General features: G+C 48.9%; 56 protein-coding genes, 1 tRNA gene and 1 other RNA gene (2 of these 58 cut by a window edge). 10 read left to right on the top strand and 48 right to left on the bottom strand.

From position 1 onward, the window contains the following. From KNO99_RS05580 to KNO99_RS05570, 3 genes are all read right to left on the bottom strand, one after another. A protein-coding gene (locus KNO99_RS05580) for a permease prefix domain 1-containing protein (protein ID WP_371743046.1) crosses the window boundary here: on the bottom strand, positions 1–259 show its 5' portion. It extends 482 nt beyond the left edge of the window; the window shows 259 of its 741 coding nt (coding positions 1–259); its start codon is at positions 257–259; the stop codon falls past the left edge of the window. Beyond that, on the bottom strand, positions 252–608 hold the full coding sequence (locus KNO99_RS05575) for a PadR family transcriptional regulator (RefSeq protein WP_214746106.1): 357 nt from the start codon (positions 606–608) through the stop codon (positions 252–254). Before KNO99_RS05575 ends, KNO99_RS05580 begins: the two co-directional genes overlap by 8 nt. 181 nt (positions 609–789) lie before the next feature. Next, the gene (locus tag KNO99_RS05570) at positions 790–2,202 is read right to left on the bottom strand and encodes an NAD-dependent epimerase/dehydratase family protein (protein ID WP_214746103.1); all 1,413 of its coding nucleotides are present in this window, start codon (positions 2,200–2,202) and stop codon (positions 790–792) included. A gap of 288 nt (positions 2,203–2,490) precedes the next feature. On the opposite strand from KNO99_RS05570, the gene KNO99_RS05565 reads away from it, so the two are divergent. Then, positions 2,491–3,471: an SIR2 family protein gene (locus KNO99_RS05565; RefSeq protein ID WP_214746101.1), complete on the top strand. Its 981-nt coding sequence runs from the start codon at positions 2,491–2,493 to the stop codon at positions 3,469–3,471. Beyond that, positions 3,458–5,305, top strand: coding sequence for an ATP-binding protein (locus KNO99_RS05560; RefSeq protein WP_214746099.1), 1,848 nt, complete (start codon positions 3,458–3,460; stop codon positions 5,303–5,305). The genes KNO99_RS05565 and KNO99_RS05560 overlap by 14 nt, the downstream gene beginning before the upstream one ends. 88 nt (positions 5,306–5,393) lie before the next feature. Here the strand turns inward: KNO99_RS05560 and KNO99_RS05555 are convergent, their stop codons facing one another. The 21 genes from KNO99_RS05555 to KNO99_RS05455 all read right to left on the bottom strand — a co-directional run bounded on the left by KNO99_RS05555 (position 5,394) and on the right by KNO99_RS05455 (position 25,733). Further along, entirely contained in the window at positions 5,394–5,594 is a 201-nt protein-coding gene (locus KNO99_RS05555; protein ID WP_214746095.1) for a hypothetical protein, read from the bottom strand. Positions 5,595–5,619: 25 nt separating this feature from the next. Continuing rightward, positions 5,620–6,618, bottom strand: coding sequence for a hypothetical protein (locus KNO99_RS05550; protein ID WP_214746092.1), 999 nt, complete (start codon positions 6,616–6,618; stop codon positions 5,620–5,622). 134 nt (positions 6,619–6,752) lie between these two features. After that, positions 6,753–6,896: an alcohol dehydrogenase gene (locus KNO99_RS05545; protein WP_214746089.1), complete on the bottom strand. Its 144-nt coding sequence runs from the start codon at positions 6,894–6,896 to the stop codon at positions 6,753–6,755. A 114-nt stretch (positions 6,897–7,010) separates the two neighbouring features. Next, positions 7,011–7,366: a transfer-messenger RNA gene (gene ssrA, locus KNO99_RS05540) on the bottom strand. Positions 7,367–7,415: 49 nt separating this feature from the next. Continuing rightward, entirely contained in the window at positions 7,416–7,886 is a 471-nt protein-coding gene (smpB, locus tag KNO99_RS05535) for an SsrA-binding protein SmpB (protein ID WP_214693541.1), read from the bottom strand. A 54-nt stretch (positions 7,887–7,940) separates the two neighbouring features. Further along, entirely contained in the window at positions 7,941–10,346 is a 2,406-nt protein-coding gene (gene rnr, locus KNO99_RS05530) for a ribonuclease R (RefSeq protein ID WP_214746085.1), read from the bottom strand. Between the two features lie 15 nt (positions 10,347–10,361). Then, positions 10,362–11,102 carry an alpha/beta hydrolase gene (locus tag KNO99_RS05525; protein ID WP_214746082.1) on the bottom strand — a complete coding sequence of 247 codons (741 nt, stop codon included), beginning with the start codon at positions 11,100–11,102 and terminating at the stop codon, positions 10,362–10,364. A 102-nt stretch (positions 11,103–11,204) separates the two neighbouring features. Next, a complete protein-coding gene (gene secG, locus KNO99_RS05520) occupies positions 11,205–11,429 on the bottom strand; it encodes a preprotein translocase subunit SecG (RefSeq protein ID WP_012726902.1) in 225 nt (74 codons plus the stop codon). Positions 11,430–11,502: 73 nt separating this feature from the next. Beyond that, complete coding sequence (locus KNO99_RS05515; RefSeq protein WP_083600113.1) at positions 11,503–12,390, bottom strand: YitT family protein; 888 nt, start codon at positions 12,388–12,390, stop codon at positions 11,503–11,505. Between the two features lie 48 nt (positions 12,391–12,438). Next, positions 12,439–13,779, bottom strand: coding sequence for a glycosyltransferase (locus KNO99_RS05510; protein WP_214746079.1), 1,341 nt, complete (start codon positions 13,777–13,779; stop codon positions 12,439–12,441). Further along, on the bottom strand, positions 13,776–14,984 hold the full coding sequence (locus KNO99_RS05505) for a glycosyltransferase family 4 protein (protein ID WP_074033967.1): 1,209 nt from the start codon (positions 14,982–14,984) through the stop codon (positions 13,776–13,778). The genes KNO99_RS05510 and KNO99_RS05505 overlap by 4 nt, the downstream gene beginning before the upstream one ends. Positions 14,985–15,005: 21 nt before the next feature. Continuing rightward, complete coding sequence (galU, locus tag KNO99_RS05500) at positions 15,006–15,887, bottom strand: UTP--glucose-1-phosphate uridylyltransferase GalU (protein ID WP_214693547.1); 882 nt, start codon at positions 15,885–15,887, stop codon at positions 15,006–15,008. Positions 15,888–16,118: 231 nt separating this feature from the next. Next, complete coding sequence (locus KNO99_RS05495) at positions 16,119–16,916, bottom strand: aminoglycoside phosphotransferase family protein (RefSeq protein WP_214746075.1); 798 nt, start codon at positions 16,914–16,916, stop codon at positions 16,119–16,121. A 282-nt stretch (positions 16,917–17,198) separates the two neighbouring features. After that, positions 17,199–18,491 carry a phosphopyruvate hydratase gene (gene eno / locus KNO99_RS05490; RefSeq protein ID WP_012726908.1) on the bottom strand — a complete coding sequence of 431 codons (1,293 nt, stop codon included), beginning with the start codon at positions 18,489–18,491 and terminating at the stop codon, positions 17,199–17,201. Between the two features lie 33 nt (positions 18,492–18,524). Then, the gene (gene gpmI / locus KNO99_RS05485; protein ID WP_214746072.1) at positions 18,525–20,066 is read right to left on the bottom strand and encodes a 2,3-bisphosphoglycerate-independent phosphoglycerate mutase; all 1,542 of its coding nucleotides are present in this window, start codon (positions 20,064–20,066) and stop codon (positions 18,525–18,527) included. After that, positions 20,067–20,819, bottom strand: a complete 753-nt coding sequence (tpiA, locus tag KNO99_RS05480; protein WP_214746068.1) for a triose-phosphate isomerase — start codon at positions 20,817–20,819, stop codon at positions 20,067–20,069. It lies immediately after the preceding gene. Between the two features lie 18 nt (positions 20,820–20,837). Then, entirely contained in the window at positions 20,838–22,022 is a 1,185-nt protein-coding gene (locus KNO99_RS05475; RefSeq protein ID WP_214746065.1) for a phosphoglycerate kinase, read from the bottom strand. A 97-nt stretch (positions 22,023–22,119) separates the two neighbouring features. Next, positions 22,120–23,127: a type I glyceraldehyde-3-phosphate dehydrogenase gene (gene gap, locus KNO99_RS05470; RefSeq protein WP_012726912.1), complete on the bottom strand. Its 1,008-nt coding sequence runs from the start codon at positions 23,125–23,127 to the stop codon at positions 22,120–22,122. A gap of 59 nt (positions 23,128–23,186) precedes the next feature. Further along, on the bottom strand, positions 23,187–24,215 hold the full coding sequence (locus KNO99_RS05465) for a sugar-binding transcriptional regulator (RefSeq protein WP_012726913.1): 1,029 nt from the start codon (positions 24,213–24,215) through the stop codon (positions 23,187–23,189). Between the two features lie 109 nt (positions 24,216–24,324). After that, positions 24,325–24,582, bottom strand: a complete 258-nt coding sequence (locus KNO99_RS05460; RefSeq protein WP_251130962.1) for a glutaredoxin family protein — start codon at positions 24,580–24,582, stop codon at positions 24,325–24,327. A 5-nt stretch (positions 24,583–24,587) separates the two neighbouring features. Next, the gene (locus KNO99_RS05455; protein ID WP_214746062.1) at positions 24,588–25,733 is read right to left on the bottom strand and encodes an RNA polymerase factor sigma-54; all 1,146 of its coding nucleotides are present in this window, start codon (positions 25,731–25,733) and stop codon (positions 24,588–24,590) included. Positions 25,734–25,851: 118 nt separating this feature from the next. Between KNO99_RS05455 and KNO99_RS05450 the strand changes: the two genes are divergently transcribed. The 5 genes from KNO99_RS05450 to clpP all read left to right on the top strand — a co-directional run bounded on the left by KNO99_RS05450 (position 25,852) and on the right by clpP (position 28,975). Beyond that, positions 25,852–25,924 (top strand) — tRNA-Arg (locus tag KNO99_RS05450). Positions 25,925–26,309: 385 nt separating this feature from the next. Beyond that, entirely contained in the window at positions 26,310–26,711 is a 402-nt protein-coding gene (tnpA, locus tag KNO99_RS05445; RefSeq protein WP_214746059.1) for an IS200/IS605 family transposase, read from the top strand. Positions 26,712–26,715: 4 nt separating this feature from the next. Next, positions 26,716–27,792 carry an RNA-guided endonuclease InsQ/TnpB family protein gene (locus tag KNO99_RS05440; protein ID WP_214746056.1) on the top strand — a complete coding sequence of 359 codons (1,077 nt, stop codon included), beginning with the start codon at positions 26,716–26,718 and terminating at the stop codon, positions 27,790–27,792. 136 nt (positions 27,793–27,928) lie between these two features. Continuing rightward, the gene (locus KNO99_RS05435; protein WP_371743044.1) at positions 27,929–28,273 is read left to right on the top strand and encodes a 3'-5' exonuclease; all 345 of its coding nucleotides are present in this window, start codon (positions 27,929–27,931) and stop codon (positions 28,271–28,273) included. A 126-nt stretch (positions 28,274–28,399) separates the two neighbouring features. Further along, positions 28,400–28,975, top strand: coding sequence for an ATP-dependent Clp endopeptidase proteolytic subunit ClpP (gene clpP / locus KNO99_RS05430; RefSeq protein WP_012726916.1), 576 nt, complete (start codon positions 28,400–28,402; stop codon positions 28,973–28,975). 43 nt (positions 28,976–29,018) lie between these two features. Here the strand turns inward: clpP and KNO99_RS05425 are convergent, their stop codons facing one another. From KNO99_RS05425 to hprK, 13 genes are all read right to left on the bottom strand, one after another. Continuing rightward, positions 29,019–29,714 carry a MerR family transcriptional regulator gene (locus tag KNO99_RS05425; RefSeq protein WP_214746053.1) on the bottom strand — a complete coding sequence of 232 codons (696 nt, stop codon included), beginning with the start codon at positions 29,712–29,714 and terminating at the stop codon, positions 29,019–29,021. 56 nt (positions 29,715–29,770) lie between these two features. Further along, positions 29,771–30,214, bottom strand: coding sequence for a hypothetical protein (locus tag KNO99_RS05420; protein WP_353047385.1), 444 nt, complete (start codon positions 30,212–30,214; stop codon positions 29,771–29,773). A gap of 89 nt (positions 30,215–30,303) precedes the next feature. After that, positions 30,304–30,819 carry a DUF2179 domain-containing protein gene (locus KNO99_RS05415; RefSeq protein ID WP_074033625.1) on the bottom strand — a complete coding sequence of 172 codons (516 nt, stop codon included), beginning with the start codon at positions 30,817–30,819 and terminating at the stop codon, positions 30,304–30,306. Between the two features lie 90 nt (positions 30,820–30,909). Then, a complete protein-coding gene (locus KNO99_RS05410; RefSeq protein ID WP_214746047.1) occupies positions 30,910–31,149 on the bottom strand; it encodes a CopG family transcriptional regulator in 240 nt (79 codons plus the stop codon). A gap of 84 nt (positions 31,150–31,233) precedes the next feature. Next, positions 31,234–32,187 carry a DNA-binding protein WhiA gene (gene whiA / locus KNO99_RS05405; protein WP_074033630.1) on the bottom strand — a complete coding sequence of 318 codons (954 nt, stop codon included), beginning with the start codon at positions 32,185–32,187 and terminating at the stop codon, positions 31,234–31,236. A 34-nt stretch (positions 32,188–32,221) separates the two neighbouring features. Then, the gene (locus KNO99_RS05400) at positions 32,222–33,217 is read right to left on the bottom strand and encodes a gluconeogenesis factor YvcK family protein (RefSeq protein ID WP_214746044.1); all 996 of its coding nucleotides are present in this window, start codon (positions 33,215–33,217) and stop codon (positions 32,222–32,224) included. Position 33,218: 1 nt separating this feature from the next. Continuing rightward, positions 33,219–34,091, bottom strand: a complete 873-nt coding sequence (gene rapZ / locus KNO99_RS05395; protein WP_074033636.1) for an RNase adapter RapZ — start codon at positions 34,089–34,091, stop codon at positions 33,219–33,221. 120 nt (positions 34,092–34,211) lie between these two features. After that, entirely contained in the window at positions 34,212–35,165 is a 954-nt protein-coding gene (trxB, locus tag KNO99_RS05390) for a thioredoxin-disulfide reductase (RefSeq protein WP_214746041.1), read from the bottom strand. Positions 35,166–35,233: 68 nt separating this feature from the next. After that, positions 35,234–36,706: a tetratricopeptide repeat protein gene (locus KNO99_RS05385; RefSeq protein WP_214746038.1), complete on the bottom strand. Its 1,473-nt coding sequence runs from the start codon at positions 36,704–36,706 to the stop codon at positions 35,234–35,236. A gap of 294 nt (positions 36,707–37,000) precedes the next feature. Beyond that, entirely contained in the window at positions 37,001–37,483 is a 483-nt protein-coding gene (locus KNO99_RS05380) for an acyltransferase (protein WP_214746036.1), read from the bottom strand. Further along, entirely contained in the window at positions 37,476–38,126 is a 651-nt protein-coding gene (ppaX, locus tag KNO99_RS05375) for a pyrophosphatase PpaX (protein WP_214746033.1), read from the bottom strand. Before ppaX ends, KNO99_RS05380 begins: the two co-directional genes overlap by 8 nt. Beyond that, positions 38,126–38,944 carry a prolipoprotein diacylglyceryl transferase gene (lgt, locus tag KNO99_RS05370; RefSeq protein WP_214746031.1) on the bottom strand — a complete coding sequence of 273 codons (819 nt, stop codon included), beginning with the start codon at positions 38,942–38,944 and terminating at the stop codon, positions 38,126–38,128. Before lgt ends, ppaX begins: the two co-directional genes overlap by 1 nt. Positions 38,945–38,946: 2 nt before the next feature. Further along, the gene (gene hprK / locus KNO99_RS05365; RefSeq protein WP_214693573.1) at positions 38,947–39,882 is read right to left on the bottom strand and encodes an HPr(Ser) kinase/phosphatase; all 936 of its coding nucleotides are present in this window, start codon (positions 39,880–39,882) and stop codon (positions 38,947–38,949) included. A gap of 148 nt (positions 39,883–40,030) precedes the next feature. Between hprK and KNO99_RS05360 the strand changes: the two genes are divergently transcribed. After that, positions 40,031–40,387, top strand: a complete 357-nt coding sequence (locus KNO99_RS05360) for a hypothetical protein (protein WP_214693574.1) — start codon at positions 40,031–40,033, stop codon at positions 40,385–40,387. Between the two features lie 37 nt (positions 40,388–40,424). On the opposite strand, the gene KNO99_RS05355 is transcribed toward KNO99_RS05360, so the two are convergent. Genes KNO99_RS05355 through uvrB form a run of 3 tightly spaced genes read right to left on the bottom strand, consistent with a single transcriptional unit; the run spans position 40,425 to position 46,504 of the window. Then, positions 40,425–41,600, bottom strand: a complete 1,176-nt coding sequence (locus KNO99_RS05355) for a DUF4097 family beta strand repeat-containing protein (protein WP_251130960.1) — start codon at positions 41,598–41,600, stop codon at positions 40,425–40,427. 59 nt (positions 41,601–41,659) lie between these two features. Beyond that, positions 41,660–44,533: an excinuclease ABC subunit UvrA gene (gene uvrA / locus KNO99_RS05350; protein ID WP_214746008.1), complete on the bottom strand. Its 2,874-nt coding sequence runs from the start codon at positions 44,531–44,533 to the stop codon at positions 41,660–41,662. Further along, a complete protein-coding gene (gene uvrB / locus KNO99_RS05345; protein WP_214746005.1) occupies positions 44,534–46,504 on the bottom strand; it encodes an excinuclease ABC subunit UvrB in 1,971 nt (656 codons plus the stop codon). A gap of 452 nt (positions 46,505–46,956) precedes the next feature. On the opposite strand from uvrB, the gene KNO99_RS05340 reads away from it, so the two are divergent. Continuing rightward, positions 46,957–47,664, top strand: a complete 708-nt coding sequence (locus tag KNO99_RS05340; RefSeq protein ID WP_214746002.1) for an MIP/aquaporin family protein — start codon at positions 46,957–46,959, stop codon at positions 47,662–47,664. A 28-nt stretch (positions 47,665–47,692) separates the two neighbouring features. Further along, positions 47,693–49,210: a glycerol kinase GlpK gene (glpK, locus tag KNO99_RS05335; RefSeq protein ID WP_214745999.1), complete on the top strand. Its 1,518-nt coding sequence runs from the start codon at positions 47,693–47,695 to the stop codon at positions 49,208–49,210. A gap of 65 nt (positions 49,211–49,275) precedes the next feature. Here glpK and KNO99_RS05330 read toward each other — a convergent pair whose 3' ends face one another. From KNO99_RS05330 to KNO99_RS05295, 8 genes are all read right to left on the bottom strand, one after another. Beyond that, entirely contained in the window at positions 49,276–50,430 is a 1,155-nt protein-coding gene (locus KNO99_RS05330) for a PDZ domain-containing protein (protein WP_371743043.1), read from the bottom strand. A gap of 28 nt (positions 50,431–50,458) precedes the next feature. Next, entirely contained in the window at positions 50,459–51,862 is a 1,404-nt protein-coding gene (locus KNO99_RS05325) for a S41 family peptidase (protein WP_214745996.1), read from the bottom strand. Positions 51,863–51,963: 101 nt separating this feature from the next. After that, positions 51,964–53,304 carry a murein hydrolase activator EnvC family protein gene (locus KNO99_RS05320; RefSeq protein ID WP_214745992.1) on the bottom strand — a complete coding sequence of 447 codons (1,341 nt, stop codon included), beginning with the start codon at positions 53,302–53,304 and terminating at the stop codon, positions 51,964–51,966. 23 nt (positions 53,305–53,327) lie between these two features. Beyond that, positions 53,328–54,230 (bottom strand): permease-like cell division protein FtsX, encoded by a 903-nt coding sequence (gene ftsX, locus KNO99_RS05315; RefSeq protein ID WP_214745989.1) that lies wholly within the window; start codon positions 54,228–54,230, stop codon positions 53,328–53,330. Then, positions 54,220–54,906: a cell division ATP-binding protein FtsE gene (ftsE, locus tag KNO99_RS05310; RefSeq protein WP_214745986.1), complete on the bottom strand. Its 687-nt coding sequence runs from the start codon at positions 54,904–54,906 to the stop codon at positions 54,220–54,222. The genes ftsX and ftsE overlap by 11 nt, the downstream gene beginning before the upstream one ends. 353 nt (positions 54,907–55,259) lie before the next feature. Continuing rightward, the gene (locus KNO99_RS05305) at positions 55,260–56,867 is read right to left on the bottom strand and encodes a BCCT family transporter (protein ID WP_214745982.1); all 1,608 of its coding nucleotides are present in this window, start codon (positions 56,865–56,867) and stop codon (positions 55,260–55,262) included. 113 nt (positions 56,868–56,980) lie between these two features. Then, positions 56,981–57,316, bottom strand: coding sequence for a cytochrome c551 (gene cccB / locus KNO99_RS05300; RefSeq protein WP_012726941.1), 336 nt, complete (start codon positions 57,314–57,316; stop codon positions 56,981–56,983). A 108-nt stretch (positions 57,317–57,424) separates the two neighbouring features. Beyond that, on the bottom strand, positions 57,425–57,671 hold the 3' portion of the coding sequence (locus tag KNO99_RS05295; protein WP_214745980.1) for a YitT family protein. The gene runs 611 nt beyond the window's last position; 247 of the gene's 858 nt are visible here — the last part of the coding sequence; its start codon lies beyond the right edge, outside the window; the stop codon is at positions 57,425–57,427.

Here is a 57,671-nt window from a genome sequence, read left to right as displayed (position 1 = left end):
CGATGCTAAATCCGATTTGAAGCAGTTGCTTCGCAAAACGATTTTGTTGAATTTGCATCATATGTATGATCGACTCAGCTTGCTCAGCCCCTCCAAACCGATTGAATGCAATGCGAGTGGCGTCTGACTCTGAGTGACCTTTAATCATCAAATCCTGAATCGACTGCTCTAAATGAGTTCGCGTTTCCTCTTTTAACTCAATGGTTTCTTGAAGGCGCGGGTCAGCGCTTTGATAGAGTTCGTCAATGTATTCATCCACGTGCTTCAAACGAATCACCTTCTTCATGCAAAAATAGGTCCATCAATTGTTTCACAAGACGCCATTCCACTTTCTTTCGTGCCAAGACAGCTCGTCCATCTGTCGTGATCCGATAATACTTCCGCCTTCCCCCTGACCCTTGCTCATCTCCCCAATAAGATTCCACACTCCCTTTCTTCTCAAGACGTTTTAAGGATAAGTAGAGTGTCCCTTCTTTTAATTCGAACGCTTCATCTGTACGTGTGTGTACGACTTTGGCAATTTCATAACCATACATATCCTGATTGTTGAGTAACGACAGAATCATCGTATCGATATGACCTTTCAGCATTTCTTTATCGATTTCCATAGTGCCCTCCATTCATCACCTAATTCAACTCACCTAATTTTCCCACGCTAATACCTCGTTATGCAATGTATTTTTGTTTTTGAGTCTTATGGGTACATCAACATTAAAAATCAGATGAAAATCGAGACCATTGGGCATAAAAAAGAAGACAGGGTCACTGTCTTCCACTACTTCATCACATTTAATTCGTCGGAGCCTCTACGACTTGATCGCCGTCTTCCGCGTCTTTCGCCAGCAACTTCACGTGACGACCGAACAACCACATGACGACGAGATGGGCTTTCGCCTGCGTCTTCGTATAGAACCACCACGGAAGTGCTGGTACGAACTCATGGATGGCGACGAGTCCTTCATCCGACTCCGGTAATCGTCTAAATTCGAGACGTCCCGTCTGATCCTCTTCACTCAATTTAACGAACTTCCCCCCGTCAATCGCAAAGGATGCCATATCGTCCGTCGCTTCCTGTTCAAGTGATAGATGAAGTGCGACGAATGACGGATCGAGCAGTGCGATCTCCCAATCATCGTCTTCTTTCGTCGTCTGAATGAGCGGATACATAAAACGACCGAGCCACTCGAAGTACGTGTCCGCCATCCAAAGCGCCGACTTTTCCTCTGGCAGACCGAACCGCTGAATCGAACGGACGGTATACGATTTCGGTTGCTTTTTCTCCTTACCGCCCGAGGACTGCTTCTCTTCTTCTTCAAGCGCATGTTCGACAGCCTGTTTAAACGGGATCTCTCCCTGTCCAATGCCTTCCACGGTATCTTCTGCCACCATCGCATGCCCCATGCTCTCGACGAGCGGATAGACGGTCGCCTTCGGTTCACCCGTGACGGCCATGACCCACAGGCGCGACAGTTTGATTGTCGGGAATGGGAAGTCGATCAAGACGCGACGCTTGTCCATGACCTCGGCCGTCTGTTCAATCATCTTCCGATACGTCATCACCTCGGGCCCGCCGATGTCGATGTGACGGTCATAAAGCGACTCGGCACCGACGACCGAGATGAGTGCCTGAACGGCTTCCCGAATATCAATCGGATGCGTCTCCGTCTTCGTCCAACGTGGCAAGATCATCGTCGGCAACCGCTTGACGAGTTTCACTAAAATCGGGAACGATGAGCCTTCCGGACCGATAATGAGCCCCGCCCGAATCGTCGTTACCGGTACGCCTTGTCCGCCGAGGATGTGTTCGACCTCGAGTCGGCTCTTCAAGTGACGTGACAACGTCTTCTCTTGTTTCGGAATGATGCCGCTCAAATAGACGATCTGCTCGATGTCGTTCGCCTTCGTCGCCCGAGCGAAGTTATCCGCAATGAGCGCATCCATATCTTCAAACGTCGCCTGCGTCAAGCCACCGTCCGGAATCATCGAGTGGACGAGGAACATGGCGTAGTCCGCTCCCTCACACGCTTCTCTGGTTGCCTCATATGAAAATAAGTCACAGGCACGCCATGTGATATGGGCTTCATCTTCTTTATTCTTCGTTGATCGCGACAACGCGATGATATCATACTCTTCTTTCAGCTGCTCCATCACGTTCGAGCCGATATAGCCGCTCGCCCCCGCAATGACAATCGTTTTCCGCATAAAGCTCACTCCCCTTCATTTTCACATAGAGGTAATGTACCCTGTTCACTCATAAATAAATATACTGTAAGAAAACATAATTTTTTAATTTAGAATGAAATGTTAAATATTTTATACTTTGAAGTTGGATGATAAAGATTTATAACAGAAAATAAAGATTGAAAACTACTTATAGAAGTCACAGTATTATATTAAATGATAACGTTTAATCAAACTTAGTTTCATCTTCATTTCAATGATACTTTACAATCCCAAAGAATTGAACACGGAAAGGGTGTTATTAATTTAATGAAAGAAGATATCTCAAAACAATTAAGAGCATTAGCAATTACGAAACAACTCAACTTTTTATTGGGTTCCGGAGTATCAGTTCCAGCAATTCCGTTGATGGGGACATTTAAAGACTCTGAAGGTGTATCAGCTAACGAAAAATTATTAGAGTACGTTAAAAAAATTAGTAATGAATTGACAGTAGAAAATAAAAATGATGAAAGTAGCGTTTCACATGTTCTAAAAAATTATCAGAATTTTTTAGAAAGTATTATTTCGGTAATGAATTTATCAAATTCACGGCAAGTGTCCAAAAATGTAAATATATTCACAACTAATTATGACTTGTTTCTTGAAAAATCAATGGATTTAATGTTGAAAAAACATAAATTAGTATTTAACGACGGCGCAAGTGGATACTTTAATCGCTACTTAGAAAGTTCTAATTACAATCGTATGGTTTCTTATAAAGGTCTAAACAACAATTACATTAACGAAATTCCATCAATAACATTGATTAAGCCTCACGGATCAGTCAATTGGGAAAAACAAGATGAACATATTTTAATAAAAAATACTGTAGTTTCTAATCCGGTAGTTGTTCACCCTGATGGATATGAATCATCAGCTACTTTTTATAACAATCATTTTCATGAAATGCTACGAATCTTTCAAATGGAATTAGATAAACCACAATCTGTTTTGATTGTTATAGGTTTTTCATTTCAAGACAAGCATATTGCAAAAATGATAAGGAGAGCAGTACAAAATCCAGAGCTAATGGTTTATGCGTTCGGGTATAGCGACGATGATAAAATGACTTATTTAAAAAATTTAAACTTTGAAAACGAAAGATATAATTTCAAAGTATTAACACCAGAGAACTTGTTTGAAAAAGATGTAACCGGAACGGAAAGCAAAAGAAATAATTTTACTCTATCCGACTTAACAAATATTTTGGCAAATATTAATCTGGAGGGTCAAAATGATAGAACGTAACAAAAAACTCGGCGTCATAGTGGGTGTAGAAGGCAACTTATCTCATGTCGGTATGTATCACATGTCTAATGACTCTGAGTTTATATGGTATGGAGAACTACTTACAGGACCAAAAGTAGGAGCATTTTTAACTATTAATCAAAATGAAGTTAAAATTATTGCCACGGTTTCTACTGAAAAAATTATAGACCAACAAAATACAATCAAAAGTTCCGAATTTGATAATAGATACTCTAAAAATTCAATTAATCGTATAATCACTCTAAAAGTAAAGGGGGTAATATGTAATGGAGAATTTCAAGTTACCAGTAAACACGTTCCAATGATTGGTAATGAAGTTTCATTAACCACACAACACGAACTAAAGATAATATATGATGTAAAGGGAGCTGACTCAACTATCACTGTTGGTGACTCTATTTTAGAAGGGTACCCGATACATTTATCAATTAATAATTTTTTTGCATCGCATATAGGTATTTTTGGTAATACAGGTAGTGGTAAGTCTAATACTTTACATAAACTATTTTTTGAGTTATTTAAATCTAAGTATTATCAGCAAATCATTCAAAAGTCGCAATTCTTTATAATTGATTTTAATAATGAATATACGAATGAAAATATGTTTGGTGTGAAAAACAAACATAAAAAAATATTTAGAGTCAATACTAAAATAGAAACTAATGAAGATAAACTACCTATTAAAAAAGATTATTTATTTGATCCTGATATTTTAGCAATTCTATTTGATGCACGTCCGGCGACCCAAGTACCTTTTTTGAGAAAAGCATTAAAAATGTTTAACGACAATATTGATGATGGTGCTAGTTTTGCAAAAATGGAAATAGGTTTGTTGAAACGTATTATAAAAGATAGTAAGAGCGTTGAGGGCGACTCACTTAATAACTGGATATCTTCCGCTAAAAAATTAGGGATAGAGAAAACACATTTTAGCGGGTTAGTAGGTAATTTTAGTAAAAATGAATATGGAAATTTAAAAATGATGTCAAAAAACAAAATTACTATTCTTGAAAACGGACAAATCACTCCTCAAGGAATCCAAGAATTAAAAATCGATGACTTACAAATCGAACTTGAACGACAATATGATAAGGGTACTTATATTCAAAAGTTGAATTATTTTCTGCAATTTCAAAAAGTTTATGTTTCTGCGTGGAAATCCGCTAATATTCAACATATAAACCCTTTATTTAATAGAATAGAAACATCATTTAATAGTCTAGAAAAAGTTATCGAAGTAAAAGAAAATATTTCTAATGAATATAAAGCTTTAAATATAATATCCTTAGTGCATGCGAACCAATCAATCACTCGTTTACTTCCTATGTTGATTTCTAAAATGATTTATGATGAACAAAGATTTACAGTTTCCGCAAAAAAAATCAATCAAACCAAACACTTAATTATTGACGAAGCCCACAATATATTAAATGATATGAATAAAAATAATGGGGATGATTGGCAGGATTATCGTTTGGCAGTATTTGAAGAAATTATTAAAGAAGGGCGAAAATTCGGTTACTATTTGACTCTATCAAGTCAACGTCCTGCCGATATTTCTCCAACTATACTGTCACAAATACATAATTACATTATTCATCGTCTCGTCAATGATAAAGATTTAAGAATGCTTGAAAATACTATGCCAACACTTGATAAAAGTTCTTATCAAATGATACCTAGTTTAGGAAAGGGCGAGGTAATTATAACTGGCAGTGCAATGCAAGTTCCTGTTTTTGTTAAAATACCTAGAGAAATAGATATACGGCCTAACAGTGATGATGTTTTACTTACTGATTTATGGTGTCATTAATTTTATATTCTCATTCTAAAAAATATTATAAAACGTAAAAAAGTATAAAATCGGATTTCGAAATGAAAGATCCGATTTTATACTTTTTTTATTTTTTTAAGTTGATCACTAGCTCTTCACCTAAAGAACCAACAACCCCTGAATATACACCATTATCTGGAACTTTTTTCCCTTCTCTTACTTCGAATCCAACACTACGCAAATTTTCTAATGCACGTTCTCGATTTTCTTTCCAATTTGGATTGTCTTTAAAAGTAGAAATTCTATTTTTGGTTTCAATTTTATGCATAAAGTTCACCTTACCTTTCTGCGTGTTATAAATTATACCCGTTTTCCAATTCATTTAAAAGTAAAGTAAACTCATCCTTGACTTTGTTCAGAGCTTCCTCATAATTCCCGTCTAAAATACTTCTATCCAGGGCTATTGAAAGAAGATGTGGTTCGCCGCTTATTTCAGCAAAAGACACCAAGTATTGACGGCTTGCTTTTTCGTTATCTCCTTCATATGTGAAAGAATAAAAGCCTTCTTTAAGGATTCCTGATCTTATCAAGCCGGTTCTACGCAAGCTGCGTAACTCCTCGTATCTTTTATTCTGCACATCATCAAAGTTTGGAGCAAAATTAACGTTTGCTTTAGCTTCTAATATTTCTAAAGCAAGATCCATTAACATGTAGAGTCCTATCTCTTCATCCGTATTAGACGATGTTCGTTCCAGTTCATTAAATGCCCAAACCACAAAATTCGAAAGCTCACTAATGTCTTCTTCCACATATTCAATTGCTTCCCTGAAACTTTCTAAGTGATGTCTATTGATAGGAAAAGTCATTTGGTGAATTGCATTAATATTAACATCATCAAAAACTGAACCAGTAAGAAAATTTAAAGTGAATACAGTTTTCTCTCTATGGTTTTTTTCTATAAATCGATAGGATTGAACAGCATGTACATACTTATTTTGTGTAATGAATTTACGAAATATAGTTTCTAAATTGTCTTTAAAACGATAATTACTCAGTTCTTGGTTGGCGCTAATTAAGATTTGCATCTCAGAAGTTAATTTTTCATTAAGATCTTTAATTTCTTCTTCTAAATTTGATTTTGTAAAAGAAAAATATCTATAACCTATAAATATTATAATTCCAACAAAAAAAAGCGTATAAACAATTGGTAACCTAGTATTATCGACTATCGGCTCCACGTAATCAGAATAAAGTGTGGCAGAAACTTTTGAGTTTTCAAACCAAAGATTCAATAAAAATGTAATTATTAAAAATAATATTAAATGAGACATTCTCGAAAAAATATTGCTCATAATATCCCCCTTCCTAAATAAGTATACTCATAAATAAGTCTTAAAAACTACAGATAATTAAATAATCATCTTATACTAGAAAATTCACATAAAAAAAGGATTAATGAGCAGGCACTCAATAATCCTTCGTCAGATCACTTCTTCTCTTGTTGCTTCTGCAAATACGCTTCACGAAGCTTGTTCAATCGTTCCTTCTTGTTCGAGACAGTCGGCTTTTTGCCGTCTTGATACTTCGCCGCAGCTACTTTGCTTCTCGTGTCTAATTGATATTTCCCCATGCTTTTCACCTTCCATTCTTTATGACTTCAATCAAAAGCAAAGACCCCCTAATCTCAATGAAATTAGAAGGTCTTCATGAAAATCATTGATCGCAGTCGTTACAGACTGCTTCAAAATGGAGACGGCGGGAGTCGAACCCGCGTCCGAAGGCATCGTAACGTATGCTTCTACGTGTGTAGTTTATCTATTGAATCTCGATGTGACACTGCCGATAAACAGGCGTTGTCGCATCCAGTCTGTTTCATCTCTTCTTCGCGCCCTCAGACGGCGAGGTTGAAGCGTAGCTTGCTTAGTTTGAGACCCTGAAAGTCATCCACACAAGCGATGGATGTCAGGATCCGCAGGGCACTTAGGCTGCTGCGAGTTGTGTGTTAGTTTTGCCAGTTATAGGCGTTTGCGTTTTAACGAGGCCGACCCCTCGACACGCCACATACGACCGACCTACCCCCGTCGAATCCATAACGTCCCCGGGGTGGTAATTGGTACTATATTTAATATACCACAATCAGGATTCGTTGTCAGTATTTTTGCCGATCGCGCATCGCACGGTCGACGTCACGTTTCGCATCTTTCTTCTTCAAGTCCTCGCGTTTGTCGTACTTCTTCTTCCCTTTTCCGACGCCGAGCAGGCACTTGGCGAACCCGTTCTTGATATACACTTTGAGCGGGATGATCGTGTAGCCGTCACGCCCAGATGCCCCGATAAGCTGATTGATTTGCTTCTTATGCAACAATAGCTTTCGGACGCGAAGTGGCTCATGGTTGAAGCGGTTCCCCTGGTCGAATGGGCTGATATGACAGTTGTGAAGCGTCGCCTCGCCCCCGTCGAACCGGACGTACGCATCCGCGATATTAATCTTCGATTGACGGACCGACTTGATTTCCGTCCCTGTAAGCACCATGCCTGCCTCAATCGTATCCTCGATTGCGTAATCGAAGGACGCCTTGCGGTTTTGGGCGAGTGCGTTCGAATCTTTCTTCTTGGCCATACACATTCAGTCCTTTATCTACAAGATACGGAGGAAGGGACGAGCCCTTCCCCGTCAGCGACGCTTCTTCGCACCTCGTTTGGCGTCGCCTTTTCGTTTGTGCTTGTCTTTCTTCTTCAAGTCGAGTGCCGAACGGCCTTGGGAAGACTTCTCCCCGTCACGTTTCGGTTTCTCTCCTGGTTTGCCCGGCTTCCCAGGTCTTCCTGGTTTGCCGCGCTTCTTCTTGTCGTCCCGACCGCGACCACCACGACGGTCTTTCTCGTCCTTCTTCGGACGACCGCCTTTCGCTTTGATCGTTGTCGGTTGGCGACGTGTCGATGGTTCCCGTTTCGGCATGCCGACGACCGTGAAGTCGATCGTCCGCTCGTCTAGGTTGACGGCGTCGACTTTGACACGGACGGCGTCCCCGATACGGAACTGACGTTTCGTCCGCTCCCCGAGCAGCATGAGCTGTGATTCATCGAAGTGGTAGTAGTCATCCATCGACTGAAGACGAACGAGACCTTCGATCGTATTCGGAAGCTCGACGAACATCCCGAAGTTCGTGACGCCGGCAACGACACCATCGAACTCTTCACCGAGATGGGCTTCCATGTATTCGGCTTTCTTGAGCGCCTGTGTCTCGCGCTCTGCGTCGACCGAACGACGTTCCCGTTTCGATGCCTGTTCGGCGATCGCCCCGAGACGGTCCTCGTACTTCGCAATCGTCTTCTCCGACAAATCGTTGTTGAAGACGTACGTGCGCATGAGACGGTGGACAATCAAGTCCGGATAACGACGGATCGGTGACGTGAAGTGCGTATAGAAGTCCGTCGCGAGTCCGAAGTGACCGAGCGATACGTCATCATATTTCGCCTGTTGCATCGAGCGAAGCATGATTGTGCTGATGACCGGCTCTTCCGGTTCACCGTCGATCGCCTTCAAGATTTTTTGAAGCGTCTTCGGTTCGACCGTCTGTCCTTTGATGCGTTCGATGTGAACGCCAAAGTTTGCGACGAAGTCGAAGAAGAAGTCGAGCTTGTCCGGCTTCGGATTGTCGTGGACACGATAGATGAACGGCACGTCCATCTTGTGGAAGTGTTCAGCGACCGTCTCGTTGGCCGCGAGCATGAACTCCTCAATCAACTTCTCGGCGACCGAACGTGGACGAAGCACGATATCCGCCGGCTTCCCTTCCTCGTTGACGACGACTTTCGCCTCGGCGAAATCGAAGTTGATGGCACCGCGTGAGTTGCGTCGTTTCCGAAGGACTTCCGCAAGTTCGGCCATGAGGTCGAACTCACCGATGAACGGCTCGTACTTTTTCAACGTCTCTTCGTCATCGCGCTCGATGATTTCACGGACGTTCGTATACGTCATCCGTTCCGTCGTCTTGATGACACTCGGGAACAAGTCATGGCTGACGACCTTCCCGTTTTGCGGGGAGATTTCCATGACACAGCTGAGCGTCAAGCGGTTGACGTGCGGGTTGAGGGAACAAATTCCGTTCGAGAGTCGGTGCGGCAACATCGGAATGACGCGGTCGACGAGATAGACACTCGTCCCGCGCTCGAGCGCCTCGACGTCGAGCGGCGAGCCCTCTTTCACGTAATGCGAGACGTCGGCGATATGGACACCGAGTTCGTAGTTGCCGTTATCGAGTTTTTTGACGTGGACGGCATCGTCCAAGTCTTTCGCATCTTCGCCGTCAATCGTAAAGATCGTCTCGTCACGAAGGTCGACGCGACCGATGAAGTCTTTCTCATCCGCCTCGTCCGGCACCGCATTCGCCTGCGCGATCACGTCCTCCGGGAACTCCGTCGGAATGCCGTGCTTATAGACGATCGACAAGATGTCGACGCCTGGGTCGTTCTTATGCCCAATGATGCGGACGACGTCACAGGCACCGGCGAAGCGTCCGTCCGGATACTTCGTGATGCGCACGACAACTTTATGTCCGTCAACGGCACCGAGTGATTTCTCTGGGTTAACGACCGGCCAGAAGTTGATGCGCTTGTCATCCGGCTCGATGAAGGCGAACTGGTCGAGTCGACCGCTCGGGAGCGTATACGTCCCGACGAACTCGGAGAGTCCGCGCTTCAATACTTTCAATAAGATTCCTTCTGTCTTGCCACGGTTGTCCTCGCGTTTTTTGACGAGGATTGTATCGCCATGGTAGACGTCTTTCAGTTGGTCGGGCGGCAAGAACACGTCTTCCGCTTCCCCTTCGACCGACAAGAAGCCGAAGCCGCGCTGGTGGATCGAGATGATCCCCGCGACTTGACCGAGCGAGGCGAGCGTCCCGTAACGGTTCGTCCGCGTCCGGCCGATGGCACCTTCTTCCTCGAGGGCATTCAATGTGCGGATGAGTTCTTTGAAGTCATCCGTCGACGCGAGCTGTAGTCGCTCGGTCAGTTGATCGACAGAGAGCGGTTTCTCGCTCGCCTGTAAGATCTCTAGTAATTGGTCACGTAAATTCAACGTGACACCTCCTTCTTAGACTGACCAGTCTAACGTTTCGAGAAAATCGAGCACGTCCTGGTGCAGTTTCTCTTTTTCTTTGTCGAGCGTGATCACATGTCCCGAGTTCTCATAGATGAGCAACTCTTTTTGGAACGTATTGACCGCCTCGTAAATTTGATTCGCCGATTCCGGGTCGATCATGTTGTCTTTGGCGCCTTGGACGACGAGTGTCGGGACGAAGATGTCCTCGAGCTTCGACGCCGTGTCGCGGACGAAGGCACGGAGGTCTTTTAGCGTTGGCATCGGTTTGAACGCTGCCATCTCCTGCTCGATCTGTTCCGGCGACTTTTCTTCTCTACCCTTATATTCTCGGGCATATGCCTGGACTCCTTTATACAAGCGGTCCTCGGCATCGATTCCAGTCGGCGCGCACATCGGGATGACCGCCTTGACGTCTTTCTCCTCGGCGAGACGGAGCGACATCACGCCACCTAGCGATAGTCCGCAGACGACGATCTCCTCATGGCCTTTGTCGACGAGTGTCTGGTAAGCGTTCAAGACGTCTTCCCACCAGTCTTCTGGTCCATATTGGAGTAACTCTTCCGGTGGGACGGCATGACCACGATAGATCGGTCCCATACATGTGTATCCTTCTTTTTGAAGGAAGCGACCGAGCATGCGGACATCCGCGCTCGATCCAGTGAAGCCATGTAACATCAACACGGCACGTTTTCCGCCCTCGAAGAAGAACGGTTTTGGTGCAGTCACTTTCATTTTATCTGTCATCTCCTCGTATCTACATTATTCCCAAAAAATAAATCGAAAAAACAAAAGCTGACCGCCTCACGTGAAAATCGAGAACGATCAGCCTTATCATCATAATGATGCGACTAGTAATCCTAAAATGAAAAACAAAGTGCCTAGTACAGCTGCAGTTCGGTTCAAAACAGCATCGAAGCCGCGCGCTTTCTGGCGTCCGAACAACTGCTCCGCGCCACCTGCAATCGCTCCAAGACCTTGCGACCGACCTGACATGAGCAGTACGACGACAATCAATAAGACAGCCACGACAAGTAGGCTGATTGTAGCGATCGTTTGCATAGTAGTCAGTTCCTCCTTCTATTTACACGCCTTTTATTATATAGAAGTTATCGTCAAAACACCAGCATTCAAATTATCGGGACGGGTAGCTGAATCCTTCCCCGATGACTTCCTTCACTTGGTGGATCACGACGAAGGCACGGTCGTCCGTCACTTGGACGATTTTTTTGAGTGGTGCGATTTGACGTTTGTCGACGATCATATACAACATGTTCTTATCTTGCTTCGTGTAATAGCCGTGTCCATGGATGATCGTCGCCGAGCGACCGAGCGTCTCCGTCAAGACGACAGCGAGCTCTTCTTGTTTGTCGCTGATGATCGTGACGGCCTTGCGGATGTTGAGTCCTTCCGCGACGAGATCGATGACCCACGAGCCGATGATGATGGCGATGAGCGTATAGAGGACGACTTGTTCCCCTAAGAAGAAGCCAGATGTCGCGACGACGATCGCATCGATGATGAACATCGAGACGGCGACGCTCAAGTGGAGATAACGCTCCATGAGCCGGGCGATGATGACGCCCCCACCGGTCGTCCCGCCGACACGGAGCACCATGCCGATCCCGACCCCGATCATGATCCCGGCGTAGACGGCCGCGAGCAGTTTGTCCTCGGCAGGGCTGCCCCAGTCGTGCGTCAGACTGAGGAAGAATGACGTCGCGACGACGGCGATGACCGAATAGACCATTGTCCGACGGTCAAGCAGCTTATAACCGACGATAAAGAGAATCCCGTTCCCGATAATCGACGTGAGCCCGAGGTCCCAGCCGAACACGTAGTACAGGATGATCGTGACCCCGAGCAGACCACCTTCCGAGAAATCGTTCGGTACGGTGAAGTAGTTGACCCCGAATGAGAGAATGAATGAGCCCGCGATGATCCAGGCGATGTCCTTCACCGAGATGGTTTGTAGCTTGCGCCATACTTGTTGGCGCAATAGATGTTGCTGTTGACGTTTCATAAATTGTCCTCCTTCCATATAAAAAAGACCGCGGCCAAAGCCGCAGTCTTAAGATTGTACTGGCTTTGGCGCACCGTCTTTCATAATCGGCAACTTGCGCTCCGCTGCGTTCGCGTAGACATTCAAGAGTGCCTCTTTTTCCAAATCCCAGTTATATTTCTCACGCGCGGTCTTCGTGTTCTCTTTGACACGCGCATAGAGTGCTTGGTCTTCAATCATCCGGTTGACGCCGTCTGCGATCGATTGTGGATCGTGTGAATCGACGAGCACCCCGACATCGTTCCCCGCAACGACCCGTTCGATCTCAGGGAAGTCACATGAGACGACCGGTACTTCGGCCATCAAATACTCAAACAATTTGTTCGACGATGCCGAGTAGTGGTTGAAGCAGACGTTGTTCAATACTTGGAAGCCTAAGTAGGCGTTCATCGTATAGTAAGGTAACGCTTCGACCGGTACTTTGTCAATCATCTTGACACGATTGCCGACACCTTCAGTCTCAATCAACTGTTGAATCATCGGTTTGAGCTTCCCGTCCCCGATCATGACGAGCGTACCCTCTTTGAAGTCTTTCGCCGCGAGCACGAGTTGTTCGAGACCACGCCCAGCTTGAATCCCACCTTGGTACAAGAGGATTTTCTCGTCTTTCGGCAAGTCGAGGAGCGCATGCAAGTCCTTACGGAGCGAGAAGTCGAGCGGACGGTAGAACGGGTAGTTGTGGAGCACGTACGGATAGAACCCGTATAACTCTTCGTTGTGTGCCGCGCGCGTATGGTTCTCGACCATCATCGTATCGACGAACGGCAAGAGCCATCCTTCGAGGTTACTTTGGATGTAGCCGTAACCGGTACGGTCCGTCTGTACTTCGTGCGAATCGTAGACGATTCGACCTTTGTTGAACACTTTTCCGGCGAGGAGTGCCTGCGGGAGCGTGTTCAAATCGTTCGCATGATAAAAGTCGTATGACTTCTTCGTCGACGTGAACACCATCTCGAGCATCGCACTCGCGTTGACGATTTGCTTACGCACTTGCGGCAACAAGATTGTCCCGACCGATGCCCCGAGAGCGAGCATCGTGAACGGTGCGAGTAGGAATAAGCCGGCACCGACGAGTCCGGCACCTAACTTGCGTTGTGGTTTTGCAAAAATCCATTTTTTTAACTTACTGGCCATTTTCATTGAATTTATAAGAATCGATGGCTGACGCTTCACGCGGATGACACGGAAACCTTCCGGACGCATCTCTTCTTTCGGTAACTCTTTATTTTTCGGGTCCTGGAGCGCAATCAAATCAACTTCATAACCTGCCTCGGCGAGTGCCGAGCATTCGCGAAGGACGCGCGCATCATTCGTAAAATGGTTCCATACAAACATACATACTGACTTCATTGTGTTTCCTCCATCACTAACTGTTGTACGACTTGATCTAACACGTCGATATTCTCTTCCCAACATAAATTCTCTTTGACGTAACGAATCCCGTTCGCCCCGAGCGCCTCCCGAAGGTCCGGTCGGTCGAGGAGCTTGCGGAGAATCCGCTCGATCTCATCGATATCCCGTTTCCGAGAGACGAATCCGACTTCGGCCGCTTCAATGACATTCGCCGCATGGCCTGACACTGCTGCGACAATCGGTTTGCCGACCGCCATATAGTCGATGAGTTTCCCAGGAATGACCGTATCGAACACTTCTTGCTCGATCAGGCTGACAAAGGCAACGTCCGCATTTTTAATCGCCTGGAACGCCTCCGTCCGTGGCATCGCTTCAAGGAACAAGAAGTTTTGGAAACCACGCTCTTTGATTGTCTGCTTCAACTCTTCTTTCCGATACCCGTAGCCGATCAGTTTGAAGTGGATCCGCGGTTCGTCACGGAACCGTTCGGCGAGTTCGAGTAAGAGCGAGACGTCTTGCGCGAGACCCATGTTTCCGGCATATAAAATCTCCATCCGGTCGTCCGGCGGGATCGTCCGCTCAAGCGCTCGTTCCGATTCTCGAATCGAGTTCGGCATGTAGTGGATCTTCTCGTTCGGGACACCACGTTGACGCAGATAGCTGCGGAAGCCTTCCGAGTTGATGATGACCTCGTCAGCTGCACGATACAGTCGCTTTTCGAGCCAAAATGCCGGCGCGAGCACCCAGTCGTGCTTGAACACGCCGACCCCTTTCACCGATTCCGGCCAAAGGTCACGAACGTCCAAAATGAGGGGGACACGATACTTCCGTTTCGCATATACCCCGACAAACGCCATAAAAAAAGAAGGGGTCGTCGCAAATACGACGTCTGGCTTCAATTTTAACTGACGGACGGACCCGATCCCTTTCACCATCTGTTCGAGGAACAAGAAGAGACGGCTGACCATATTGGACGTATGTTTCCGCTTCTTCGTAATGAGTCGTTTGATGAACGGTTGGTCGTTCAGCTCCCGGTCATTCCAGAAACGGTCGTCCTGATACATATCAAAGCTCGGGTACGAAGGGGCGGCCGTGATGACCTCGACTTCATACCCGCGCTGCTTCATCAAATGCGTAATGTTTTGCATCCGGTTGCCGGCGCTGCCGATCTCCGGATAATAGTTTTGACACACCATGAGCATTGTTTTCAAAAATAACACACCTTACTGTTGATCAAGTTCGTCCACGAGCCGTTTTAACAAGGCATGGACGTCATCTTTTAAATCAGGATCGCTGAGCGCGTGGCAAATCGTCGTCTCGACGAATCCGATCGGCTCCCCGACGTCATAGCGTCGACCATCAAATTCGTAAGCAAAGACCGTCTGCGCTTCATTCAAGCGTGCGATCGCATCCGTCAATTGAATCTCGCCTCCTGCCCCTGCTTCTTGTCCTGACAACGCCTCAAAGACGTCCGGTGTCAGCACATAGCGACCAAGGATGGCAAAGTTCGATGGGGCCTCACCGACGGGCGGTTTCTCGACGAACGTCCGCACCGGGATGAGCTTCCCTTCGACGGCAAGTGGGTCAATTATACCATATCGGTTCGTCATTTCATACGGGACACGCTGCACACCAATGATCGAGCGTTCATGCGCCTCATATTGGTCAATCAACTGCTTCGTCGCCGGCACGTCGGATTCAATGATGTCATCTCCGAGCAAGACAGCGAACGGCTCGTCCCCAATAAATTTCCGAGCACACCAAATCGCATGACCGAGACCTTTTGGCTCCTGTTGGCGTATGTAGTGAATGTTCGCCAAGTTCGAGGAGTGTCGGACCGATTCGAGTAAGCGGGTCTTCCCTTTTGACTCCAAGTTTTGCTCCAACTCGAGTGCACGGTCAAAATGATCTTCAATGGCGCGCTTGTTCTTACCCGTGACGATGATGATGTCTTCGATTCCTGAAGCGACGGCTTCCTCGACGATGAACTGAATCGTCGGTTTGTTGACGATTGGCAACATCTCTTTTGGCATGGCTTTCGTGGCTGGTAGGAAGCGGGTGCCGAGACCGGCGGCTGGGATGATGGCTTTACGTACTCGTGTCATTAGCATTGGCTCCTTTACTCGTTATGTAATGAGTATACCCAATATTTGTGTGTTCTGACACAAAATAGAGGTCATGACAAAAGAGTCATGACCAATCGTCGTCGCGCTTCGTCTTTAGATAATACCACACCCCAAATGCGATCAGACCGATGACGAGAAGAATCCCTAACATCATCATGAGAAACGCCTCCCCATTTGTGCTTCACTAATCTATTCCCTTCCTACATCGTTTCAGAACCACTTCTGACCATGTGCTTGAATGAAACGAAGTTCTTCTTGATAATGATCGTAGTGCCCCTCATCCATCATCTTTTGGAAGGCGATATCCCCTTCAGCGGCTTTCCGCTTCATCAACAGACAGAGTGCCTCGATGCGTAACTGCAACATCTCAAATAAGTCTTCCTTAGAGTCGTCCCAACCGTACGCCTTTAAGAATAATGAAACACGTTCTTGATACGACTTATCATCTCGAATCGCATCGTAATAGATGACTTCTCCTGATTCAGCTTGATGCCGGCGACTGAGCGGGACGAACGTGTAAAGAGCGTAAACGATATCCCAAGCTCTCGGACCCGGCGCAGCCAAATCAAAATCGATGACCCCTGATACTTTTCCCTCATGAAAAATCGTATTGTAGACGGCAAAATCATTGTGGCAAATGACCTCTAGCGGTTGAGGGGTGTTGTCAATCGGTGCCCATTCCGATGACCATTCAAAATCTGTCGACGCATCATGCAATCGTCTCATCAAGCACGCAACGTCTTGAATTGCCTTATCGGACCACATGTAAGACTTCAACGGATAGTCTGCGGTTTCTCCTTCCAAGTAAGTTAACACTTCTCTTCCTCGATCATCGATTCCAATAAAGCGTGGCACTCCGGAAAGTTGCTTTGCTTCCAAATGTTTCAAGAAGCGATGGATGCGTTCACTCCCCACTTTTTTCGAACGATAGACATTGTCCCCTTTTCGATGAACGGTGGATACGTTCCCGCCGCTCAACCTTGTTTCTTGTTCATTCGATTGGTTCATCCACTCTCCCCCTATTCTTTATTAGTCACGTTCAGTATACAGCAACGAAGAGGTTCGACACAGAGCGTTCGCGCCCGTCGAAGCGGTACCGTGACTCTTGCAGGAAAGCAATCTCGCGGAGACCCCGCAAGCGCTTAAGCGCGAGGATGCTCCGTGGATTGCCTGCAGAAAGCATCGGTGCCGCAAGACGGGTGACCACCGATCAGTTTTCCCACCGTCGATTAAACGGTTATTCCACACAAAAAAACAGGCCCGTCATTTGGCGAGCCTGAAAATAATCAATTATTTTTTAAGGTTGTAGAACGACTTGATGCCGTCGTATTTCGCTACATCGCCGAGCATGTCTTCGATGCGGAGAAGTTGGTTGTATTTCGCGATACGGTCTGTACGTGAAAGTGAACCAGTTTTGATTTGTCCAGCGTTTGTCGCAACAGCGATGTCCGCGATTGTCGCGTCTTCTGTTTCACCAGAACGGTGTGAGACAACTGCTGTGTAACCAGCTTTTTTAGCCATTTCGATCGCGTCGAATGTTTCTGTGAGCGTACCGATTTGGTTAACTTTGATGAGGATCGAGTTTGCGATTCCTTTTTCGATACCTTCAGCAAGTTTAGATGTGTTCGTTACGAAGAGGTCATCCCCAACGAGTTGAACTTTGTGTCCGATTTTGTCTGTGAGAAGCTTGTGGCCATCCCAGTCGTTTTCGTCACAACCATCTTCGATTGAGAGGATTGGGTACTTGTCAACGAGCTCAGCGTAGAAGTCTACAAGCTCAGCAGTTGTGAGTGACTTGCCTTCGCCAGCGAGTTCGTATTTACCAGTTGACTTGTCGTAGAACTCAGAAGATGCAACGTCCATTGCGAGGTAGACATCTTCACCTGGTTTGTAACCAGCTTTTTCGATCGCTTCAAGGATAACTGTGATCGCTTCTTCGTTCGATTTCAAGTTTGGTGCGAAACCACCTTCGTCACCAACAGCTGTGTTAAGACCCATACCAGAAAGAACTGATTTGAGGGCGTGGAATACTTCAGCACCCATACGGAGCGCTTCACGGAATGTTGGCGCGCCAACAGGCATGATCATGAACTCTTGGAAGTCCACGTTGTTGTCCGCGTGCGAACCACCGTTGATGATGTTCATCATTGGTGTTGGAAGTGTCTTCGCGTTGAATCCACCGAGGTATGTGTAAAGTGGGAGACCAAGCTCATCTGCTGCTGCGTGAGCGGCTGCCATTGACACACCGAGGATTGCGTTTGCACCAAGTTTAGCTTTGTTTGGCGTACCGTCGAGTTCGATCATTTTCGCATCGATTGCGTTTTGGTCGAAGACATCGTAGCCGATAAGTTCTGGTGCGATCGTGTCGTTCACGTTCGCAACTGCCTTCAAGACACCTTTACCGAGGTAACGTGACTTGTCGCCATCGCGAAGCTCAACTGCTTCGTGCTCACCTGTTGATGCGCCTGATGGGACGAGTGCACGGCCGAAACCGCCGTCTTCTGTGAAGACTTCTACTTCTACTGATGGGTTACCGCGTGAATCTAAAATCTCGCGTGCGTAAATTTCTGTAATCATTGACATGAAAAATCGCTCCTTTTCGTATGAAAAATAGTTTTATGATTTTGTAACGATTGATGAACCAGTCATTTCAGCTGGTTGCTCTCCACCGAGAAGGTCGAGAAGCGTTGGGGCGAGGTCGCAAAGTGCGCCTTCGAGAACTGGTTTCAGTTCGACTCCCTCTTTTGTGATGATGCACGGAACAGGTTCCGTCGTATGCGCCGTCATCGGCGAGCCGTCTGGGTTCGTGACGATGTCTGCGTTCCCGTGGTCCGCTGTGATGATGGCCGCTCCGCCCTTAGCAAGTAATGCGTCCACTACTTTACCGAGGCATTCATCGACTGCTTCGATTGCTTTCTTCGTCGGCTCAAGCTTACCTGAGTGACCAACCATATCCGGGTTCGCGAAGTTGATGACGTATGCATCATACTCATCCGACTCGATACGCTCGAGCAAGCCGTCTGTGAGTTCGTACGCACTCATTTCTGGTTGCAAGTCGTATGTCGCGACTTTCGGTGAAGGAATGAGGAGACGATCCTCGCCTTCGAATGGTTTTTCTTTTTGTCCGTTTAAGAAGAACGTGACGTGTGGGTACTTCTCTGTTTCTGCGGCACGGAGCTGTTTGTATCCTTGCGCAGAGAGTGTTTCCCCAAGTGTGTTTTTCAAATCTTCCGGTGGGAAGACGATATCCGTGTCGATATCATCCGAGTACTTCGTCATCGAAACGAGAAGAAGGTTCTCAGGATGGTTGTCAGAGAGTGTAAAGCCTTCAAATCCAGCTTTCTCTTTGAACACTTTCGACAACTGGATCGCCCGGTCCGGACGGAAGTTGAAGAACATGATGGCATCGTTGTCTTGAATTGTTGCGACCGGCTTGCCATCTTTTTCGATGACTGTCGGTAAGACGAACTCATCCGTCAAATCGTTCTCATACGACTGCTTGAGAACCTCGACTGGGTCCGTACCGACTTCACCTTTTCCGTTTACGAGGACGTCATATACTTTCTCGACGCGCTCCCAACGGTTGTCGCGGTCCATGGCATAGTAGCGACCAGACACGCTAGCGACTTGACCGACACCGAGTTCAGCGAGCTTCTCTTCTGTTTCCTTGAGGAAACCAGCACCTGACTTCGGATCACAGTCACGGCCGTCCGTGAAGGCGTGAATGTACACTTTTTCAATACCGTGGAGTTTTGCGAACTCAACGACGGCATACATGTGTTTGATATGCGAGTGAATCCCGCCATCTGACACGAGACCCATGATATGGAGGCTCGAGTCATGCTTCTTCACATGTCCTGCCAAATGGTTCATCGCCTGACGGTCGAAGAACGAACGGTCTTTGATTGCGTTGTTGACGCGTGAGAGTGACTGATAGACAACTCGACCGGCACCGATATTCAAGTGACCGACTTCCGAGTTCCCCATCTGTCCTTCTGGAAGACCGACGTACTCGCCTTTTGCGTTTAAGAGCGTATGTGGATACTGCTCCCAGTAGCGATCGAAGTTCGGTTTGTCCGCAGCCATGACCGCGTTACCGAACGATTCGTCACGCATCCCGAAACCATCTAAGATGATGAGTGCGACTGGTCTAGCCATTTAAATCGCCTCCAACAATTTGAGGAACGAAGCGGCTTCGAGTGAAGCACCGCCGACGAGTGCGCCGTCGATGTCTTCCTGTGCCATGTACTCTTTGATGTTCTCAGGTTTTACAGATCCACCGTATTGGATGCGTACTGCAGCCGCTACGTCTTCGCCGTAAAGACCTTTCACCACGTCGCGAACATACTTACAAGAGCTTTGTGCGTCAGCTTCGTCTGCTGATTTACCTGTACCGATTGCCCAAACTGGCTCGTACGCGATGACGAGTTGTTTGACTTGGTCAGCAGAGAGGTCAGCAAGACCGCCTTCGACTTGTGTGTTGATGACTTCTTCGAACTTGTCGCCTTCGCGCTCTTCAAGTGTTTCACCGACACAAACGATTGGCGTAAGACCGTGTTCGAACGCTTTTTTCGTTTTGCTGTTGATGAACGCATCTGATTCGCCGAAGTACTCGCGACGTTCTGAGTGACCGAGGATGACGTAAGTCACGCCGAGGTCAGCGACCATAGCTGGGCTGATTTCGCCAGTGTAGGCACCGCTATCTTTGTCGTACATGTTTTGTGCACCGAGCTTCAAGTTTGACCCTTTAGCTGCTTCTACCATCGGTGCGAGGAAAAGTGCCGGAGCACCAATCGCTGCATCTACTTTGTCAGTAGACGGGATGTTGTTTTTAACTTCCTCTACGAAAGCGACAGCTTCCGAGAGTGTTTTGTTCATTTTCCAGTTACCTGCAATAATCGGTTTACGCATCGATAACCCTCCTCTAAATTACTTGTCGTTAAGCGCCTCGACACCTGGAAGTTTCTTGCCTTCCATGAATTCGAGTGACGCGCCACCACCAGTTGAAATGTGACTCATCTTGTCAGCAAGACCAAACTTGGCTGCCGCAGCGGCTGAGTCGCCACCACCGATGATTGAATATGCATCGCTATCCGCAAGTGCTTGAGCGACACCTTTCGTTCCGTTTGCGTATTTATCGAGTTCGAATACGCCCATCGGTCCGTTCCATACGACAAGTTTCGATTCGCGAATCGCATCCGCGTAAAGTTCGACTGTCTTCGGTCCGATATCAAGACCCATGTGATCCGCTGGGATCGAGTCGATATCGACTGGGCCGACATACGTTTCTTCGCCGAATTCTTTTGTGATGACGCAGTCGACAGGCATCAAGAATTTCACGCCTTTGTCTTCTGCCTTCTTCATGAATTGACGAGCGAGGTCAAGCTTATCCTCTTCAAGGAGTGACGTTCCGACTTCGTGCCCGAGTGCTTTCGAGAACGTGTACGAGAGTCCGCCGCCGATGATGAGTGTGTCAACGATGTCAAGAAGGTGGTCGATGACCCCGATCTTGTCCGCTACTTTCGACCCGCCGATAATCGCCGTGAACGGACGGTCTGGGTTAGAAAGAGCTTTACCGAGAACTTCAAGTTCTTTTTCCATCAAGAGACCAGCAACGGCTGTGTCCACGTGGTGTGCAATCCCTTCAGTTGAAGCGTGTGCACGGTGAGCCGCGCCGAACGCGTCGTTGACGTATACGTCAGCAAGTGCTGCGAATCCTTTTGCAAGTTCAGCGTCGTTTTTCGTTTCACCTGGGTAGAAACGAACGTTCTCTAAAACGACGACATCGCCTTCAGAGAGTTTAGCGACCGCTTCTTCTGCGACCGGACCGTATGCTTCTTCGACGAGCGGTACATCTTTTCCGAGAAGCTCAGCGAGACGCTTCGCTACTGGAGCAAGTGAGAACTCAGGGTTCTTCTCGCCTTTTGGACGGCCGAGGTGGCTCGCAAGGACGAGTTTCGCACCACCGTCAAGCAAGTGCTTGATCGTTGGAAGTGCGGCTTGGATCCGAGTTTCGTCTTGGATGACGCCATCTTTGAGTGGAACGTTGAAGTCAACGCGGCAAAAGACGCGTTTCCCTTTTACATCGATGTCACGAATAGACTGTTTGTTCATAACTTTCGCCTCCATATGTCGTGCGTGTCATTTCATAAATAGAGCGGAGAACAATCTCTTGTTTCCGCTCCTATTTGATTCTATTTAGTTCACGAAATTACTTCGCGATGTTAGCGAAGTGCTTAACTGTGCGAACCAATTGTGCAGTGTAAGACATTTCGTTGTCGTACCAAGAAACTGTTTTAACGAGTTGCTTGTCGCCAACTGTCATAACTTTTGTTTGAGTCGCGTCGAAGAGTGAACCGTATGTGATTCCAACGATGTCAGAAGAAACGATTTCGTCTTCAGTGTAACCGAATGACTCGTTTGCTGCTGCTTTCATCGCTGCGTTTACTTCGTCAACAGATACTTGCTTGTCGAGTACAGTTACGAGCTCAGTGAGTGAACCTGTAGCAACTGGTACACGTTGTGCAGCACCGTCAAGTTTTCCTTGAAGTTCAGGGATTACGAGACCGATTGCTTTAGCAGCTCCTGTTGTGTTAGGAACGATGTTCGCTGCAGCTGCACGCGCACGACGGAAGTCACCTTTCGGGTGTGGAGCGTCAAGCGTGTTTTGGTCACCAGTGTAAGCGTGGATCGTAGTCATGAGACCTTCAACGATTCCGAACTGGTCTTGAAGTACTTTAGCCATTGGCGCCAAGCAGTTTGTTGTACAAGAAGCACCTGAGATGACTGTTTCAGTACCATCGAGGATGTCGTGGTTTGTGTTGTAAACAACAGTCTTCATGTCACCTGTAGCAGGAGCCGAGATAACAACTTTCTTCGCGCCAGCTTTCAAGTGAAGCTCAGCTTTTTCTTTAGAAGTGAAGAATCCAGTACATTCGAGAACGATGTCTACACCGAGGTCTCCCCATGGAAGTTCTTCAGGGTTACGGTTAGCGAGCGTGATAACTTTCTCTCCGTTTACGAGGAAGTGATCGTCGTGTACTTCAACTTCTCCGTCGAAACGACCTTGAGTCGTGTCATACTTGAGAAGGTGCGCAAGCATCTTCGTGTCTGTCAAGTCGTTGATTGCAACAACTTCGATTCCTTCGTTTTTGATGATCTCGCGGAATGCCAAACGACCGATACGTCCAAATCCGTTAATACCAACTTTTACTGCCATGTTAATTTCCTCCTTAGGGTAGAAGCTATTTATTGAAGAGCCAACGGGGGGTCAACTCTTTAATAACAAGTTAATAATTCTTTCGCCGCACCTTCGTCCGTGACGAGGATGATGTTCGACGTGTGTTTCGCATAAGCGGCGATCGCCTGTGCCTTCGATTTCCCTCCGGCAACCGCGATGACGGTATCCATGTCATCCAGCTCTTCGAGTTGGATCCCGACCGTCTTGACGCGATGGACGATCTCGCCTTCCGCATTGAAATAATATCCGAATGCTTCGGCGACGGCGTCATGCCGTTCAATCATCCGCAAATGCTCCGGTGATGCGTGACGGCGTTTTGCCATCGTTTCTGCCTCACCAATTCCATGTACCACAATTCGCGCCGCTCTAATCATTTCCAGTACATTTTTAATACTAGGTTCCTCCACCATCCGGTCGAATGTTTCTTGTGACACTTCATCCGGAATATGTAGAAGATGATAGTCTGCGTGGGCCCGGTCCGCCATGCGTGAACAGACGGTATTCGCTTGAAGTTCAAGCGTTTCTCCAAGACCTCCGCGTGCGGGCACAAAATGCATCGGGCGTTCTTTTTTATCGGGCGACATCATCGCCGCAACCGATGCCATCGTCGTTCCACCCGTTACCGCAATCACGTTATCATCCGGTGCGAGCCGCGCTTTTAATTGCGTGACCGCTGCCCGTCCGATATCGCGCTGGACCCAGAATGTCTCATCTGAATCACCCGGTACGATGACGACTTGGCGAACCCCTAATTTCTCTTCGAGCTCTCTTGCCACTTCTGAGATCCCGAGAAGTTCTCCCATGATCTCGTGCAAGTCCCGTAAGACGTTTCGTCCCGTCTCACTGAGGGAAATTCCTTGAGTAGCGACGTAAAGAAGACCTTGGTCTTTCAAAAAGTCGACTTCTCGTCTGAGTACCCGTTCGGTCAGTCCCAAACTCGTTGCGAGTGTCCTGCGGCCAATCGGCTGCATCAAGCGGACATAGTGTAAGATATCGTAACGATGTCGGAGCGTATCGAGCAGGTCAGGGACAATTTGCTTCTGAACGTGAATCAGTTGCTGGATCATGCTCTTACCCCCTCGACTTTCAGTGTGGACAATATTCGTCCCACTTTTTTATTTGCGTCCCACCGCTACGAGTTCATCTTATCAATCACTTTTCCGTCTGGCAACCCCTTCAAACGTTTTTTTTCGATGTAAGCGTATACTTAACAAAATCTTCAACTTTGTTGTCATCATATCGCCCTTGACTGATGACTTCTCCTTCGTGTATGAGAACGGGGATCTCGAAGAGGTACTTCTCCTCGAGATCCTCATCTCCCGTAATATCAATCTGTTCAAGTTCGATCGGGTAATCCTCCTGCAGCCATTCGAGCATGACAAGCGCCTCATCACAGAGCGAACAATTGTCACGTTTATATAAAGTTAGTTTCATTTTTGTCATCCCTTCCATAACTGCCGCTCACGCTCACGTGAGTTGCCGAATCCAAGCTCTTCCCGATAGTTCGTCACGGTCCGTCTCGTCACTGGATAGCCATATCGGGCGAGTTCGTCCGCCAGTGCCTGATCACTTTGCGGGGCTTTCTCCCGTTGAATCAGTTCTGCGAGCGTCCGCTTGATCATGAACGGTGAATGTCCATGACTCGTCGACCTTACGAAAAAGTGTTTCCATTCCATGATCCCGCCTTCGGTCTTCGAAAACTTCCCTTGAATGGCACGTCCGACTGTTGATTCGTGCTTGCCGATTCGTTGCGCGACGGTCCGACGGGTCAGCGGATTGAGGACAAGTTCTCCTTTCAGCCACTCGGTCTGACGTGACGCGATAACAGCCCAAATCTCACGTAACGTCTCGTTCCGCATCGCAAGGGACGTCATCCACCATTTCGCCTCGCGGTCATTGCCGACTTTCGTTGCGTCAAGTTCCGGGCTGAGCCACGTCGTGACAAGTTCTCCATCTTCGTAACGTACTTCGACTTCTGGAAACACGTGACCCGTTTCTTCATATAATAATGGACGTTTTGGTAGTGTCGCGACCATTCGCTCTAAACGGGCGAGCTCTTCTTCTGAAATCGCGAGCACGCTCGCCATCTGTTTTTGGCTCACGCCACTCTCGATTGCGTCAAATACATCGACGACGCGTGGGTCCTCATGTTCAATCGCATACCGGTACTGACACTCTCGTTCCGTTCTCGCCCCGATCCCCGTCGGTTCAAGAAATAAAAGTGCCTGTCTCGCCTGTTCGATTTGAGTCACGTCGACACCGAACCGCTCCGCCAACACCTCATTCGTATCCGGCAATAATCCCCGATGGTCGAGCAAGAGGACGAGCTGTCGTCTCAGCTCTTTCTCCGAGTCGTTGCCGCTTCCTTCCCGAATCTGGGTGAACAACTTCTCTTCGAACGCGCTCGCCGCATCCGCGACCCATCCGAGATCCCCACTCCCGACATGAATGTTTGAATTATGGCGCGCCAGACGTGCGAGACGAAACGAGAGCGCGAGACGGTCCGCCTCGAGCACCGGTAGCCGTTGCACAAGGTCTTGCGTCATCTGTTGCTGTTGTACCTGTTTTTGTTCTTGCCGTTGCATCGTTCTCCCCCCTCTTCTCTATTGTAACGAACCCGCTCTGCTTGCGCTCAAAAAAGGATAATGAACAGGATTGCTTTTTTAATAAAACAAATGTATAATAAATTCGTGTCACACACATGCACCCGTAGCTCAGGGGATAGAGCACTGGTTTCCGGTGCCAGGTGTCGGGAGTTCGAATCTCTCCGGGTGTATCAAATGCAAAGGACGAAGGCCAAATGAGGTCTTCGTCCTTTTTTATGTTTTCTACTTCAATTTTAAACCAGCATACTTCTAATTATCCTTTATATAGTATATTTAAGTTAAAGAATTAAAAAAGAGGTGTCAGTAAATGGCTCATACTGTTCCAGAGACGATTCGTTCATCCGCAACAACAGGAGAACGACTTGTCTTTCGCACATTGAAGCGCTACCTCCCAGATGATTACAGAATTTCCGAGCTTTCATCCCACTCCTTTAGGGGTGGGATGAAAGCTCGGCAGGATGCGGAGTGTCAGTAAAGAATCCGAAGGTTTTGACGCTTCAAGTATCTGGAAATCTTCTTGTTGCAGTTTGTTGGTTAAACTGACACAATATTCATATGGAAACCAACTATAGAAGAACTCATAATACTGTTTCTCTAATCAATTATCACTTCGTTTTCTGTCCTCGATACAGAAGAAAGATATTCCTTCGTAACGATGTAGAAATACGTTTCAAAGGTTTGATGTCCGAAATATGCGAAGAACTGAATATCAAAATTATAGCCTTGGAATGCGATACAGATCATACGCATATGTTCCTTGACGCCCCTCCAACACTGAGTCCTGCTGACATCATGGCAAAAATAAAGGGAGTAACGTCTAAAAAGTTAAGAGAGGAATTTCCTCATCTTCAACATTTGCCGAGTCTCTGGACACGATCCTATTTCGTCTCCACCGCTGGAAATGTATCGAGCGAAACGATTAAACGTTATGTCGGACAACAAAAAACAAGGGGGTGACACCGTGTCTCAGACGCTGACAGTCAACATTAAACTGAAGCCGACAAAAGAACAGGAAGTTGTTTTAAAAAGCATGGCAGAAACATATATCGAGACGGTCAATCAACTTATCTCTGATATGGTGGATGCTAAAGCGATGCTCAAATTGACAAGTAAAAGTGTTTGCGCCCATTTGCCTAGTGCCGTCAAGAATCAGATAATTAAAGACGCCCAAAGCGTATTTAAAAAAGCGAAGAAATCGAAATATGAAATAGTCCCAATCCTAAAGAAACCTTACTGCACATGGAACAATCAGAACTATTCGTTTGACTTCGAGTCAATCTCTCTTCCTATCATGGTAGATGGAAAAGCAAAGAAAACACCAATTAGAGCAGAAATGGTCGACAAACACAATCGCAACTTCTCGCTTCTTAATAACAAGTTGGGTGCGGTGCGCATTACGAAAAAGTCTGATAAGTGGATTGCCCAAATCGCCGTTACAATCCTCACAATCGAAAAGACGGGCTCAAGGGTCCTTGGTGTGGATTTAGGCTTGAAAGTCCCGGCGGTCGCATCGACTGATTGCGATAAGGTGAGGTTCTTTGGGAACGGTCGCGAGAACAAGTACATGAAACGCAAGTTTCGTGCGAAACGGAAAGAGCTCGGTCAAAAGAAGAAGCTGAGCGCAATCAAGGAACTGGACAACAAGGAGCAGCGTTGGATGAAAGACAAGGATCACAAGGTGAGCCGTGAGATCGTCGACTTCGCAAAAGAGAACAATATTTCTGTCATTCGCCTAGAGAAGCTAGCGAATATCCGGCAGACGGCAAGAACAAGCCGTAAAAACAATAAGAATCTGCATACATGGTCGTTCTATCGCTTGGCATTATTTATCGAGTACAAGGCGAAACTAGAAGGAATCAAGGTTGAATATGTCAATCCTGCATATACATCTCAGACATGCCCTTCTTGCGGGAGTCGGAATAAAGCGAAGGACCGTACCTATTCGTGTTCTTGCGGATTTAATAAACATCGAGATGTAGTCGGTGCGATGAATATCCGATACGCACCTGTGGTTGATGGTAAAAGTCAATCAGCCTGAGAATCTATATGATCTGTCTCAGGAGGGGTGATGGCACACCCTCATCTGGAGGTTTGAGCAAAACAGAAATGGACTGCGCTCGCACAAGCACTTCAGAATCCCACTCATCCCGAAGGGTGAGCTTGCGGCTTTAGCCGTGGGAGTGTCAAAACGTGCACTGAACTACTATGGAATCGAGCACTTTTGGATTACAGAGAGCAGTGAGACGAAACGTACCTTCTCAAAAGATGATCAGTGCGTAAAAATCAGTACAATCGACAGCAGTAAAGGTCTTGATTTTCAAGCCGTTTTTATCGTCAACGTTGACAATATGCCATTCAAATATGAAGAAGATGTCGAGCGCGAAGTGTCTCTCCTTTATATCGGGATGACACGTGCAAAAGAATATCTCTTCTTATCGTATTCAGGCGACTCCATCTTCACTCGTTATTTCAAATCATGTCAGGTAGTCACACCAGCTCGTCCAAAATTAAATGGGTAACGTCAGCACTTGAGACGTTTTACACATCGAGGGTCGTGGAATAAGCACTAGAAAGGGTTTCTGTTTGACCAACATTGACTATACAGGTATGATGAACTTACAACCTACATAAAGGAGGCAGATTCAATGTTAATTCCAACAGTTATCGAACAGACAGGCCGTGGGGAGCGCGCGTACGACATCTACTCACGCTTGCTCAAAGACCGTATCATCCTTCTCGGAAGTGCGATTGACGACAACGTCGCGAACTCAATTGTCGCACAGCTTCTCTTCCTCGCAGCTGAGGATCCAGAAAAGGACATCTCGCTCTACATCAACAGCCCAGGTGGTTCGATCACAGCGGGTATGGCGATTTACGACACGATGAACTTCATCAAGCCGAACGTGTCGACGATTTGTATCGGAATGGCTGCATCGATGGGTGCCTTCTTGCTCCAAGCCGGTGAAAAAGGAAAACGCTTCGCACTTCCGAACGCGGAAATCATGATTCACCAACCGCTCGGCGGCACACAAGGCCAAGCGTCAGACATTAAGATTCACGCAGAACGTATCATTAAAATGCGTGAGAAATTGAACCAAATCATGGCAGAGAACACTGGACAGCCACTTGAAGTCATCGAGCGCGACACAGAGCGTGACTACTTCATGGCAGCTGACCAAGCGAAAGACTACGGTCTCATCGACAAAGTCATGACTCGCTAATCATACAAAAGACGTTTCCCAATCAATCGGGAAACGTCTTTTTCTATTCGATCGGCATCCAGACTTCAATCATGTCATCCGCCCCTGCCTGACCATGAATGTAACGTTCAAAGTCGACGGCATCGCGAAGCGTCACGTCCGAAACGTTTAACAGTTGTTCGTATGTTTCAGGAATCATCGGGATACCCCCTTCGACCGTCGCGACGATATAGTTTCCTTCGGTCAGTTCGACTTGTCGCGATCCTTCCCCACTCACGGGCTTCGTCATGCCAGCCACATAACCATTCTCATGCGGGAGGCAAACCCCATACGACTCATCTGTCGTCAATTCTGGTTGGAGTCTCGCCCACACCTTCGGAATTTCCTCTAACGTACTCCCATATCCATAGACGATAATCGGTTCACGTAATGTTTCATATCGAATGTTCATGTCATCCCCTCCTGACTGCATCGACCGAATTTGTCTCTCGATTCGGCAAAGCTGTTCGATTTCTGTCCTGACTTCATGTAACCGTGTTTCAAGTAGCGTCTCAGTCGACTCTCCGGACTGAATCTGCTCTAAACTGAGCCCGATTTGACGTAATCGTTTAATTTCACTCAATCGTCGAATCTCTTCCATCCCATACATCCGATACTGGTTGTCCAATCGTGTCGGTTCAATCAACCCGCGCCCTTCGTAAAATTTGATGGCTTTGACCGATAATCCAGTCACATGCGCCACTCTTCCAATCGGAATCACTGTGTTCCCACCTCCTATCTTCACTTTACAGTCGTCCCTAAGAGGCAGGTCAACCATTAATTTTCAGGTACTCGGACACCAAAGACGTATCGACTATCGCCCTGCGTCCACTCTCCACCGACCTCGTATAGATAAATGCCGGGTTCGTCCGGTACGACCGGTTCAGCCGGGACAAGTTCTCCATCTTCAATCTGAAAGAAACTCGATTCCATCGGGTCTGCATGATAGACAACGTCAATCGCGTCACCCGGTTTGACCGTGATGAGTTGCAGGTCATCCGCTTCCGGCAAGCCATAGTCGGCGCACGTCGCACGACTGCCGGCTTCCCAACAATACGTCGATTGTTCCACTTCCGCTGTCACCGAGCCGACACGAACCGTCGGCAACGGCGGTTTGACAGGGTCGTCCCCATCACCGAACCAAGACACAGCGACATAAATCACCCCTATGCCGACAAGTAACCCAATCAATACAATCCAAAAACGCCGATTACGCTTCACGGTCTCATCTCCTTTCCTCACTCATTCCCTATCGTGCAGGAAAATCCCTACTCCAACAAAAAAAGACCCACTTCCGTGAGTCTTGTACGTCATTTCGGACGACGCAGTCCTTTCATCATATAGCCGCCTTTAAAGTCGATTGGGTCGAATGCGACGAGAAACGCCTTCGGCTCATGCTTCTCGACAAGTTCACGCAATTCTTTCATCCGTGTACGGGCTGCCAAAACGTCCAGACGATAACGGACACCGTCTCGACCTTGTCCTTGATAATGCGTCACCCCGTAACCGTTGTCGCGCATCTGTTGAATGAGCTCTGCTGGATATTCTTTCGTGTGGACTTGGATCATGTTGTAGCCGATGGCGAGTTTACGTTCGACATAGCCACCGAGTAAAATCCCGAGTCCGAATCCGACTGCGTACACGATCATACCGAGCGTCGTCAAATCTTGGAATACGATTCCGAGGGCGAAGATGTAGATGAGTGTTTCAAGCGTACCGAACAGACCCGCGATGACGGTCTTCCCTTTCACGAGCATGATTGTCCGGAGCGTGAGCACCGGAACGTAGATAAGTTGTAGCAATAGGATGAGTAAGATTTGACCCATTCGATCGACCTCCGTTCAAATTCATTACCACCACTATTCCAAATTTCAGAGAGAGATGCAACTAAAAAAGGCTGACCGAAGTCAACCTTATTATTTCGGATCTAGATTTTTCACGCTCGTAAGCAATTCATAGTCTTTACGAATCACTTCGTAAATCGCGTTCTTATCTCCGTTCAACAACTCTTCTGCACGAAGCTGGTTCAAGAGAAGGCTTGTTGCGAACGTGACGAGTGCACTCTTCGGAATTCCGATTTCTTTTGCGCGCTCCGTGATGACTTGGTCGAGCTTAGCGTCAATCGTGAGCGATAATCTTTTCTTTTCATTCGACATAGTGATGAAGCTCCTTTAATTCCTATTCAGTAAACCTATTCCAGTTGCTTATTATATAGGAAGAATGGTTTTGGTGCAACCGCGTCACGATGAGGCGATTTCGTCGCCGCTCCGCACACGCTCAGCAATTTGGTCAATTTTACGAAGTCGATGGTTAATTCCAGACTTCGAGATCGGTCCTGACTCGAGCATCTCCCCGAGTTCTTGCAACGAGACGTCTTGATGCGTGACGCGTAGTTCGGCGATTTCCCGAAGTTTTTTCGGCAAGACATCGAGTCCGACCGTCCGCTCCAAGAACTTGATGTTCTCGACTTGGCGTAACGCCGCCCCGACCGTCTTGTTCAAGTTGGCCGTCTCACAGTTGACGAGACGGTTGACGGAGTTGCGCATGTCCTTGATGATGCGCGCATCCTCAAATTCGAGCATTCCCCGTGTCGCACCAATCAACTTGAGGAAGTCTGAGATTTTCTCGCTCTCCTTCATATAGAGGATGTGCCCTTTTTTCCGTTCGAGCGTCTTCGCATTCAAATCGAACCGATTCGCCAGATCGCGTAGCGCCTGGTTATGGTTTTCATATAAGCTGTAGACTTCGAGGTGATACGACGACGTCTTCGGATGGTTGATTGATCCTCCGGCGAGGAAAGCCCCACGCAAGTAGGCGCGTGCCAAGTTCTCGTCTCGTGTCATATCCGAGTTCAACGTCCGGATCATCTCATAGTGTTCTCCTAGAATCTCGAGGTCACGAAGCATCGTCTCCGCGTGCTGTGACACCCGGACGATGTAGACGTTATTCTTTTTCAGACGCATTTTCTTCCGTACGAACAAATCTAATGGATGGTCGTAGAGACGTTTCATCAACGAATACATTCGACGGGCAATCGAGGCGTTTTCGGTCGAGACGTCGAGCGTCATGCCTCGTCCTAGGGCGAGCGAGATGACCCCGTTCATCCGAACGAGTGCCGACAATTCCGCTTTCGCCTCGGCGTCATTCACTTCAAGTTGTGTCAATTCTTTCTTCACATCTGATGCAAAGCTCATCGAGTCCCCCTCCTTTCTGTCTTTCAAACAATTCTTATTTCAATTCTAACTGCTGGAACGAGCGTGGTTTTTTGATCCGAAGCACCCGTTGCATGACGAGTCCGGCGATGGCGTCGGAGTCGTGACGGATATAATCCCGATTGTAATCGACAATATCTCCTGCCAGGACGTTCGTTCCATAGTTTCGGAGTTTCTTCCGGTCGAAGCGGACCTCTTCCGATCCGTCCTCGAGGTAACGCTCCAAATAGTCTTCATCGATCGGCTCGTTATTGACGACGATCGTATCAATCGACGCCTTCCCGAGATATGCTTCGATGGCTTTTAAATGTTTCATGGCGTCATAGCCCTTCGTCTCGCCCGGTTGTGTCATGACGTTACAAATATAGACGACCGGGACTTGTGAACGGACGATGGCTTCTCGCACGTCTGGAATGAGTAGGTTCGGGATGATACTCGTATAGAGACTCCCTGGACCGAGCACGATGACGTCTGCCGACTCGATGGCTTCCACGACCCCTGGGGCCGGCTTGATGCCTTCTTCGAGTAAAAACAGGCGTTTGATCGGCTGCTGATGGAGCGGGATCTTCGATTCGCCTTTGACAATCGTCCCATCTTCAAACTCCGCCGCGAGCGTCATGAGCGTCTCCGTCACCGGCAACACTTTCCCTTGTGCGTTCAAGAGCTGCGACATGACGTCGATCGCTTTGACGAACGAGCCTTCACAAATATGCGTCGCCGCCGTCAGCATCAAGTTCCCGAGGGAGTGACCTTCTAGGCCATACCCCGTGTCGAAACGATACTGTAAGATCTTATCCATCAACGGCTCGACTTCTGACAGGGCCAAGATGACGTTTCGAATGTCGCCCGGGGGCAACATATGAAATTCGTCACGAAGGCGTCCTGAGCTGCCTCCGTCGTCCCCGACCGTGACGATGGCGGTGATGTCGAGCGGATAATGCTTCAAGCCACGGACGAGGGTGGACAATCCTGCCCCCCCACCGATGGCCACTACTTTCCGGTCTCGTCTCATATCATTTCTCCTTCGTCGCGTGGGCAAGGTCACGGTGGACCGTCTTTACGTTGTAGCGCTCCGCAAAATGCTCCGACACTTTCTCGGCGAACGTGATCGAACGGTGTTTCCCACCCGTACAACCGAACGCCACGACAATCTGCGTCTTCCCTTCCCGCTTATATTGCGGAAGCAGGAATTCGAGCATATCGATCAGCTTCTTATAAAACGCTCGCGCCTCCGGATGTGACATGACGTAGTCTTGCACTTCCGTCGTCTGACCCGTGAGCGGTCGTAGCTCAGGGATATAGAACGGGTTCGTGATAAAGCGGACATCGAACAGTAAGTCCACATCGAGCGGGACCCCGTGTTTGAATCCGAACGACATAAAGTTGACCGTGAACGGGATGCGTTCCTCGTTGAACTGTTGCAAGATGCGGTCCTTCAACATCTGTGGTTTCAAGTCACTCGTGTCATAAAGCGTATGGGCACGGTCGCGGAATCCTTCCAACAATTCGCGCTCCATCTGGATGCCGACGAGTGGCGCGTCCTCTGGTGCGAGCGGATGTGAGCGTCGCGTCTCTTTGTAGCGACGAACGAGCACATCGTCACGCGTCTCTAAGTACAAAAGATGTGGGTGTACGTTCTTCTTTTCTAAATCGTCGATGACGATGAACAGGCTATCGATAAAATCTCTCGTACGTGTATCAATGGCGACCGCGATTTTCGGTCGGACCGAGCTGATGACATCAATCAATTGTGGCAAAAGAACCGGTGGCAAGTTATCGACACAGAAATAGCCGAGATCCTCGAAACTATTCATCGCGACCGACTTCCCAGCCCCGCTCATTCCGCTGATGATGATCAATTCTTCTAATCCTTTAAAATCTTCCATCTCGCTGACGCCCCCTTAAAATTGACAACCGAGCCGTGTGTGTAGCTCTCTTCATCTAGTATAACGAACGTCCGAAAAAAAGAGAAGGACCGCGGTTCCCCGCAGTCCTACCTTCTTGAATCATGCGTTTTGTTCTTGCAACGATTCGAGGAGCCCCTCGATGAAGTGCTGAGCGTTCTGAGCGGCAATCGATCCGTCGTTCGTCGCCGTGACGACTTGGCGGAGCGTTTTGTCACGAACATCCCCGGCAGCAAAGATTCCAGGAATCTTCGTTTCCATCGCCTCGTTCGTGACGATATAGCCTTGCTCGTTCGTAATTCCGAGATCTTGGACGAATCCAGTAATCGGGTTCATGCCGATATAGATGAAGACGCCGTCGATTTCGTGATCTGTCTCTGTACCGTCAATCGTACTGACGAGACGAGCGCCACCGACTTTACCGTCTTTCTCTGTGATTTCTTTCAATGTGTGGTTCCAAATGAAATCGATTTTCTCATTGTCGAACGCACGTTTTTGAAGAATCTTTTGAGCGCGGAGCTCATCGCGACGGTGAACGATCGTCACCTTGTTCGCGAAACGTGTCAAGAAGACACCTTCTTCAACGGCTGAGTCGCCACCACCGATGACGAAGAGATCTTTGCCTTTGAAGAATGCTCCGTCACATACCGCACAGTACGATACGCCACGGCCGCCGAGTTCTTCTTCACCCGGTACACCGATTTTCTTATACTGAGCACCAGAGGCGAGGATGATGGCACGCGCTTTATAGTCGCGGTTGTGCGCATGCACGATTTTGTATTCTGTTTCATCCGAGATGCTTTGTACGTCCCCATACGCATACTCCGCACCGAACGCTTTCGAATGGTCGAACATCTTCTGAGACAAGTCAGGACCGAGAATGCTGTCGTATCCTGGGTAGTTCTCGATGTCTTCCGTGTTGGCCATCTGACCACCCGGAATTCCGCGTTCGATCATAAGTGTTGAAAGGTTCGCACGTGAAGCATATAGCGCAGCGGTCATTCCGGCAGGGCCGGCACCGATGATAATGACGTCATAAATTTTTTCTTCTGTCATGTTGATTCCACCTCTGCAAAATATTGATTGCCTTTAGTATAAGAAACCTGTATGGGTATCGTCTATCTTTATGCTTGTTCGAGTGTCCGTTTGAACGAACGAACCGTCTCCGTCAACGTGTCGACCGGGAGATGGAAGGCATTCGCACAGTCCTCGAGAATCAAGGCGTCTCGTTTCGTATAAAACATCCAGACGAGCGCAGCGGCCGATGCCGTTACGTCCATGAATGCTTCGTCCGATAACAGAAGCGTAGCAAATCGTTCATAAAAATCACCTTCTAGGCTCATCCGTTCCGCTTCCGAAACATGTGATTCGGCAAGGACAAGGGCGTCAAACGCGCGCTTGACACGAGCGTCTCCTTGGAACGGTTGCTGACAGAGGTCGGCACGACACATTTCCGCAAACGCACGGACCGTCTCGTTCTCTGTCACGGCGTTCGTCAGCGCGAGCGCTTCAAACGCCTCATCGTCTTTCAGGTTAGAAATGATTCGAATGATCTCGATCCGGGCCAAGTCCGTCTCTTGACGAAGTCCTTGGACGAGCGCCGAACGAAACTCGAGGTTTTCTCGAATATCGAAACTCTGTTTCTCTTCGAATCGTTTCATCTCATCTTTGTTCAAGTAGGTGGCTGCCTCTTCTAATCGTCCTGTCTTATAGGCAGACACGCTGAGCCAATGCCCGAACAATGCGTCACCGCGAAACCCGCGTTCTTTCAATAGACGTAACTCTTCATACGCACGGTCATAATGACCGACGAGCGCGAGTGTCGTCGCCAATTTATAACGTAAATCAAACTGGAGTGGACGGACACGTGTGAGTGGCGTCGATAACTGCATCGCCGCTTCGGATTGTCCCGCTTCATGCAATAGGAGAATCGTGTTCAAGATCGCATGCAAGTTGCCCGGATTTTGATCGAGCACGTACTCGAGCGTCCGAAACGCCGCTTGGTCGTCGCCGAGGTAAAAACTGACGACGGATAAATTGTTATAGGCCGGCCAAAACGATGGATACTGCCCGATCAAACGCTCGAGCGTCGCCTTTGCCGCAAATAGCCGTCCTTTGTCGATTTGACGCTGCGCTTCTGAATGCCATGTGATCAATTCGTCTTCTTCCTCATCCTCGAGCTCTTGTTCGAGTTCGATTAGTTCGAGAAGGGATTGCACGGCTTCCGCGTAGTGACCTTTCGTGTCACGTGCGAGATATTCAGATGCATAGTTCGCCGCTTCTTCATATTGAGAGACATAGGCACAGTTGCTCGCTAAATGATAGAGCGCCTCTGTCGCGGTCTCGTCGAGCTCTAATACTCGTTTCCACACGTCATTGGCGTGGTAGACCTCCCCTACTTCAAATAACAGTTCTGCATACTGTTTATGATAGTCGACGCGATGCGTGGCTGCCGCTGTCGCTTCAGCCATGAAAAAAGTCGCTTCATCTAGGCGACCTTCCCGTAACGCACGACGACCTCTATAGTAGTGGAGCTCCGCAGCGAGCGGAGATTCTGGTTCGGGTAGCGTCATTACTGCTTCATAGTTCGCTTCCATATTCTAAATCCTCCACATCATCTCTAAATCTTTTTTTAGTTGCAGGGATAAGAATACCGCACTCGAACAACGAGGGCAACTGAAAAAGTTAAAAAAAATTGCGACTATATTCCCTCTATAATGAATATTTTTTACTAGGTTCAAAAATTGTTTTTGAGCGAAAATATGATTCCTTCATTTCGGTTCATTTTCCCATTAAAAAGCGGCATCCCTTTTAAAAAAAGTGATACCGCTCAAGTATTCTTTCATGTCTCTATACAAAAGAGGCATAAAAACATTTTGCGAAAAATTGTGTCAAATATGTGTCAGCGACTGGAGTTTCGAACCGACGACCCGCTCTCCCGGCAAGACGTCGCGATGTACGACCGCACCTGCACCGACGACAGCTCCGTCGCCGATCGTCACGCCCGGTAAGATGGTCACGTTCGCGCCAATCAAGACTTCATTTCCGATGACGACATCTCCGATTCGATACTCATCGACGAGATACTCATGGCAGAGGATCGTCGAGTTGAATCCGATGACCGTGTTCCGACCGATGGTGATCCGTTCCGGGAACATGACGTCCGGCGTGACCATGAGGGCGAGAGCGCTATACTCTCCGATGTTCATTCCGAGAAATGTCCGGTACAACCACCGCTTCGCCTTCACCGAAGGGAAGTAACGCCCGACGAGCACGACCGCTGTGTTTTTGAAGACACGTAGGAAGCGAATCGTCCGATACATCTGCCAAAGCGGGTTCGGCCCGTCGATACGAAACCGTTTCGTCTTACGCATGGACGCTGACCTCGTCAAGCCATGCCTCGAAATGTTCCATCGAGTCGATGATGACGTCCGGCTCGAGTGACTCGAGGAATGGGCGACCTTTTAGTGCCCACCCGACAGCGACCGTCTTCGTCCCAGCGTTCTTCCCGCTGAAGATGTCCGTATCGTTGTCACCGACCATGACCGCTCGCTCCGGTGACGAGTCGAGCGCTTGAAGAGCACGTTCGACCGGTTCGGCGTGCGGTTTTTCATTCTCGACATCGTCAGCTGTCACGACGACATCAAACAAGTGGTCGATGTTAAACAACCGAAGGCCCCGTTCGACGACCGGACGGCCTTTCGATGTGACGACGCCCATCTTGTACCCTTTCGCATGAAGGCGATATAAGCCTTCGATGACACCTGGGTACTCTGCGACGAGATGGTCGTGCATGGCGATGTTGAAACTCCGATAGAACGCCTGCATCTCTTTCCATTCTGCTTCGTTCAATTCACGGAACGATTTCTCGAGCGTCGGTCCGATGAAGCGATAGATGTCCTCATCCCGATACGTATGTTCCGGGAAATAATAGTCGAACGTATGACGGAAGCTGGCGATGATAAGCGGGTTCGTATCGAGTAACGTACCGTCTAAGTCAAATAAGAGCGTATCCATTAATCAAACAATCCTTTCTCTGAAGGGTCATTGTATCGTTTCGCGTTGCGGCGAAGGACCATCATGACGATACCGAAGAGGATCAAGACGATCGACACCATTTGGGCCGCACGCAAATCGCCTGACATGAGACTATCCGTCCGCAGTCCTTCGATATAGAAGCGACCGATCGAATACCAGACGAGATACGACAAGAAGATGTATCCGCGACGTGGGTTTCCGATCATGCGCCATGCGACGAGGAGGATGACCCCGATGATGTTCCATACACTTTCATAGAGGAACGTCGGGATATAGTATGCCCCGTCGATATACATCTGATTGACGATCCAATCCGGTAGCAAGAGCGTATCTTGCAGGAAGCTACGCGTCGTCTCGCCACCATGGGCCTCTTGGTTCATGAAGTTCCCCCAGCGCCCGATTGCTTGTCCGAGGAGAAGTGATGGCGCCAAGATGTCCGTCACTTTCCAGAACGACATCGATTTTCGCATACAATAGACGATGACGACAAGGAGTGCCCCGAAGATGGCACCGTGAATGGCAATCCCGCCTTGACGGATATCGATGATCTGCCCGAGGTTCTCTGAGTAGTAATCCCATTGGAACGTCACATAGTAAATACGCGCGAAGATGATACTGATTGGAATCGACCAGATGACGACATCCACGAGTCGTTCCGAATCATAGTTGATGCGCTTCGCCTCGTAAAGGGCAAGGACGAGTCCGAGCATTGCCCCGAAGGCGATGATCATACCATACCAGTAAATCGGCAGAGACCCGATTTCAAACGCTACACGATCAAATGTCGGTTCTACCATGATCACAAGTCTCCTTCAGTGTCCTGAATCGCGTTCGCGAGACGTTCCGCAAACTCTTCAGCTGTATTGATGCCCATGTTTTGCAGACGATAGTTCATCGCTGCGACCTCGATGATGACCGCCAAGTTTCGACCTGGACGGACAGGGATCGTGAGGAGCGGGACTTCACTGTCGATGATTTTCATCGTGTTGTGATCGAGTCCGACGCGGTCGTACACTTTTCCAGCGTCCCAGTTCTCCAAATTGACGATGAGACTGATCTTCTTATGCGAACGGACCGCACCTGCGCCGAACAAGGTCATGACATCGATGATGCCAATTCCACGAATCTCAAGCAAGTGGCGAATCAGCTTCGGTGCTGAACCGACGAGGAGCTGGTCGCCCGTTTGGCGAATCTCGACCGAATCATCGGCGACGAGACGGTGCCCCCGTTTGACGAGTTCAAGCGCGGTCTCCGATTTCCCGACACCGCTCTGTCCTTTGATGAGAACGCCGACGCCGTAAATGTCGACGAGGACGCCGTGCATCGCTGTCATCGGTGCAAGTTCCATCTCGAGGAAGTTCGTGATTTGCGACTCAATTGATGTCGTCACCGCATTCGTCCGCATGAGTGGGACGTTTGCCGCTTCCGCTTCTTCTTCGATTTCTGTCGGAATATCAAATCCACGTGTGATTAAAATCCCAGGTGTCGATTCCGTACATAAAATCCGGGCACGCTCGCGACGCTTTTCTTCCGATAAGCTCGCATAGAAAGTCAACTCCGTCTTCCCGAGCACTTGAAGACGATTTTTCGCATAGTGCGTGTAATAACCGGCGAGGACGAGTCCTGGTCGACTAAGGTCAGGTGTGGCGACCGGACGATGAAGGCCCTCTTCTCCCGCAATGACTTGAAGTTTAAAACGCTCAACGACTTGAGCTGTACGTACGATATTTTGCATCAGTATCTGCCCCTTTCACGCTCATTATTGTATCATAGCTCTTTCTCGGAAGTGTTAGGGAAGTGATGAAGAACGTGTCAAAAAATTGTTGAAACTTTCATACATGGCGTTCGTAGGAAGGGTATAGGCAAATAGAGGAGGTGAAAATATGGATGCGTTGTTTTGGATTGTCGTGCTCATCGCGCTCGTCATCGGAATCGGAACGCTCATCTACATCATCAAGTCATTGATTGATATGTGGAAAGAGTATGCGGCGACGAAAAACGAGACGGTCTTGCTCTTGTTCATTTTAAATATCATCGGATTCTTCTTATCCGGCGCGCTCATCTCGATGATTGTCGCCATCATCTTCTACTGGAATCGCTCGAAATCGATGCGACTACTCGGTATCATCTTATTGATTGCCGGACCGGTCCTCTTTATCGTCTTCGCAGTCAGTGCATTCACGCTGTTTGATACACAGATGATGGATTGGCAACAGATGGAGTATGAAATGAATTTATAATCAAAAAAATCCCGAAGGCGCTGCCTTCGGGATTTGCTTATTGTTGATGGAACGGATTATTCAAATCAGCTGGGTCGACGGGATCGACCGGATCCGACGGCTCCGTCTGTTCTTCCTCAAGGAAAGTCGACGGTGTATACACCGATCCGTGTTCCAAATCGATTGTACCGGTACGTGTACCCGCTTCGACTTCGATGCGAGGTGTTTGACCCCGACCGGACAAGAATTCGAGACGACGTTGGGCAACGTCTTTTCGGTCACGAATGATTTCAAGTTCGTCGAGTAAGCAGTGGAGTCCCCCGAAGTTCGTCTCGAGTTCTCCTTCGACCTCGACGCCGTGTGGCAACACGAGTCGAATGTTTCCGGCGAGCGAAGCGAGTTCGAACTTGGCCGGACGTGCTGTCGCGAGTTCCGCGCGGATGTTGCCGTTCCCTGTCTTGAGGGATGCTTTATCGTACTTCCCTCCGACGATGACGGCCCCGTTTCCGGTACGGACGTGCACGAGCTCCGCCTCAACACCTTCCACCTCGACTGTCCCGTTTCCGGTATTGAGAAGGAGTTCAGACGCGTGTACTTCATGTAGGACGACGCGACCGTTCGCCGTTTGCACGCGGACGTTCTCGACGTCCAAACCATCGGCACGGACTTCCCCGTTCAATGTCTGAATATGAAGATGGTTGAAATGGTGATGCGGGACGTACAGTTCCACGTGGGCCCGGACGAGCTTGTCACGCAAGGAGACGACGAGACGGTCCCCAATGACGGAATGCTTGACCGCTGATTGCAACTGTTCGAGCGCTTTGTCCGCGTCTTGTTGGCGGAGCGGACGACCGGTCACGATGAGCTCACAATCTTCTGCATCTGACGAGACAATGGTCGCCGATGCGTTGAAGAGATCGAGTGAGATGTCGGTGCCTGTGAATGGGAATGATTTCGAATACGTCACTTCTGGCCCGAAGTTCGAGCTGAAGGAGAAGTCGCTGTCACGAAGCTTCGTGACGAGTCCTTCTACCGCAGACGTCAGTTTCGTCGTGAGCGATTCGACCGAATAGGCATCGACCTTCTCCGTGTCTTGTCGCTCTTCTAACGCCTGGACTTGTTCTGGTTCGAGGCGCTCGAGACGTTCGAGTTGCGTCATCGCCTCCTCGATTGTCAATTTTCCTTCCTTCACTTGCTGGAGAATCAGTTCACGCATTTCTTGTTTCACGTTCATTTTCCCCCTTCAATTTGGTTGCACGTCAATTACCTTCCCGTTTCTCACCATTTCTATACTTATTTCTTTTTTCCTGCTTTTGGTTTCACGCGAGCCGCATCTCGTTCGAGTACTGGCTTCAAATACTTGCCGGTATACGAGCCTGACACTTCAGCAACTTCTTCTGGAGTCCCTGTCGCGACGATGAGTCCGCCGCCGTCCCCGCCTTCTGGTCCGAGGTCGATCAAATAATCGGCCGACTTGATGACGTCGAGGTTATGTTCGATGACGAGCACCGTGTCCCCGTTCTCAACGAGGCGCTGCAACACTTTCAACAAGCGGGCGATGTCATCGACATGAAGACCTGTCGTCGGTTCGTCCAAAATATAAATCGTCTTTCCGGTCGAACGTTTATGAAGCTCCGAAGCGAGTTTGACACGCTGGGCTTCCCCACCGGAAAGTTCCGTCGCCGGCTGACCGAGTTTCATATAGCCAAGACCGACGTCATAGATGGTCTGAATCTTCCGCTTGATTTTCGGAATTTTGTCAAAGAATTCGAGCCCTTCCTCAATCGTCATATCGAGGACATCGGCAATCGTCTTCCCTTTATACTTCACTTCGAGCGTCTCACGGTTATAGCGTTTCCCGTGACAGACCTCACATGGAACATACACGTCCGGTAAGAAGTGCATCTCGATTTTGATGATCCCGTCCCCACGGCACGCTTCACAGCGTCCGCCTTTCACGTTGAAACTGAAGCGCCCTTTCTTATAGCCGCGCATCTTCGCTTCGTTCGTCGAGGCGAAGACGTCACGGATGTCGTCGAAGACGCCCGTATACGTCGCCGGGTTTGAACGCGGCGTACGTCCGATTGGGGATTGGTCGATATCGATGACTTTATCGATATGCTCGAGACCTTCAATCTTCTTATGTTTCCCTGGCTTCGCTTTGGCACGGTTCATATTGTGTGCGAGCGATTTATAAAGAATCTCGTTGATGAGTGTCGACTTCCCAGAACCGGATACACCCGTCACGGCGACGAACATCCCGAGCGGAATCGAGACGTCGACATCTTTCAAGTTGTTTTCTTCTGCCTTGAGAATCTTCAAGAACCGTTCGTCCGGCATCTTCCGTTCAGCCGGGAGCGGGATGAACTTCTTCCCGGCAAGGTATTGACCTGTGAGCGAGTTCTTGTTTTTCATCAGTTGCTTCGGCGTCCCGGCAGCGATGACTTGTCCACCGTGCTCCCCGGCACCCGGTCCGATATCGATTAAATAGTCGGCTTCCATCATCGTATCTTCATCATGCTCGACGACGATGAGCGTGTTGCCGATGTCTCGCATCTGTTTGAGCGTGGCAATCAAGCGGTCGTTGTCTCGTTGGTGAAGACCGATCGACGGTTCATCGAGGACGTACAAGACACCTGTGAGACGTGAACCGATTTGCGTCGCAAGTCGAATCCGCTGGGCTTCCCCACCTGAGAGGGTTCCCGCGGCACGAGACAACGTCAAATAGTCGAGACCGACGTTATTCAAGAAGCTGAGTCGCTCACGGATTTCCTGCAAGATGAGTCTGGCGATGGCGATATCTTTTTCACTGAGCTGTTCATTCAGTCCTTCAAAGAACGCAAGTGCGTTCACGACCGACTTCTCCGTCACTTCTCCGACGTGCTGGCCCGTGATCTTGACGGCGAGTGACTCTTCTTTCAAACGATAGCCGTGACATGTCGGGCAGGCGTGCGTCGCCATATACATCTCCATCTGTTCACGGATATAGTCGGACGTCGTCTCCCGGTAGCGGCGCTCGATGTTACGGAGCACCCCTTCAAAGAAAATTGTGTTCGTCCGGACCTGACCGAAGTCGTTCTCGTATCGGAAGAGGAACGACTCTTCCGAAGATCCGTTCAAGACGAGGTCTTGGTCACGCTTCGACAGACGCTCGAACGGTACGTCCATGTCGATATTGAAATGCTGACACATCGCCGCCAACAGTTGCGGATAGTACTGGGAACTTGTCGGTTGCCATGCAGCGACCGCCCCTTCTTTTAACGTCTTCGACGGATCAGGGATGACGAGTTCTGGGTCGACGTCTAGTTTCGTCCCAAGACCATCACACGTCGGGCAAGCCCCGAACGGTGAGTTGAAGGAGAACATACGTGGTTCGAGTTCTCCGATTGAGAATCCACAAATCGGGCAAGCGTGGTGTTCGCTGAAGAGAAGCTCGGTCCCGTCCATCTTGTCGATGATGACACGTCCGTCGGCGAGGCGTAATGCCGTTTCAAGAGAGTCGGCAAGGCGCCCTTCGACGTCAGGTCGGACGACGAGACGGTCGACGACGACTTCGATCGAGTGCTTCTTGTTTTTGTCGAGCTCGATTTCATCCGTCAATTCGATCGTCTCTCCGTTCACTCGTACACGGACGAATCCTTCTTTTTTCAACGAGTCGAATACTTTGACGTGCGTTCCTTTACGACCTGACACAATTGGTGCCAAAATCTGAAGTCGCGTCCGTTCCGGCAATTCCATCACCTGGTCGACCATCTGCGAAATCGTCTGACTCGAAATCTCAATTCCGTGGTTCGGACAGACCGGTTTTCCGATTCGTGCGAACAAGAGTCGGAGATAGTCGTAAATCTCGGTCACCGTTCCGACGGTCGAGCGCGGGTTTCGGCTCGTCGTCTTCTGGTCGATCGAGATGGCCGGACTTAAGCCTTCAATCGTATCGACATCCGGCTTATCCATCTGTCCGAGGAACTGACGAGCGTACGCAGACAAACTCTCGACGTAGCGTCGCTGTCCTTCCGCATAAATCGTGTCGAACGCGAGCGACGACTTCCCGGAGCCGGACAAGCCCGTCAAGACGACGAGCTGGTCACGTGGGATATCGATGTCGATATTTTTCAAGTTGTTGACGCGTGCCCCTTTGATGACAATCGCATTTTTCTTTTCAGCCATTTAATTCCCTACCTTCAACTCCAAGATTAAGTCACGCAATTCGGCCGCACGTTCGAACTGGAGATCGCGCGCCGCTTGCTTCATTTCTTCTTCTAGTTTGGCAATCGCCGCCTCGCGTTCGGCCGGCTTCATCGTACTGAGCGATTCGAGTGCCTCTTCTTCGGCCTCGACCGTCGCCCGGATGACACCACGGACGTCTTTACGAATCGTCTGTGGCGTGATGCCATGTTCTTCATTATATGCTTGTTGAATCGTCCGACGACGATCCGTCTCTTCGATGGCTCGTGCCATCGAGTCGGTCATCTTATCCGCGAACAGGATGACGTGTCCGTTCGCATTACGGGCCGCCCGTCCAATCGTCTGGATGAGCGAACGATCGGAACGAAGGAACCCTTCCTTGTCGGCATCGAGAATCGTCACGAGACTGACTTCCGGAATATCGAGCCCTTCTCGTAACAAGTTGATTCCGACGAGCACGTCATACTTCCCGAGACGAAGGTCACGGATGATTTCAATCCGTTCGAGCGTCTTGATCTCGGAGTGCATATAATTGACCTTGATTCCTGCTTCACGCAAGTAGTCGGACAAGTCTTCTGCCATCTTCTTCGTGAGCGTCGTCACGAGTACACGCTCGTCTCGCTTGATGCGTTCGCGAATCTGGTCCATCAAGTAGTCGATTTGTCCTTTGATCGGATGAATCTCGATCGTCGGGTCGAGTAGCCCTGTCGGACGAATGATCTGCTCGATCATGTTCGGTGTATGTTCGAGCTCGTACGGACCTGGTGTCGCCGAGATGAAGATCGCTTGTGACAATTTCTTCTCGAATTCATCGAATTTGAGGGGACGGTTGTCCTTCGCAGAAGGAAGACGGAACCCGTGGTCGACGAGCACTTGTTTCCGCGCCTGGTCCCCGTTATACATCCCGCGCACTTGCGGGAGCGTCACGTGTGACTCATCGGCGACGAGGAGGAAGTCTTCCGGGAAGTAGTCGATCAATGTATACGGGGTCGAGCCCTCCGGCATCAAGTTCAAGTGTCTCGAATAGTTCTCGATGCCTGAACAATACCCCATTTCACGCATCATCTCCAAATCGTAATGCGTTCGCTGTTCGAGACGTTGTGCTTCGAGTAGCTTCCCTTCCTCACGGAACTTCTCGAGCTGCTCCTCGAGTTCCGCTTCGATGTTGACGATTGCTTTTTGCAGTTTCTCGTCACGCGTGACGAAGTGGGATGCCGGGAAGATGGCGACGTGATCGCGGTCCGCGATGATTTCACCCGTCAACGGGTCCATCTCACGGATCCGGTCAATCTCGTCCCCGAAAAATTCGATGCGCATGCAGTGTTCGTCACGTGACGCTGGGAAGATTTCGACGACGTCCCCACGTACACGGAAACGTCCACGCTGGAAGTCGATATCGTTTCGTTCATATTGAATATCGATGAGCTTACGAAGCATCTCGTCACGGCCCATCTCTTTACCGACCCGCAGACTCAATACGAGGCTGCGATATTCTTCCGGGTTACCGAGACCATATATACAGGAAACAGATGCGACGATGATGACGTCGTCCCGCTCGAAGAGAGCCGACGTCGCCGAGTGACGCAGCTTATCGATTTCATCGTTGATGGACGCATCTTTCTCGATAAACGTATCGGTCGAAGGCACGTACGCTTCCGGCTGATAATAATCATAGTAACTGACAAAATATTCGACCGCATTGTTCGGAAAGAACTCCTTGAACTCGGAATACAATTGACCGGCGAGCGTCTTGTTGTGGGCGAGGACGAGTGTCGGCTTCTTCACTTCTTGGATGACGTTCGAGACGGTGAACGTCTTCCCAGTTCCGGTCGCCCCGAGGAGTGTCTGATAACGGTCACCCCGATTGACGCCTTCGACAAGTTGTCGAATCGCTTCAGGCTGGTCACCTCCTGGTTGAAATTCAGATTGTAATGCAAACGGAATCGATTCCATAAGATACTCCTCACCTTCTCATTTCATAGTGTCTTGATTATACCATAGACACGAACAAATATTCGCTTATTAGCTTGCATACGGATTTAAGCCTTTTCTCTTATATATCATCATTTCTTTTTCCGTTACCGTCTCAAAAGAAACATCAAATCTTGTTACGTTCATCCTTCGAGAAACGCTTCACAATCGTTTTTGTAGCATAGAACACGGAAAGTCGGATCCTGGACCTTGTTCCTATTCGATTGAAATTCCCATGATTTTTTAAAAAGGATGTCAAAATCATATCCATGTCGCTCTCTATCTGACTCTTTATGTGAAGTTTACAGGTGTAAATGTGAACATTTGTAGGGAAAAAGTAGGATTTTTGAAAAACACCGTTTTAAAACGCTTACATTTTGGGCATATAATGAAGTGGTAAGTCAAATTGCATAAGGGAGAAAGGGGAGTATCACATGTCAGCATTTGTAAGTGAAATTATCGGTACGATGCTATTGATTCTGCTCGGTAACGGTGTCGTCGCCGGCGTCGTCCTCCGCCATTCCAAAGCGGAAAACTCTGGCTGGATTGTTATCACCATGGGTTGGGGTCTTGCCGTTATGGTCGGGGTCTACGCAGCCGGTATTTACGGAGGCGCACACATCAACCCTGCCGTCACGATTGGTCTCGCGACAGCAGGCGAATTCCCATGGGCCGATGTCCCACTCTACATCCTTGCTCAGTTTATCGGGGCGTTCATCGGGGCATGTTTGGTATATGTCCACTACAAGCCGCATTACGATGCGACGGACGATCCAGGCTTGAAACTCGCAACGTTCTCTACAGCACCAGGTATCCGAAGCACACCGTACAACTTGATTGGTGAGATTATCGGAACATTCGTCCTCTTGTTCGCGTTGTTGTCATTCGGGGCAAACACATTCGCAGACGGACTCAATCCGCTCATCGTCGGTTTCTTGATCGTCTCAATCGGTCTCTCGCTTGGTGGTACGACGGGGTATGCGATTAACCCGGCACGTGACCTTGGGCCACGTATCGCGCACGCCATTCTTCCGATTAAAGGAAAAGGCTCTTCAGACTGGGGCTATTCATGGATTCCAGTTGTCGGTCCGATTATCGGTGCTGTCATCGCCGCACTCGTTTACGGCATTCTCGTCCCTTAACACATAATTTTGAAGGAGGAAATCACATATGGCGAAAGAAAAACGTTATATTTTAGCATTGGACCAAGGAACGACAAGTTCACGGGCAATCATTTTTGATCATGATGGAAAAATCGTCACAGTCGCACAGCGCGAATTCAAACAGTACTTCCCAAAACCAGGCTGGGTTGAGCATAACGCCAATGAGATCTGGGGTTCTGTCCTCGCCGTTATGGCGGAAGCATTCGGTTCGGCGGATATTGACCCGAATGAAATCGCAGGAATCGGGATCACGAACCAACGTGAGACTGCGGTCGTTTGGGAGAAAGAAACAGGACGTCCTGTTTACAACGCGGTCGTTTGGCAATCACGTCAAACTGCTGATATCTGTGAAGAGCTAAAAGCGGCAGGTCACTCGGACATGGTTCGTGACAAAACGGGTCTTCTCATCGACGCCTACTTCTCAGGTACGAAAGTCAAATGGATTTTGGATAACGTCGAAGGCGCTCGTGAGAAAGCCGAGAACGGTGAACTTCTCTTCGGAACAATCGACACATGGCTCATCTGGAAACTCTCAGGTGGTCAAGCACACGTGACAGATTATTCGAACGCATCACGTACACTCATGTACAACATTTACGAACAGAAGTGGGATGACGAGTTACTCGAGATCTTGACGGTACCGAAATCGATGCTTCCTGAAGTCAAGCCTTCGAGTGAAGTTTATGCGAATACCATCCCGTATCACTTCTTTGGATTCGAAGTACCGATTGCCGGAGCCGCAGGTGACCAACAGGCTGCCTTATTCGGTCAGACGTGCTTCGAAAAAGGTGAAGGAAAGAACACATACGGAACGGGTTGCTTCATGCTCATGAACACGGGCGAAGAAGCTGTCAAATCAGATCACGGTCTATTGACGACAATCGCGTGGGGCTATAACGGAAAAGTCGAATATGCGCTCGAAGGTTCAATCTTCGTTGCCGGTTCAGCAATTCAATGGCTCCGTGACGGATTGCGTATGTTGAAATCAGCGAAAGACTCGGAGCAGTATGCGACGCGTATCGAATCGACAGAGGGCGTCTATGTCGTACCTGCCTTCGTTGGTCTCGGTGCACCTTATTGGAACTCTGACGTGCGTGGTGCCATCTTCGGTCTCACACGCGGAACGGAGAAAGAACAATTCGTCCGTGCGACGATCGAGTCACTCGCTTATCAGACACGCGACGTCCTCACATCGATGGAGAACGATTCAGGCATCAACTTGAAAACACTCCGCGTCGATGGTGGAGCTGTCAGCAACAACTTCCTCATGCAGTTCCAATCGGACATTCTCAATGTTCCGGTCGAACGTCCTGAAGTAAGTGAAACGACTGCACTCGGTGCCGCCTACTTGGCAGGTCTCGCCGTTGGTTTCTGGAAAGACCAAGCAGAAATCAAAGACCAGTGGAAACTCGATAAGAAGTTCGAGCCGAACATGGACGAGTCTCATCGCGAAGCACTCTACAAAGGTTGGCAACACGCTGTCGAAGCAACGATGGCATTCAAACCATCAAAACTTGACGTATAAGTGGCAAGGGCATCCTCACGGGTGCCCTTTTCGTATGCAAAAAAAGAGTACCCATATGGATACTCTTACAATTTACGAAGTCGGACACGCGGGCTCGTCGGCTCCCCGACGAACAAGATACCGAGTTCGTGTGGATCGGTCTCATACATCGCCCGTTGAACGAAACGGATGTCTCCGTTCAGATTCAACACCTCGAGCTTGATGTACGGTTTATGTTGCTGGAGCGCCTCATAAAAACTGTGCCCTCCCGTGATGATCGTCCCATTCACTTTATAGATGGATTCACCCGGAATGAGCTGCATCGCCTCTCCTGGCGAATTCGGAAGCGTGTCCACGATGACCGCCCCACGATTTCCATTGATGAAGACAGGTGTCGTACCGCGATTCTCTCGTTTGATCCACTGAAGCCCAAGCTCATAAAGAACGAACAAAGCGAACAGCGCATAGTCGACATACGGGATCTCCCATACATACGAGAGACCGAATAGACCGAGAGCGATCAAGGCGAGTACCCCGCGATAGTTGCTCAATCGTGCGAGAAGCGTCCCCGGTAAGGCACCGGTCGACAGTAAACTGACCCCGATCGGAATCGGAAGAATGATCGGTACCATCGGCCAATCGAGGCCGAACGTCGGTGGCAAGAAGACGACGAGCGGGAAAAACCAAATACGTTTGACGACATGCCCCCCGATGAACTGACCACGTTTCGATAAGATCAGTGTCGGAGACGTCTCTTTCGGCCCGTTCCAGCGTAAGAGAATCGCTTCTGCGAGTGTGACGAGTCCGAACGTGAGCGCGTAGACCGTCCAATCGACCCGAGCGAGCTCTCTCACCCAGTCACTGAGCGCCCCGTAAGAGACGACATCTCGTAACATGACGACCGCGAACAAGACGAGGAGTGGAAGCACCGGATTGAAGAATCGCGGATGCATCGTCAATACCACGAGCGTATAGAGCACCGTGAACGAGACGGCCCACTCAAACGTGATGGTCGTCTCAAGTAGAACCGTCGCGGCCGATGAGAGGACCGCTAGAAGAAGACTCGGCCAGATGAAATGCTTCCATTCCGACTTCGGCGAGCGTCGTCTCGAACGAAACATGGCTCGTTCTCGTTTGACTCGTGTCATCGATATGTATGTAAGGGCGACGAGCGTCACCCAAAACAGCGGACTACCTAACAACGTCAATAAAGCCGTAACACTCATTCGTACAACTTCCACGCGGTCCAATCCTTTCTTTCATTCAACGTTATTTTGCGGCTTCTTCAAGTGCCCGGTTCAATTGGGCATCGTTCGCCTCATCTTGAATCGTCTCGAGCAATTTCGATTCGAGTGCCGAAGCTGTCTCTTCATCGACTGTCCCAGAAGCCTCGAGGCCATTGTCTGTCTGGAATGCCTTCACGGCGTCTGCCATCGTGTCACCATAGTATCCTGGTTGACCGCCTGGCTCATAACCGATTCCCGTCAAGATTTTATGCAAGTTCGAGACGGCATCGCCGTAATCGCCGACTTGCAGTGACTCTTCTTCTGTCAACACACGGGTCACATTGAAGTAATCCGGTTGTTTCACTTCAATGTCCGGTTCAATGCCTTTTTTATTGATCCAGTTCCCGTCCGGTGTGAGCCATTTGCTCGTCGTCAACTTCAAGTTGCTGCCATCTTCTAAATCGAACGCCGTCTGGACGACGCCTTTTCCGAACGTTTTCGTCCCGATAATCGTTGCGCCTGCCCCTTCTTTCATCGCACCCGTCAAAATCTCAGATGCCGAGGCAGAGCCCTCATCCGTCAAGACGAATAACTCATACGGTTTCGCTTCGCGGGCGCGACCGTTCTGTGCATCACGATCTCCGTCAGCATTTTCGATTTGAACGACCGGTTTTGATGTCGGTACGAATCCTTCCGACATCTCGATGACGGCCGGCAAGAGACCTCCCGGGTTCCCACGTACGTCGATGATCAAGCTGTCGATATCTTCTGACTCGAGTTGCTCGAGTTGTTCAAGGAACTCATCGGCCGTCGGTTCTGAGAACTGCGTCACTTGCAGATAGCCGATTTTTTTGCCGTCTTGCTCCTTCACTTCTGAGAACACCGTCTCGATTGGAATCGTGTCACGCGTGATCTCATAATCCGCCGTCTGACTGCCACGGCGAATCGTCAACGTGACGGTCGTCCCTTTTTCCCCACGGATGAGCTGGACAGCTTCCTGAACGTCCATCCCTTCAATCGACTCCCCGTCGACTGCCGTGATGATATCACCTGGACGAAGACCCGCCTCCTCGGCTGGAGCGCCTTTGATTGGAGCGACGATTAAGATGTCTTCTCCTTTCTTCTCCAAAGTCGCGCCGATTCCTTCAAAACTCGATTCAATCGAGTCGGTAAATTGCGATGTTTCTTCCGCGTCCAAGAAATCCGAATACGGGTCATTGAGTGCTGCCGTCATACCATCGAGCGCACCGGTCAATAAATCCTCTTCCGAGATGTCTTGTAACGAATGTTCTTCAATTAAATCACGCACTTGGTCGACTTTATCCCAGCCTTCCGCATTCGTCTGAATCGGAAGTGATGTGTCTGTAAACGCCATCGTCGCAAGGCCTGCACCGGCCCCAGCCACGAACGTTGTGCCAGCGAGTAGTCCTGCGGTTGAATTTTTCACGGGTTGGTCCCTCATTTCTCTTTGTAAGTCTTTTCATTAGTATAGCAAAAACGAGAGGAAAAGCGGACGCGTTCCACATATTTGGGACGCGTCCGCTTTAATCAGTATCCAATATACGGGGCTGGGTCAATCGCATTCGGTTGTCCCGGTGCCCATTTTCCTCGATGTAGCTCAAAATGGAGATGCGGTCCAGTCGACCAGCCGGTGTTGCCGAGCGTTCCGACCGCCTGCCCTGCTGCGACTTGTTGACCGGCACCGACCGTGATCGCGTTTAGATGGGCGTAGACCGTCGTCCAAATTTCTCCGTTCATAACATGGGAGACGAAGACAACGTTCCCATATCCAGTCGCCGGCGCCGCCTTGATGACGACACCCGGTGCACTCGCGACAATCGGTGTCCCTGGGGCATTGACGAGGTCGATGCCTCGATGACTCTCAGGCACACCTGTCAACGGATTGTTCCGTGGACCGAACGGGCTCGAGACGTAACCGGAAACGGGGCGGACGAATCCAGTTGAGGTGGACACGTTCGTCGGTGTTTCAGCAGGCTGTGCTGGCGGTGGCGTCACTTCAGGTGCCGCGACCTCCGTCTCCGCTTCCCGCGCCTCTCTTTCGGCGCGTGCCCGTTCTTCAGCCGCACGTGCCTCGGCTTCCCGTTTCGCACGTTCCGCCGCCTCAGCGGCTTCGCGTTCAGCTGTCGCAATCGCCTCAAGCTGTTCACTGATAATGCGGTTCTGTTCGGCCATGACGGCCTGTTCTTCGCTGCGCGTCATTTTTTCGAGTTCGAGCTGCTCGACTTGTTCGTTCAGTTCGACCAACAAGTCACGTTTCTTTTCGGCCGTCCGGTCAAGTTCTTGTTTCGTGATGACGAGCTCACGTTCTTTTTGTTTGATAAAGGAGAGCTGGGTACGCTGTGTCGTCTCTAACGATTCGAGACGTTCCATCTCACTCATATAATTATGTATGAGTTCCCGGTCCTGTTCAGCAATCGTGCGAGCCGTCATGACCCGTGTCACGAAGTCGCCGAAGGAACGGGACTCAAAAATGACTTGAAGATAGGAAGTATCCTCATTGACTTGTAAGACGCGAAGGCGTTCATTTAAGAGTTCCTTCTGACTGTCCAAGTAATCTTCCTGAACATGAAGTTGTTGGCGGGTTTCTTCGAGCTCGGCACGGGCCGTATCAACCTCGTGCTGCTGAATGGCAATTTGTTCACTCAAATCATTTAGCTGGTCATCGACGACGTGAATTTCCGTCTTTACGGCATCACGTTCCGCTTCAGTGACCTCGAGCTCGGCATCCGTTTCGGCCTGCGCTTTTTTCGACTCCTCCATTTCATTGGCAAGTCGATCTTTTTGAGCTTTCAACGTGTCTTTCTCTGTCGCCATGACCGGCATGGCAAGTAACGATACACACAACCCTAGCGCAAGCGAACGTTTCATCCGCCAACTCCTCCTTATTTAAGTTAAATTTTCAAGAAACGACCGAGCGATGTCGTCGATCCCCAGATTCCGATGAACGCACCGAGTGCAAGTAAAACAAGTGATACTTGTACAGTGAGCGTTGACGGATCAATCAACTTAAATATATCACTATTCAATTGATCAAGCGATGGTTGTAAAGCACTATATGCGACGTCATATCCAAAATAAATGACAAGAATCGGGACGAGAGCCCCAAGCATACCGAGAAGCAATCCTTCGATGAAGAATGGCCAGCGGATAAAGCTGTTCTTCGCACCAACGAGTCGCATGATTTCAATCTCACGACGACGTGAGAAGATGGTCATCTTGATCGTATTCGAGATCAGGAACATCGCCATTAATGTCAAACCAACGATCAACGCGAGTCCACCGATGCGAATCCCGTTGAAGAAGGCGAACATTTTATCGATGTAGTCTTTTCCGTATTTCACATCGTCAACATTATCGAGTGAACCGACCGATTTGGCCACTTCCTCTAGTTCTGTCGGGTCTTGTGCTTTAACGATGTAGCGGGCATGGAGCGGGTTGTCTTTTTCTACCGTACCGTACGCAGCCGCATCGTCACCGAGTTGGTCTTGGAACTTTTGCAACTCATCTTCTTTCGAGCTGAATGTGACCGTCGAGACACCCGGAACCTCTTCTATATTCTGTCCGAGTTGTTCAACAGAATTTTCATCAGCCGTACGGGTGATGAACACTTGAATCTCAACATCGTTCTCGACATTATCTGAAATTTCGTTGACGTTGAACATGACGAGTGCGAAGACACCGACAAGCAACAACGTAATCGTCACGGCACTGATTGCCGCAAATGACATCCATCCATTACGAAGTGTTCCTTTGAACCCTTCACGCAAATGGCGCAATCCAGTCTTAAACATCATAGCCATATGCTCCTTTCTCTTCATCGCGAACGACTTTCCCGTTCTCAATCGCAATGACGCGGTGACGAATCTTATCAACAATGTCACGGTTGTGTGTCGCCATGACAATCGTTGCTCCGCGGCGATGAATTTCTTCAAATACTTCCATAATGCCCCATGCTGTCTCTGGGTCCAAGTTCCCTGTCGGCTCATCGGCGATGATCAGTTTTGGTTTATTCACGATCGCACGTGCGATTGAGACACGTTGCTGTTCTCCACCCGAAAGTTCATCTGGATAGTTGCGTGCCTTGTTCTTCAATCCGACAAGGTTCAACACATCCATGACTTGCTTGCGTATCGACGTCGCGTCTGCTCCCACGACTTCTAATGCGAACGCAACATTCTCATACACTGTGAGCGACGGAAGCAATTTAAAATCTTGGAAGATGACGCCGAGTTGACGACGTAGCTTCGGCACATGTCGATCCTTTATCTTTCCGACATCGAGACCGTCAATCATTAATTGACCGCCTGTCGGTTTCTCCTCACGATAAATCATCTTCATGAATGTCGATTTTCCGGCACCGGAAGGACCGACCACATAAAGGAACTCGCCATCGCGAATCTCTAGATCGAGGTCATCCATGGCAACGACGCCGTTTGGATATACTTTACTGACTTTTTGCATCGAGATCATAACGTATTCCCTACCCTTTTTAAAATATTTTCATGCATCTATGACGAATTCAATCATTTGTTTTAGTTACTGTATATTTCGCCTAGAGTCTTTTTTACAGGAAATGACTCCCACTGTCAAGGTGTTGTTTTCATATCATCGCCTAGTCAAAAATTCATCTAGGGCATAGGTGAAGCGACTACAATTATATCAATCCACCTTTTAAAACACCATTACAGGATTGTTTCAGTTCGATTGAGTTCGATGTGAAAATGTCGCGAAGAACCTCGCTTTCTCTATATGTAAGAAAAAGTTGAAACCGCACTTCAAAAAGGGTGCTCCCGTAGGAACACCCTTCACGATATCGTCAATAATTAGTCATGTGGTTTTTCTTTCAATGCGTCAAACGGAGACTTTTTCCGTTTCCGATATTTGATATGGATTGTCGGCGACTCATAATCATCGGAGGCTCGGATATCCCGACTCGACACTCGGACGAACGACCAGGCCAGGAGGAACATGATAAAGATCAGCGGGAACCCACCGACGATACTCGCCGTCTGTAGCGTATCCAATCCGCCGAGGAACATGAGCGTGAGTGGCATGATCGCGAGTGCGAACGCCCAGAAGAGACGGTTCCAGACGATCGGCTCGTCCTCGACATGTTTCTGTGTGACCGATGCCAAAATGTAAGACGATGAATCGAACGTCGTAGCTAAGAAGATGATCGCGAGAAGTGTGAAGACACCGATCACGACTTTCCCGAACGGTAACTGTCCGATGATGGCAATAATCGTTGGTGCCGGACCGTTCGCCGCCATATACCCGACGACATCGAACGTTCCACTCAAGTGGAGGTACAGCCCATAGTTTCCAAGGATTCCGAAGAACAGGATACAACCAAGCGTTCCGTATACCATCGTTCCGAAAATCATATTTCGAATCGTACGACCGCGCGAGATGCGGGCGACGAACAGCCCAACGAACGGCGCGTAGACGAGCCACCAAGCCCAATAAAATACGGTCCACGACTCCGGGAAGCCCGTCGAGGCGAACCCACCGAAGTCACCGAACGGTTCCATCCATGTCGCCATACGGAAGAAGTTGTCCATGACAATCCCCACCCCGTTAAACGTCGTCTCCAAAATGAAACGTGTCGGCCCGAAAATAAATACAAATGTCAATATTCCGAGGGCGAGCCAAATATTCAAGTCACTCAACACCTTGATGCCGCCTTTTAAGCCGATATATGAACTGACGGCAAAAATCACCGTACAAATTAACATGATGACGGCTTGCATACCGAGCGTGACCGGAATACCTGTCAGTGCATTGACCCCTTCGGCAATCATCGGTGTTCCGAGGGCGAGCGTCGTTCCGGCACCGCCTAATAATCCAAAGATAAATAAGATATCAATAATCTTGCCGAGCGGACCGTCCGCCCATTTTCCGAGTACAGGGCGAACCGCTTCACTGACTTTAAGTACTGATTTTTTACGGACATAGAAGAAATAGGCGATCGGCAATGCCGGTAACGTATAGATTGCCCAAGCAATCGGTCCCCAGTGGAACATGCCGTATGCCGTCGACCATTGAATCGCTTCCGGTGACTCAGGTGTCAGTCCAAATGGTGGACCTTCGTAATAGTAGACCCATTCAATGACTGACCAATAAAGGATACTCGACCCGATGCCGGCAGCAAACAACATCGCCGCCCATGAGAACGTACTAAATTCGGGTTCTTCATCTTCACGACCTAACTTGATGTGGCCATTTTTACTGAAGGCAATAAAGATCAAAAATCCGAATGCGCCTAAGCCCATCGCCAAATACAGCATGCCAAAGTTAGAGGTCATGTATTCGTTTGCCGCCCCGACCCAGGCCTTACCGGTCTCCGGGAAGAAGATGAGCGGTAACGTCACCCCTAACAGTAATACAAACGAGCCGATAAAAGTCGGCCAGTCAATCAGTTTCGTCTTCAATTGTCATCACTCCATTTCCATAACGTCTACTACTACCCTAACAATAATTCCCCAAGCAATAACACCCCAAACAAAAAAGCACGAGGTAAATATTCACCTCATGCTTACGTGTCTTATTTTTTCTCAGCGAGCCAAGCGGCAACTGCCGTGATCTCTTCATCGTCTTCGAGGACGTTCGCAGGCATCGCGCCTTGACCGTTACGAATGACGTTTTCAATCTCTTCTGCCGACAGACGAGCACCGACTTGCTCGAGTGACGGACCACTCATTCCTTCAAGGTTTGCACCGTGACATGCCGCACAGTTTTGTGCGTATACCGCTTCCGCGTCAACCGATGCCGTGTTCGAGCCCGAATCCCCGTTGCTCGATGTGTCCTCTTCTTCGCCGCCGCCACATGCGCCGAGTGTCAGCATGGCGCCGAGGCCGATGGCCATCATCCATTTTTTCATAACCACGTTCCCCTCCTAAGTTGTAGAAATGACCTACATTTACCATTATAGCCGTTCACGTATACTTTCTAACCTAATCTCACGAAAAGTACACAAAGATTCCACAACTTACGGGACATTGATGTAGCGTTTATCCGACGTGAACCCTTGTCCGAGCACCTCGTGCGCCTCGCTGAAGACGAGGAACGCCTCTGAGTCGATCCGACGGATGATTTCTTTCAGACGGCTCACCTCGCTCTGACGGACGACGATCATGAGCATCGGACGGTCGAGACGAGAATACGCCCCGATCGCCTGAATCTCCGTCGCGCCGCGGTCGAGCTCCTCAAAGACGGCCCGGACGATGAAGTCCCGT

Source organism: Exiguobacterium sp. s189 (genome assembly GCF_018617615.1).
GTDB classification, from domain to species: Bacteria; Bacillota; Bacilli; order Exiguobacteriales; family Exiguobacteriaceae; genus Exiguobacterium; species Exiguobacterium aestuarii_A.
The sequence above is the reverse complement of the archived record's forward strand: the minus strand, read 5'-3'. Positions and strand labels throughout refer to the sequence as shown.

Coding starts and splice junctions, on each gene's coding strand:
- KNO99_RS05575 (WP_214746106.1), bottom strand. CDS start 608: ATGGAAATCGATAAAGAAATGCTGAAAGGTCATATCGATACGATGATT.
- KNO99_RS05570 (WP_214746103.1), bottom strand. CDS start 2,202: ATGCGGAAAACGATTGTCATTGCGGGGGCGAGCGGCTATATCGGCTCG.
- KNO99_RS05565 (WP_214746101.1), top strand. CDS start 2,491: ATGAAAGAAGATATCTCAAAACAATTAAGAGCATTAGCAATTACGAAA.
- KNO99_RS05560 (WP_214746099.1), top strand. CDS start 3,458: ATGATAGAACGTAACAAAAAACTCGGCGTCATAGTGGGTGTAGAAGGC.
- KNO99_RS05555 (WP_214746095.1), bottom strand. CDS start 5,594: ATGCATAAAATTGAAACCAAAAATAGAATTTCTACTTTTAAAGACAAT.
- KNO99_RS05550 (WP_214746092.1), bottom strand. CDS start 6,618: ATGAGCAATATTTTTTCGAGAATGTCTCATTTAATATTATTTTTAATA.
- KNO99_RS05545 (WP_214746089.1), bottom strand. CDS start 6,896: ATGGGGAAATATCAATTAGACACGAGAAGCAAAGTAGCTGCGGCGAAG.
- smpB (WP_214693541.1), bottom strand. CDS start 7,886: ATGGCCAAGAAGAAAGATTCGAACGCACTCGCCCAAAACCGCAAGGCG.
- KNO99_RS05525 (WP_214746082.1), bottom strand. CDS start 11,102: ATGAAAGTGACTGCACCAAAACCGTTCTTCTTCGAGGGCGGAAAACGT.
- secG (WP_012726902.1), bottom strand. CDS start 11,429: ATGCAAACGATCGCTACAATCAGCCTACTTGTCGTGGCTGTCTTATTG.
- KNO99_RS05515 (WP_083600113.1), bottom strand. CDS start 12,390: ATGAAACGTCAACAGCAACATCTATTGCGCCAACAAGTATGGCGCAAG.
- KNO99_RS05510 (WP_214746079.1), bottom strand. CDS start 13,779: ATGAAGTCAGTATGTATGTTTGTATGGAACCATTTTACGAATGATGCG.
- KNO99_RS05505 (WP_074033967.1), bottom strand. CDS start 14,984: ATGCTCATGGTGTGTCAAAACTATTATCCGGAGATCGGCAGCGCCGGC.
- galU (WP_214693547.1), bottom strand. CDS start 15,887: ATGACACGAGTACGTAAAGCCATCATCCCAGCCGCCGGTCTCGGCACC.
- KNO99_RS05495 (WP_214746075.1), bottom strand. CDS start 16,916: ATGAACCAATCGAATGAACAAGAAACAAGGTTGAGCGGCGGGAACGTA.
- eno (WP_012726908.1), bottom strand. CDS start 18,491: ATGTCAATGATTACAGAAATTTACGCACGCGAGATTTTAGATTCACGC.
- gpmI (WP_214746072.1), bottom strand. CDS start 20,066: ATGGCTAGACCAGTCGCACTCATCATCTTAGATGGTTTCGGGATGCGT.
- tpiA (WP_214746068.1), bottom strand. CDS start 20,819: ATGCGTAAACCGATTATTGCAGGTAACTGGAAAATGAACAAAACACTC.
- KNO99_RS05475 (WP_214746065.1), bottom strand. CDS start 22,022: ATGAACAAACAGTCTATTCGTGACATCGATGTAAAAGGGAAACGCGTC.
- gap (WP_012726912.1), bottom strand. CDS start 23,127: ATGGCAGTAAAAGTTGGTATTAACGGATTTGGACGTATCGGTCGTTTG.
- KNO99_RS05465 (WP_012726913.1), bottom strand. CDS start 24,215: ATGATCCAGCAACTGATTCACGTTCAGAAGCAAATTGTCCCTGACCTG.
- KNO99_RS05460 (WP_251130962.1), bottom strand. CDS start 24,582: ATGAAACTAACTTTATATAAACGTGACAATTGTTCGCTCTGTGATGAG.
- KNO99_RS05455 (WP_214746062.1), bottom strand. CDS start 25,733: ATGCAACGGCAAGAACAAAAACAGGTACAACAGCAACAGATGACGCAA.
- tnpA (WP_214746059.1), top strand. CDS start 26,310: ATGGAAACCAACTATAGAAGAACTCATAATACTGTTTCTCTAATCAAT.
- clpP (WP_012726916.1), top strand. CDS start 28,400: ATGTTAATTCCAACAGTTATCGAACAGACAGGCCGTGGGGAGCGCGCG.
- KNO99_RS05415 (WP_074033625.1), bottom strand. CDS start 30,819: ATGGGTCAAATCTTACTCATCCTATTGCTACAACTTATCTACGTTCCG.
- KNO99_RS05410 (WP_214746047.1), bottom strand. CDS start 31,149: ATGTCGAATGAAAAGAAAAGATTATCGCTCACGATTGACGCTAAGCTC.
- whiA (WP_074033630.1), bottom strand. CDS start 32,187: ATGAGCTTTGCATCAGATGTGAAGAAAGAATTGACACAACTTGAAGTG.
- KNO99_RS05400 (WP_214746044.1), bottom strand. CDS start 33,217: ATGAGACGAGACCGGAAAGTAGTGGCCATCGGTGGGGGGGCAGGATTG.
- rapZ (WP_074033636.1), bottom strand. CDS start 34,091: ATGGAAGATTTTAAAGGATTAGAAGAATTGATCATCATCAGCGGAATG.
- trxB (WP_214746041.1), bottom strand. CDS start 35,165: ATGACAGAAGAAAAAATTTATGACGTCATTATCATCGGTGCCGGCCCT.
- KNO99_RS05385 (WP_214746038.1), bottom strand. CDS start 36,706: ATGGAAGCGAACTATGAAGCAGTAATGACGCTACCCGAACCAGAATCT.
- KNO99_RS05380 (WP_214746036.1), bottom strand. CDS start 37,483: ATGCGTAAGACGAAACGGTTTCGTATCGACGGGCCGAACCCGCTTTGG.
- ppaX (WP_214746033.1), bottom strand. CDS start 38,126: ATGGATACGCTCTTATTTGACTTAGACGGTACGTTACTCGATACGAAC.
- lgt (WP_214746031.1), bottom strand. CDS start 38,944: ATGGTAGAACCGACATTTGATCGTGTAGCGTTTGAAATCGGGTCTCTG.
- hprK (WP_214693573.1), bottom strand. CDS start 39,882: ATGCAAAATATCGTACGTACAGCTCAAGTCGTTGAGCGTTTTAAACTT.
- KNO99_RS05360 (WP_214693574.1), top strand. CDS start 40,031: ATGGATGCGTTGTTTTGGATTGTCGTGCTCATCGCGCTCGTCATCGGA.
- KNO99_RS05355 (WP_251130960.1), bottom strand. CDS start 41,600: ATGAACGTGAAACAAGAAATGCGTGAACTGATTCTCCAGCAAGTGAAG.
- uvrA (WP_214746008.1), bottom strand. CDS start 44,533: ATGGCTGAAAAGAAAAATGCGATTGTCATCAAAGGGGCACGCGTCAAC.
- uvrB (WP_214746005.1), bottom strand. CDS start 46,504: ATGGAATCGATTCCGTTTGCATTACAATCTGAATTTCAACCAGGAGGT.
- KNO99_RS05340 (WP_214746002.1), top strand. CDS start 46,957: ATGTCAGCATTTGTAAGTGAAATTATCGGTACGATGCTATTGATTCTG.
- glpK (WP_214745999.1), top strand. CDS start 47,693: ATGGCGAAAGAAAAACGTTATATTTTAGCATTGGACCAAGGAACGACA.
- KNO99_RS05320 (WP_214745992.1), bottom strand. CDS start 53,304: ATGAAACGTTCGCTTGCGCTAGGGTTGTGTGTATCGTTACTTGCCATG.
- ftsX (WP_214745989.1), bottom strand. CDS start 54,230: ATGATGTTTAAGACTGGATTGCGCCATTTGCGTGAAGGGTTCAAAGGA.
- ftsE (WP_214745986.1), bottom strand. CDS start 54,906: ATGATCTCGATGCAAAAAGTCAGTAAAGTATATCCAAACGGCGTCGTT.
- cccB (WP_012726941.1), bottom strand. CDS start 57,316: ATGAAAAAATGGATGATGGCCATCGGCCTCGGCGCCATGCTGACACTC.